At 72.8% G+C, this 57,671-nt stretch carries 46 protein-coding genes; 27 read left to right on the top strand and 19 right to left on the bottom strand.

Going from position 1 to position 57,671, the window contains the following annotated elements; genetic code table 11:
• Nucleotides 1-83 precede the first annotated feature (83 nt).
• A complete protein-coding gene (locus ACWGIF_RS16145; RefSeq protein WP_453497104.1) occupies nt 84-704 on the top strand; it encodes a winged helix-turn-helix domain-containing protein in 621 nt (206 codons plus the stop codon).
• A 71-nt stretch (nt 705-775) separates the two neighbouring features.
• Here ACWGIF_RS16145 and ACWGIF_RS16140 read toward each other — a convergent pair whose 3' ends face one another.
• Both ACWGIF_RS16140 and ACWGIF_RS16135 read right to left on the bottom strand, forming a co-directional pair.
• Nucleotides 776-2,335: a PepSY-associated TM helix domain-containing protein gene (locus ACWGIF_RS16140; RefSeq protein ID WP_453497101.1), complete on the bottom strand. Its 1,560-nt coding sequence runs from the start codon at nt 2,333-2,335 to the stop codon at nt 776-778.
• A gap of 64 nt (nt 2,336-2,399) precedes the next feature.
• Nucleotides 2,400-3,041, bottom strand: a complete 642-nt coding sequence (locus tag ACWGIF_RS16135) for a hypothetical protein (protein ID WP_453497099.1) — start codon at nt 3,039-3,041, stop codon at nt 2,400-2,402.
• Between the two features lie 203 nt (nt 3,042-3,244).
• Here ACWGIF_RS16135 and ACWGIF_RS16130 point away from each other — a divergent pair, with 203 nt between their 5' ends.
• The 7 genes from ACWGIF_RS16130 to ACWGIF_RS16100 all read left to right on the top strand — a co-directional run bounded on the left by ACWGIF_RS16130 (nt 3,245) and on the right by ACWGIF_RS16100 (nt 10,079).
• Complete coding sequence (locus ACWGIF_RS16130) at nt 3,245-3,832, top strand: rhomboid-like protein (protein ID WP_453497096.1); 588 nt, start codon at nt 3,245-3,247, stop codon at nt 3,830-3,832.
• Between the two features lie 115 nt (nt 3,833-3,947).
• Nucleotides 3,948-4,742 (top strand): tyrosine-protein phosphatase, encoded by a 795-nt coding sequence (locus ACWGIF_RS16125; protein ID WP_453497094.1) that lies wholly within the window; start codon nt 3,948-3,950, stop codon nt 4,740-4,742.
• Nucleotides 4,743-4,813: 71 nt separating this feature from the next.
• The gene (locus ACWGIF_RS16120; protein WP_453497149.1) at nt 4,814-6,754 is read left to right on the top strand and encodes a hypothetical protein; all 1,941 of its coding nucleotides are present in this window, start codon (nt 4,814-4,816) and stop codon (nt 6,752-6,754) included.
• Nucleotides 6,755-6,807: 53 nt separating this feature from the next.
• Nucleotides 6,808-7,704: a metal-dependent hydrolase gene (locus tag ACWGIF_RS16115; RefSeq protein WP_453497091.1), complete on the top strand. Its 897-nt coding sequence runs from the start codon at nt 6,808-6,810 to the stop codon at nt 7,702-7,704.
• On the top strand, nt 7,701-8,747 hold the full coding sequence (locus ACWGIF_RS16110; RefSeq protein WP_453497089.1) for a PDR/VanB family oxidoreductase: 1,047 nt from the start codon (nt 7,701-7,703) through the stop codon (nt 8,745-8,747). Before ACWGIF_RS16115 ends, ACWGIF_RS16110 begins: the two co-directional genes overlap by 4 nt.
• A 23-nt stretch (nt 8,748-8,770) precedes the next feature.
• Nucleotides 8,771-9,487, top strand: coding sequence for a TetR/AcrR family transcriptional regulator (locus tag ACWGIF_RS16105; protein ID WP_453497086.1), 717 nt, complete (start codon nt 8,771-8,773; stop codon nt 9,485-9,487).
• A 55-nt stretch (nt 9,488-9,542) separates the two neighbouring features.
• Nucleotides 9,543-10,079 (top strand): N-acetyltransferase family protein, encoded by a 537-nt coding sequence (locus ACWGIF_RS16100; protein ID WP_453497083.1) that lies wholly within the window; start codon nt 9,543-9,545, stop codon nt 10,077-10,079.
• Here the strand turns inward: ACWGIF_RS16100 and pulA are convergent.
• Together pulA and ACWGIF_RS16090 are read right to left on the bottom strand one after the other, a co-directional pair.
• On the bottom strand, nt 10,066-15,411 hold the full coding sequence (gene pulA / locus ACWGIF_RS16095) for a pullulanase-type alpha-1,6-glucosidase (RefSeq protein ID WP_453497080.1): 5,346 nt from the start codon (nt 15,409-15,411) through the stop codon (nt 10,066-10,068). The two genes, ACWGIF_RS16100 and pulA, sit on opposite strands and share 14 nt — an antisense overlap.
• Before the next feature lie 100 nt (nt 15,412-15,511).
• A complete protein-coding gene (locus tag ACWGIF_RS16090) occupies nt 15,512-17,287 on the bottom strand; it encodes a carbohydrate-binding module family 20 domain-containing protein (RefSeq protein WP_453497077.1) in 1,776 nt (591 codons plus the stop codon).
• A 1,911-nt stretch (nt 17,288-19,198) separates the two neighbouring features.
• On the opposite strand from ACWGIF_RS16090, the gene asnB reads away from it, so the two are divergent.
• The 9 genes from asnB to ACWGIF_RS16045 all read left to right on the top strand — a co-directional run bounded on the left by asnB (nt 19,199) and on the right by ACWGIF_RS16045 (nt 29,405).
• Complete coding sequence (gene asnB, locus ACWGIF_RS16085; RefSeq protein ID WP_453497074.1) at nt 19,199-21,397, top strand: asparagine synthase (glutamine-hydrolyzing); 2,199 nt, start codon at nt 19,199-19,201, stop codon at nt 21,395-21,397.
• Nucleotides 21,398-21,490: 93 nt separating this feature from the next.
• Nucleotides 21,491-22,189, top strand: a complete 699-nt coding sequence (locus ACWGIF_RS16080; RefSeq protein ID WP_453497071.1) for a class I SAM-dependent methyltransferase — start codon at nt 21,491-21,493, stop codon at nt 22,187-22,189.
• On the top strand, nt 22,186-23,040 hold the full coding sequence (locus ACWGIF_RS16075; RefSeq protein ID WP_453497068.1) for an isocitrate lyase/phosphoenolpyruvate mutase family protein: 855 nt from the start codon (nt 22,186-22,188) through the stop codon (nt 23,038-23,040). Before ACWGIF_RS16080 ends, ACWGIF_RS16075 begins: the two co-directional genes overlap by 4 nt.
• Complete coding sequence (gene aepY / locus ACWGIF_RS16070; RefSeq protein WP_453497065.1) at nt 23,037-24,149, top strand: phosphonopyruvate decarboxylase; 1,113 nt, start codon at nt 23,037-23,039, stop codon at nt 24,147-24,149. Before ACWGIF_RS16075 ends, aepY begins: the two co-directional genes overlap by 4 nt.
• On the top strand, nt 24,146-24,898 hold the full coding sequence (locus tag ACWGIF_RS16065; RefSeq protein WP_453497062.1) for a metallophosphoesterase: 753 nt from the start codon (nt 24,146-24,148) through the stop codon (nt 24,896-24,898). Before aepY ends, ACWGIF_RS16065 begins: the two co-directional genes overlap by 4 nt.
• A gap of 64 nt (nt 24,899-24,962) precedes the next feature.
• A complete protein-coding gene (locus ACWGIF_RS16060; RefSeq protein WP_453497059.1) occupies nt 24,963-26,231 on the top strand; it encodes an ATP-binding protein in 1,269 nt (422 codons plus the stop codon).
• Between the two features lies 1 nt (nt 26,232).
• Nucleotides 26,233-27,120 (top strand): TauD/TfdA family dioxygenase, encoded by an 888-nt coding sequence (locus tag ACWGIF_RS16055; RefSeq protein ID WP_453497056.1) that lies wholly within the window; start codon nt 26,233-26,235, stop codon nt 27,118-27,120.
• Nucleotides 27,117-28,178, top strand: a complete 1,062-nt coding sequence (locus ACWGIF_RS16050) for a hypothetical protein (protein ID WP_453497053.1) — start codon at nt 27,117-27,119, stop codon at nt 28,176-28,178. The genes ACWGIF_RS16055 and ACWGIF_RS16050 overlap by 4 nt, the downstream gene beginning before the upstream one ends.
• A gap of 54 nt (nt 28,179-28,232) precedes the next feature.
• On the top strand, nt 28,233-29,405 hold the full coding sequence (locus ACWGIF_RS16045; RefSeq protein ID WP_453497050.1) for a hypothetical protein: 1,173 nt from the start codon (nt 28,233-28,235) through the stop codon (nt 29,403-29,405).
• A gap of 167 nt (nt 29,406-29,572) precedes the next feature.
• Here ACWGIF_RS16045 and ACWGIF_RS16040 read toward each other — a convergent pair whose 3' ends face one another.
• The 11 genes from ACWGIF_RS16040 to ACWGIF_RS15990 form a co-directional block, all read right to left on the bottom strand.
• The gene (locus ACWGIF_RS16040) at nt 29,573-30,784 is read right to left on the bottom strand and encodes an MFS transporter (RefSeq protein ID WP_453497047.1); all 1,212 of its coding nucleotides are present in this window, start codon (nt 30,782-30,784) and stop codon (nt 29,573-29,575) included.
• Nucleotides 30,784-31,446 carry a hypothetical protein gene (locus tag ACWGIF_RS16035; RefSeq protein ID WP_453497044.1) on the bottom strand — a complete coding sequence of 221 codons (663 nt, stop codon included), beginning with the start codon at nt 31,444-31,446 and terminating at the stop codon, nt 30,784-30,786. Before ACWGIF_RS16035 ends, ACWGIF_RS16040 begins: the two co-directional genes overlap by 1 nt.
• Nucleotides 31,447-31,586: 140 nt before the next feature.
• Nucleotides 31,587-33,128, bottom strand: a complete 1,542-nt coding sequence (locus ACWGIF_RS16030; protein ID WP_453497041.1) for a glutamine synthetase family protein — start codon at nt 33,126-33,128, stop codon at nt 31,587-31,589.
• A complete protein-coding gene (locus ACWGIF_RS16025; protein ID WP_453497038.1) occupies nt 33,125-34,624 on the bottom strand; it encodes an amidase in 1,500 nt (499 codons plus the stop codon). Before ACWGIF_RS16025 ends, ACWGIF_RS16030 begins: the two co-directional genes overlap by 4 nt.
• Nucleotides 34,614-36,323, bottom strand: coding sequence for a hypothetical protein (locus tag ACWGIF_RS16020; RefSeq protein WP_453497035.1), 1,710 nt, complete (start codon nt 36,321-36,323; stop codon nt 34,614-34,616). Before ACWGIF_RS16020 ends, ACWGIF_RS16025 begins: the two co-directional genes overlap by 11 nt.
• A gap of 27 nt (nt 36,324-36,350) precedes the next feature.
• Nucleotides 36,351-36,755 carry a GNAT family N-acetyltransferase gene (locus tag ACWGIF_RS16015; RefSeq protein WP_453497032.1) on the bottom strand — a complete coding sequence of 135 codons (405 nt, stop codon included), beginning with the start codon at nt 36,753-36,755 and terminating at the stop codon, nt 36,351-36,353.
• Nucleotides 36,742-38,055: an adenylosuccinate lyase gene (gene purB, locus ACWGIF_RS16010; RefSeq protein ID WP_453497029.1), complete on the bottom strand. Its 1,314-nt coding sequence runs from the start codon at nt 38,053-38,055 to the stop codon at nt 36,742-36,744. The genes ACWGIF_RS16015 and purB overlap by 14 nt, the downstream gene beginning before the upstream one ends.
• Nucleotides 38,056-38,128: 73 nt before the next feature.
• Nucleotides 38,129-40,096 (bottom strand): BTAD domain-containing putative transcriptional regulator, encoded by a 1,968-nt coding sequence (locus tag ACWGIF_RS16005; protein ID WP_453497026.1) that lies wholly within the window; start codon nt 40,094-40,096, stop codon nt 38,129-38,131.
• 63 nt (nt 40,097-40,159) lie between these two features.
• The gene (locus ACWGIF_RS16000; RefSeq protein WP_453497023.1) at nt 40,160-40,480 is read right to left on the bottom strand and encodes a PqqD family protein; all 321 of its coding nucleotides are present in this window, start codon (nt 40,478-40,480) and stop codon (nt 40,160-40,162) included.
• Complete coding sequence (locus ACWGIF_RS15995; RefSeq protein WP_453497020.1) at nt 40,480-41,190, bottom strand: hypothetical protein; 711 nt, start codon at nt 41,188-41,190, stop codon at nt 40,480-40,482. Before ACWGIF_RS15995 ends, ACWGIF_RS16000 begins: the two co-directional genes overlap by 1 nt.
• 783 nt (nt 41,191-41,973) lie before the next feature.
• On the bottom strand, nt 41,974-43,122 hold the full coding sequence (locus ACWGIF_RS15990; RefSeq protein WP_453497017.1) for an MFS transporter: 1,149 nt from the start codon (nt 43,120-43,122) through the stop codon (nt 41,974-41,976).
• Nucleotides 43,123-43,329: 207 nt separating this feature from the next.
• Here ACWGIF_RS15990 and ACWGIF_RS15985 point away from each other — a divergent pair, with 207 nt between their 5' ends.
• The 6 genes from ACWGIF_RS15985 (at nt 43,330) to ACWGIF_RS15960 (ending at nt 49,167) form a co-directional block, all read left to right on the top strand.
• Nucleotides 43,330-44,154, top strand: a complete 825-nt coding sequence (locus ACWGIF_RS15985) for an NAD-dependent epimerase/dehydratase family protein (protein ID WP_453497014.1) — start codon at nt 43,330-43,332, stop codon at nt 44,152-44,154.
• A gap of 103 nt (nt 44,155-44,257) precedes the next feature.
• On the top strand, nt 44,258-45,235 hold the full coding sequence (locus ACWGIF_RS15980) for a YdcF family protein (RefSeq protein WP_453497011.1): 978 nt from the start codon (nt 44,258-44,260) through the stop codon (nt 45,233-45,235).
• Nucleotides 45,236-45,329: 94 nt separating this feature from the next.
• Entirely contained in the window at nt 45,330-46,001 is a 672-nt protein-coding gene (locus ACWGIF_RS15975) for an HAD-IA family hydrolase (RefSeq protein WP_453497008.1), read from the top strand.
• The gene (locus ACWGIF_RS15970) at nt 45,998-46,972 is read left to right on the top strand and encodes an ROK family protein (RefSeq protein WP_453497005.1); all 975 of its coding nucleotides are present in this window, start codon (nt 45,998-46,000) and stop codon (nt 46,970-46,972) included. Before ACWGIF_RS15975 ends, ACWGIF_RS15970 begins: the two co-directional genes overlap by 4 nt.
• Nucleotides 46,969-47,655 (top strand): pyridoxine/pyridoxamine 5'-phosphate oxidase, encoded by a 687-nt coding sequence (locus ACWGIF_RS15965; protein WP_453497002.1) that lies wholly within the window; start codon nt 46,969-46,971, stop codon nt 47,653-47,655. Before ACWGIF_RS15970 ends, ACWGIF_RS15965 begins: the two co-directional genes overlap by 4 nt.
• 135 nt (nt 47,656-47,790) lie before the next feature.
• Nucleotides 47,791-49,167: a tetratricopeptide repeat protein gene (locus ACWGIF_RS15960; RefSeq protein ID WP_453496999.1), complete on the top strand. Its 1,377-nt coding sequence runs from the start codon at nt 47,791-47,793 to the stop codon at nt 49,165-49,167.
• On the opposite strand, the gene ACWGIF_RS15955 is transcribed toward ACWGIF_RS15960, so the two are convergent.
• From ACWGIF_RS15955 to ACWGIF_RS15945, 3 genes are all read right to left on the bottom strand, one after another.
• Nucleotides 49,164-49,622 (bottom strand): Zn-ribbon domain-containing OB-fold protein, encoded by a 459-nt coding sequence (locus tag ACWGIF_RS15955; protein ID WP_453496996.1) that lies wholly within the window; start codon nt 49,620-49,622, stop codon nt 49,164-49,166. The genes ACWGIF_RS15960 and ACWGIF_RS15955 overlap by 4 nt on opposite strands.
• Nucleotides 49,586-50,038, bottom strand: a complete 453-nt coding sequence (locus ACWGIF_RS15950; protein ID WP_453496993.1) for a DoxX family membrane protein — start codon at nt 50,036-50,038, stop codon at nt 49,586-49,588. Before ACWGIF_RS15950 ends, ACWGIF_RS15955 begins: the two co-directional genes overlap by 37 nt.
• A gap of 92 nt (nt 50,039-50,130) precedes the next feature.
• A complete protein-coding gene (locus ACWGIF_RS15945) occupies nt 50,131-50,901 on the bottom strand; it encodes a maleate cis-trans isomerase family protein (protein ID WP_453496990.1) in 771 nt (256 codons plus the stop codon).
• A gap of 171 nt (nt 50,902-51,072) precedes the next feature.
• Between ACWGIF_RS15945 and ACWGIF_RS15940 the strand changes: the two genes are divergently transcribed.
• From ACWGIF_RS15940 to ACWGIF_RS15930, 3 genes are all read left to right on the top strand, one after another.
• A complete protein-coding gene (locus ACWGIF_RS15940; RefSeq protein ID WP_453496988.1) occupies nt 51,073-52,257 on the top strand; it encodes a flavin-containing monooxygenase in 1,185 nt (394 codons plus the stop codon).
• 398 nt (nt 52,258-52,655) lie between these two features.
• Entirely contained in the window at nt 52,656-54,890 is a 2,235-nt protein-coding gene (locus ACWGIF_RS15935) for an acetate--CoA ligase family protein (protein WP_453496985.1), read from the top strand.
• A gap of 115 nt (nt 54,891-55,005) precedes the next feature.
• Entirely contained in the window at nt 55,006-55,809 is an 804-nt protein-coding gene (locus tag ACWGIF_RS15930; RefSeq protein ID WP_453496982.1) for an enoyl-CoA hydratase/isomerase family protein, read from the top strand.
• Between the two features lie 15 nt (nt 55,810-55,824).
• Here the strand turns inward: ACWGIF_RS15930 and ACWGIF_RS15925 are convergent, their stop codons facing one another.
• Nucleotides 55,825-56,619 (bottom strand): VOC family protein, encoded by a 795-nt coding sequence (locus ACWGIF_RS15925; RefSeq protein WP_453496979.1) that lies wholly within the window; start codon nt 56,617-56,619, stop codon nt 55,825-55,827.
• 385 nt (nt 56,620-57,004) lie between these two features.
• Between ACWGIF_RS15925 and ACWGIF_RS15920 the strand changes: the two genes are divergently transcribed.
• Nucleotides 57,005-57,631: a flavin reductase family protein gene (locus ACWGIF_RS15920; protein ID WP_453497146.1), complete on the top strand. Its 627-nt coding sequence runs from the start codon at nt 57,005-57,007 to the stop codon at nt 57,629-57,631.
• Nucleotides 57,632-57,671 lie beyond the last annotated feature (40 nt).

Below are 57,671 nucleotides of genomic sequence, written 5' to 3'. Positions count from 1 at the left end.
GGGCCTTCGGTCTGCGCGGTATCGACATCGACGACGTACGCACGTCTCCTGCCGACCACTCCGCGTGAAAGAGCTGACCACTCATGGCGAACACCCGCTCCCTCTCCTCCGCCGCCTCCGCTGCGACCCCTTCCCTGACCTATCCGCCCAGCCCGCGCCACCGGCTGCGTTCCGTGGACCGGGACGAGGTGGCCCGAGTCGTGGACCTCCTCCCGCCCGGGGCCACCTGGCTGCCCGCGCCCCAGCACACGCTCCCGGCGCTGCCCGGCCGGCCCCCGATGGTCGGCTATCTGGTGCTCGTACCGGCCGACCAGCAGCCTCCGACCGCCTTCGCCCCGCACGCGGTGACCACCGCGGTCCCACCGGCCCCGGCCGCCCCAGCCCCGGACCCCGCCGCCCCCGCCGCCCCCGCCGCCCCAGCCGACGGGCTGGTCCGCATCGACGCGGCCCAGCGCACGGCCGAGGTCGACGGCCGGGTACTCGACCTGACGTACCTGGAGTTCGAGCTGCTGGCCCATCTGGTGCAGCACCCGCACCGGGTGCACAGCCGGGACCAGCTGGTCACCACGGTCTGGGGCTACGGCCACGTCGGTGACGGCCGGACCGTGGACGTCCACATCGCCCGGCTGCGCCGCAAGCTGGGCGCCTCCCACCGCGGTGCGATCCAGACGGTGCGCCGGGTCGGCTACAAGTACACCCCCTGACCGGCCGGTCGAACAGACGACGGCGGGCCCGTACCCCCCTGGGGAGTACGGGCCCGCCGCGTTCACCACGCCTACGGCTGAGGGGCGCCCGCCTGGCCGGCCGGGGCCGCGGCCCCGGCCCGACGGCCCGCCACGAAGCCCAGCACCACGTCGACCGCGAGGAAGGCGACCAGGCTGATCCCGAGCAGCGGGATGAACCAGCCGACCACGGCGGTCACCGCGACCAGCGGCAGGACGGTGGTCACCGGCAGCTTCCGCCAGGCACCGCGCGGCTGCGCGCGGCCCACGGACAGCCTGCGGTCCTTCGTCGGCCTGCGCAGCCACCACATCCGGTAGCCCCAGAAGACGAGGAACATCACGGCGACGGCGAGAGCGGCCAGGGCGATCTGGTTGGCGATCCCGAAGGTCTTGCCCATGTGCAGGTCGATGCCGAAGCGCGTCGACTGGGCGAGCAGGGGGTGGTCGGCGAAGCGCAGTTCGTCGATGACCCGGCCGTCCGCGGGGTCGATGGCGACCGCGTCCAGGTGCACCGGCACCTGCTTGTCCTGCTCCTTGATCACGTAGCCCTTGCCCCCGGAGGGAAGGGTCACGCGCAGTTCCTCGGTGACCCCGGCGACGCGGGCGGCGGCCACGGCCTTGTCGAGGCCGACGTCGGCCCCGGCCTGCGCGGCAGGCATCTGCTCGCCGTCCGGCATGGTGTGTCCGGCGTGCTCGTCCCCGCCGGCGTCGGCGCCACCGGGCTTCAGCTCGGCGGAGACGCCGGGGGTGGCCCCGCCGAGGCGGTCCTGGAGCTGTCCGATGTTCTCGCCGGCGTACTTGGACCAGGTCAGGCCGGTGGCGGAGAGGGCGACGAGCCCGACGACCGACCAGATCCCGACGACCCCGTGCCAGGACAGGGTCCGGCGACGGCCGGCGGCCTTGCGGTCCGGGACGACGAGCTGCGACCTCCGCTTGCGGCGGCGACCGATCCACAGGGCGAGGCCGCCGAGTGCGACCACCCACATCCAGCTCGCGGCGAGCTCGCTGTAGTTCCGGCCGAACTCCCCGAGCTGGAGGCTGGAGTGGAACTCGCTCAGCCAGGCCCGCAGCGGCAGCGCGTCACCGGCGGTGGTGAGCTGCCCGCGCACCTCGGCCGTATACGGATCGACGAACACGGTGAGGGTCTCGCCCTCCGCGAGGCCCTCACGCTCCATGATCACCCGGGTGGTGGCCTCGGCGTCGGGCGCCGGCCACACGGACACGACCTCACCCTCGGGCGCGACGCTCTGGGCGGCCTCGACCTGGGCGCTGAGCGGCACCAGGCTCTCGCCTACGCGGGCGACGGTCAGCTCGTCGACGTAGATGATCTTCTCGGCCTGCCAGGAGGCGGCGTAGAGCAGCCCCGTGGCGGCGGCGAGGAAGAGCAGTGGGGCGATGAGCAGGCCCGCGTAGAAGTGCATGCGCAGGAACAGCGGCCGCAGGGCGGCCCAGCCGCCGCGGCTCGTGGTTGTTCCGGCCGGATCTGCGTCCATGCGGTCGGTGTCCGGGATCCGGGCGGCGTCCGGGGTGCGGACGGCGTCCGGGGTGCGGACGGCGTCCGGGGTGCGGACGGCGTCCGGGGTGCGGACGTCCTGAACCTCGTCAAGAGACATGTGGGTCCTAGCTGTTGGCGAAGACATGGGGAACTGCGGCCCCAGGTCTCGCCCCCTCGCCGGGTCAGGCGGGGACAGGACGGCCGGGGGCCGTGGAGCGGTGGACCGGACCGCTACGGGGCGGCCCGCGGCGCACCACGGCATGGGCGTGCACGGCACCGCGCAGGCGGCGCGGCCGCTCGTACGGGGCGCGGAAGCCGGGCGGGGCCGGTACGACGGCCACCCGCGTCCGCACCAGGGCGAGCGCGCGGGAGAGCGGCCGGGCCGCGTGCAGCGCGGCGGCTCCCAGGACCCGGGCCAGCCGGAAGACGGCGGCCTCGCCCCGCGCCAGCCAGGCGGCGCAGAGCAGCGCGGCGAGCACGTGCGCGGCGATCATCCCCGCGCCGCCGTGACCGGCCGTGCCGACCACGTCCGTCACGCCCTCCATGCCGGCCATCTCAGCCATCTCGGCCATGTCGGCCATGCCGGCGCCGGCAGGCGTGTCGGTCGGGCTCGCGAGGCCTGGGGTTTCGGCGGCCATCAGACCCGTGACCGCGGCAGGCGTGTGGTGGTGACCCTGCATCGCCGAGGGAGCGCCGACGGACTGGGCCGCCCGACTCCCGGCGAAGACGAGGTGCAGCACCCCTTGTACGGCGAGCACCGCCGCCGTGATGCCGGCGGGGCCCCGGCGCCGCCCTGCGGCGAGCCACGCGAGCCCGCCGGTCACCCCGAAAGCACCCAGAAGGCCAGAGAAGGGGACATCCATCCCGGACATGTACGAATGCCCCACCGAACCCAAAGCGACACACAACGCCGCGAATATCGCGGCCCGCGGGGCGCGCATCGGCGCGGATCTTCCGGACATGGCCGGGTCATGTTCGCACGGGGCCCGGTGATGTCCGCCACGGGGCCGTATCCGATCATGGACGGGTGAATCCAATTCCACTGGGAGCGGTGTACGCAGGCGGCGTCCAGCTCGGGGCGTACGCCCTGGAACGGATGGGCGCGGCCGAGCGGGAGCAGCTGCTCCGGGACTGCTCGACGAATGTCGACAATCTCGCCGCCGGGCGCTGGGAGACGCTGCTGAGCAGCGCTTTCGTCGTCGAGGAACCGATGCCCCTGCCCTACGCGCTGCTGCTGGCCGCCGTCCTCGGGTACGCCGAGTACGCGTACGGCGCCTGGTGGACGGCTGCTGCGTTCCTGTTCGGGCACGCCACGGCGACCCTCCTCGTCTACGGCGCCCTGCGCAGGACAACCGATCCGCGGATCCGCAGCGCCCTGGACGTGGGGACCAGCTACGGATTCAACGCCGTACTGGGCGTGCTGACCTCGGCCCTGCCGCGCGGGGCGGTCCGTACGGCCGCCCGGGCGGGGCTGCTGGCGCTCATCGCGGCGCCGGTGGTCAAGCGCGGACGGACGTTCACGGACGCCGGACATCTGGCGGCGCTCGGGATCGGCGTCGGGGTCTCACTGGCCCTCGATTGTCTTTCCCGGGCGAAACATCCGAAAATTGCATGAATCGCCGCAGGGTCGCATGATCGCGTCACGGCACCGCTGCACGATCGCCCACCGCCCGCCGCCCGCCCGCCCGCCGTATGACACGAGTAACCCGCACCCCGCTGGAGCCGCCACGATGACCGCCACCCCCTCGACCACCGTCGCCAACTTCCGCGACCTCGGCGGCACCCCGCTCCCCGGCGGCCGCAGCGTCCGCCCCGGCCTGGTCCTGCGCTCCGGCCAGCTCGACCGGCTCGACCTCGATGCCGACCCGGCGGTGGCCGCGCTCGGCGTGCGGACCGTCATCGACTTCCGCACCGAGGCCGAGCGGGCCGACCACCCGGACCGGATACCCGCCGGGGCACGGCTCCTGGTCGGCGACGTCCTCGCGGACAAGCTGAGGGCCGGCAGGATGCCCGCCGCGGTACAGCTGAAGGATCTGCTCTCCGACCCGGCGGTGGCCGAGAATCACCTGGGCGGCGGCAAGGCGCAGAAGCTGTTCGCCGACACCTACCGGGCCTTCGTGAACTCCGGCTCCGCGCAGGCCGCGTACCGGATGCTGCTCACCGAGGCCGCCGACCCCGCGTCGGGCCCGCTGCTCTTCCACTGCACGGCCGGCAAGGACCGGACCGGCTGGGCCGCGACGGTCATCCTCGCGCTGCTCGGCGCGGACGACGAGACGCTGATGGCCGAATACCTCTCCGTCAATCCCGCGGTCAGGCAGGCCTTCGCCCCGATGATCGAGGGTTTCACGGCGGCCGGCGGCGACCCCGACATCGCGCTCGCCCTGATCGGCGTCTTCCCCTCTTACCTGGAGGCGGCCCTCGACGAGGTCGAGACGCGCTACGGCTCCATGGAGAAGTACGTACGCGAAGGGCTCGGCGTCTCCCACGAGACGGTCGAGGCGCTGCGCACCCGCCTGGTGGCGTGACCTCACACCGGGGGATCTTGCACTCGAAGGAGAGCACCGGGCGCGGGTGACCATCCGACGATTCGCTCGTTCTGCTGAACGTGACTGCGCCGGATACCGCCACCCGCTCCCTGCCTCCCGTGCCGCCGGACGTCGAGCAGGCCGAGGCCGCCATCGTCGAGCACTACCCGCGGCTGGTGCGCCTCGCCTATCTGGTGCTGCCTCCGTCCCTCGGTCGCAACCGTCGGGTGCTCACCGCCCACTCGCTGGTCCAGCGCGCACTGCCGCGCGGGCGGCGGGACGCGGCGGTGGCCGCGGCCTCCGTGCAGGGCGGGGTTCCGGGGCAGCGCGGCGGCCCGGAGGACTCCGGGTACGCATACGTGCGGCTGCGCGTGCTGCGCGCCGCCCTGGAGGCGGGGATCCCGCTGACCTTCCGGGCGCTGCCGCGGCGCGCGCAGTTCCCGCCGGTCCTCCCCCAGGTGTGGGGGCTGCGGCTGTTCCCCCGCTCGGGCGGGGCCGAGGAGCTCGCCCTCGACCAGTGGCTGGCCACGCTCGCCGGGGCCGGCCGGGCCGCCTGCGTGCTGCGGGCCCTGGAGCGGCTGCCCGAGCCCGAGGTGCTCCGGGTACTCGACGAGGCCGGGGTTCCGGATCCGGCCGCGGCGGTCGCGGAGTCCGGGGATCCGGCGAACGACGGCCTGTTCACCTCACCCGAGTTCGACCCGTGCGTGCTCCAGGCCCGGCCCACCGACCTGCTGCGGCGGCGCCGTCTCGGACGGGCCGCCCTGGCCGCCGCGGCCGCCCTCGCCGTGTGCGGGGCGCTGCTCGCTCTGCCCGGCGGGGGCTGGGGCGCGGACGGTGCCGCCGCCCCGCCGTACGCGCGCAACGCCGCGGCCGAGCTCGCCCTGGATCCCGGGAAGCTGGTCCGGGCCGCGCCGACGCTCTGGCGCACGTCCTCGCGTACGGACTTCTCCACCTGGCCCGCCCGCGGCGATCGCGCCGACGACACCGCGCTGCTGCGCCGGGCACTGGCCGTCTGGGCCCGGCCCGGTACCTCCGTGGTCGTCTCGGCCACTCCGGGAACCCCGGCCGGACCGCCGATGGGACCGGCGCAGCTGCTGTTCGCGGGGGTCGTCGACCAGGCCGTCGTGGTCCTGCTGCACGACGGCCTGCGCGTGGTCCGCTACGCCGAGCCGCGCACCGGGACGGTCGGCGCCGCCCTCGACTTCGCCCGGACGGACGGCGCCTCGGCGGACACCGCCTCGGCGCTGGTGCTCAGCCGGGTCGACGGCAACGTCCGCTACCTCACCGCGCCCTGGGTGACCGGTGTGGCCCTGCGGGACCTGCTCAAGCCCGGCGGTCCCGTGGCGGCGCTGAAGCCGACCCCGGAGGGTGTGACCCCGCCGGTGGGGAGCCCGCCGCCCACGGGCAGCTGCAGCAGCTGGAACGCGCTGGCCCTGACCGGCGACGGCGCCACCCGGCTGATCACCGACCTGGGCGAGCTGACGCCGGCGCGGCTGACCTCGGGCGCGCCGGGCGCCGAGCGCAACGTGACGGAGGCCGCGGAGCTCGGGGACTGGTCGAGGATCGCCTGCCTGCTCCCCGCGGTCCGCTCGCACGGGGTCCGCACGGTCAACGCCTGGACGTACGCGAAGCAGCCGCTGCCGGAGGGCGACGGGACGGCGGCCTGGCTCTGCACGCGGGCCGAGACCTGGCAGGGCGCGGCGGACCGGGTACAGGCACAGTTCCTGGCCCCGGGCTCGGCGACGGCGGCGCAGGCGGCGACGTCGGAGGGGTCCGCGGCGTGCGGGCCCAGGGAGCCGCGGGTGCTCGCGGGCGTGTTGTGGAAGTCGCGGGCGGGTCAGTGGTACGTCCTGGCGGCGGGCAGCGCGCAGTTCGCCTCGCTGTCGGTGTCGGGTGGCGGGGTGAGCGGGTCGGCGAACGGCAACCGGCTGGCGGTGAAGGCGCCGGCCGGTGCCCAGGTCGACCTGTCGGGCAAACTGACGGACGGCACGAAGGCGGGGGTGCTGCGCTAGCGAATGCGTGCAGAGGGGTTCTCCTTGCCCCTACCCATCAGTACATTGACGCCATGTCTAATACGCCGCTCGCGCCCGCCCCCGTGGCGTCGGAACACGTGGACCTGAGGCCCCGGAACGTGTCCTTCGGCTGGGAGGACACCCCACTCCACTGGCTGCCCGGCGACCCCTTCGCCGGGCACATGATCAATGTGCTGCACCTGCTGCTCCCGGCGGGTGAGCGCTGGTTCGTGCACGTCTACAAGCAGGTGCTCCCGTACATCGAGGACGCACAACTGCGGGCGGACGTCGTCGGCTTCATCGGTCAGGAGGCCATGCACGCCGCCGCGCACGACGACGTGCTCCCCCACCTCAAGCGGCTGGGGCTGGACCCGACGCCGTACACCGCGCAGGTGGACTGGATGTTCGAGAAGCTGCTCGGCGACCGGACCCTGCCGCCGGGCAGGGCCCGGCACTGGTGGCTGATGGAACGGGTCGCGATGATCGCGGCGATCGAGCACTACACGGCGTTCCTGGGCGACTGGGTGCTGAACGCCGACGCCCTGGACCGGCGGGGCGCCGACCCCACCATGCTGGACCTGCTGCGCTGGCACGGGGCGGAGGAGGTCGAGCACCGCTCCGTGGCCTTCGACCTCTTCATGCACGTGGACGGCGGCTACCGCCGCCGGGCCCGGACGTGGGCGACGGGTTTCGCGGCTCTGGTCTTCCTGTGGCAGCGCGGCATCCGCTTCTTCATGGAGAACGACCCGCACCTGGTGGACGGCAAGGCCTCCTTCGGCCGGTTCTTCCTTGCCGGACAGCAGGGCGTGCTCCCCTCGACGGGTTCCATGCTGAAGTCCATACCGAAGTACCTCTCCCGTACGTACCACCCCTCGCAGGAGGGCTCGACGGCCCAGGCCGTGGCCTATCTGGCGTCCTCCCCCGGCGCGAACGGCGGGGTGCGGGCATGAGGCGCACCGTCGCGGTCACCGCGGTGGCGGTTGCGGCCTGGCTCACCCGGCGCGCCCTGAACCGCCGCATCGGGAAGTCGCCGCTCTGGCCCCTGCCGGCCCTGGAGACCCCGGTGTCGGGCCACTCCCCCCGCCGCAGGCTGCGCGCGCTGATCGTCTCCCGTACGGAGCCGGCGCAGGGTGTGCTGCAACTGACCCTGGAAGCACCGGACCTCCCCGCGTGGACCCCGGGCGCACACGTGGACGTCACCCTGCCCTCGGGCCTGGTCCGGCAGTACTCCCTGTGCGGCGACCCCGCGGACGCCGGCCGGTACACGATCGCGATCCGGCTGATCGAGGACGGCCGCGGCGGATCCCGCGAGGCGCACGCCCAGCTGGTCGAGGGCGCCGAACTGGAACTGCGCCCGCCGCGCAACCGCTTCGAGCTGGTCCCGGCACCGTCGTACGCCTTCATCGCGGGCGGCATCGGCATCACCCCGATCCTGCCGATGCTGCGGGCCGCCACGGCGGCGGGAGCCGACTGGACCCTGCTGTACGGGGGGCGCTCGCGCGCCTCGATGCCCTTCCTGGCCGACCTGGCGGCCTACGGCGACCGGGTCACCGTGCGGGCGCAGGACGAGGCGGGCCTTCCCGACCTGGCCCCGCTGGCCGATGCGGCGCCGGGCACGCTGGTCTACTGCTGCGGCCCGGACGCCTTGATGCGGGCCGTCACGGCCGCGGTCCCCGACCCGGCGGCCGTCCGCCTGGAGCGGTTCGCGCCGTCGGAGGCGGCCGGTCCGGCGCGGGCCTTCACGGTCGAACTGCGCCGCTCGAACCGGTTCGTCGAGGTGGCGGCGGACGAGAGCACGCTGGCAGCGGTGCGCAGGGAGCTGCCGGACACCCCGTACTCCTGCGAGCAGGGCTTCTGCGGAACCTGCCAACACCGCGTTCTGGCAGGCGAGGTGGACCACCGCGACGAGCTCCTCACGGACCAGGAGCGCGCGGACTCGATGCTGCTGTGCGTCTCCCGCGCGAAGGAGGACCGCCTCGTCCTGGACCTCTGAACGCTCCTCGGTAGGGTGTCCGCATGACAACCGGGGTGCGGCGCAGGATGGGTGTCGAGGAGCGGCGGCAGCAGCTGATCGGGGTTGCCCTGGAGCTGTTCAGCCACCGGTCGCCCGACGACGTGTCGATCGACGAGATAGCAGCGGCCGCGGGGATATCCCGGCCGCTCGTCTACCACTACTTCCCCGGCAAGCTGAGCCTGTACGAGGCGGCGTTGCGGCGGGCGGCCGATGAGCTGGCGCTGCGGTTCGTGGAGCCCCGGGAGGGGCCGCTCGGGGCGCGGCTGCTGCGGGTGATGGGGCGGTTCTTCGCCTTCGTCGAGGATCACGGGCCGGGCTTCTCGGCGCTGATGCGGGGCGGTCCGGCCGTCGGGAGCAGCCGGGCCAACGCGATGATCGACGAGGTCCGGCAGGCGGCGTACGAGCAGATCCTCACGCACCTGGGCATCGGGCTGGAGGATCCCCCGGCGCGGCTGGAACTCGTGGTGCGGTCCTGGGTCTCGCTCGCCGAGTCCACCGCGCTGATCTGGCTGGACGGGCGCAGGATCCCGCGGGCCGAGCTGGAACTGCAGCTGGTGCACGACTTCGCCGCGCTCGCCGCGGTGAGTGCGGCGTACGACGCCGAGATGGCGGGCATCCTCGTCCGGATCCTCGCCGGCGAACCCGCCGACGGCCCCTTCGGGGAGCTGGTCGGGCGGCTCGCCGGGCTCGTTCCGGGCGGGGCGCCCCACCCCGTGTGACCGGGCGGGTGACGGCCGTGATCATCGGCGGTACCGGATCACCGATAATGCCCGCGTGATCATTGACGACGGGATCTTGTTCCGGCAGGCCGAGGAGAAGGACGCCGGCACACTCGTGCAGTTGTACGACCAGGCTGCGCGCTGGATGCAGAAGCACGGGATCGAGCAGTGGAAGCCCGGTGACAAGGACGCCGCGCACTTCCGGTCGAAGATGCGCGAGGGCGAGGTGTGGATCGCCCGGGACGCCGACGGCCGCGTGTGCGGCGCCTACGAGTTGTGGTGGTCCGACGAGGAGGCCTGGGGGATCCAGCCTCCCGTGGCGGGTTACGTGCACCGGCTGATGGTGGCGCGCGAGGTCGCCCCCGCCGGGGCCGGCCGGCGCATGCTCGAACATGCCGAGCGGCGCACGGCCGGGACCGGGCGGGAGCGGGCACGGCTGGACTGCGTCTCCACCAACCCCCGGCTGCTCGCGTACTACCGTGGCGCGGGCTACCGGGTGGTCGGCGAACTCCCCGACAAGCAGGGGAAGGACGGCAGGACCTACGGGGTGATCCTGCTGGAGAAGCGGCTGGACCGGCTCAGCGTCGTGTGAAGACCGAGACGGTGCGGGCCGGGACGGTGAACTCTCCCGTCCGTGCGTCGTACGCGGACTGCTTGACCGTGGCGTCGGAGCCCGTCGCCTGGACCGGGTGCAGGGTGTAGCCGGTGCCCGCGAGGGCGGTGACGCGCTGCGGCTGGGCGGTGGGGGTGGCGTTGAAGACCACCACCAGGTCGCCCAGGGTCATCGTGATCACGCCCGGGGTCTCGTCCTTGCCCGAGAGGGGGAAGGCCAGCCGGGACTGGACCGCCTCCGTCGTGGCGAGGGCGAAGTCCGCCTCGGTGGTGCGGATCTTCAGCAGGTCGCGGTAGGCCGCCGAGGTGGCCGTGATGTCCGCGCAGGCGGGGGCCGGTCCGGTCAGGAGCGGCTTCGCGTAGAGCCACTTCGGACCGTTGTCGGCGGCCGGGGGCAGGCCCCGGCCGAAGCCGTTGCCGTCCCGGCAGTCCCAGTGGATCGCGTTGAACCAGTCGCCGCTGTCGTAGGAGTTGCGGTCCAGGGACTTGGAGCGGAGCAGGTCCGTGCCTGCCTGGGAGAGGGCCGGGCCCTGCGAGAGGGTGGCCGTCGCCATGGCCAGGACGTGCATGCGGGCCTGGTCCCGGGGGCTGGTGCCCGCCGGGAGCTTGTAGGTCAGGGCGTCGGCGAGGGTTTCGTTGTCGTGGGCGTCGGCGTAGGCGAGAGCGTCGCCGGGAGCGGCCGCGTAGCCGGCCGGGGCGCCGTTGTAGTCCACCTCGGAGCCCTTGACACGGCGGCCCGCCGTGTCGGTGAAGGCGTACGAGGCGAGATTGCCGGAGAGGCCGACCTTGATCAGGTCCTGGGCGTGCAGGAGGCGGGCCTTCTGCTGCTCCGGAGTACCGTTCGCCGGCGAGGAGTTCGGGGTGGTGAACAGGCCCGACGCGAAGCCCTGCACGCGCGGGTCCTCGTCGAAGGGACCGCCGCCGCGGACCGCGTCGCGCGCCCGGTCGGAGAAGGTGGCGATGCCGGTGCCGGCCATGTTCTTCTGCGTGGCCTGCACGAAGCGGGCGTCGTCGGCGATCTCGCCGAAGTTCCAGCCCTCCCCGTAGAGGACGATCTTCTTGCCGTCCACCCCGTCCTTGGCGACGGTGAGGTCGTCGAGGGCCCTGCGGACGGCCAGGATGTTGGCCTTGGGGTGGTGGCCCATCAGGTCGAAGCGGAAGCCGTCGACCTTGTACTCCTTCGCCCAGGTGACGATCGAGTCCACGACGAGGCGGCCCATCATGGCGTTCTCGGGAGCGGTGTTGGCGCAGCAGGTGGAGGTGGCGACCGTGCCGTCGGCCAGCAGGCGCTGGTAGTAGCCGGGGACGATGCGGTCGAGGACGGACTTGTCCGACTGCCCGGCGGCGACGGTGTGGTTGTAGACCACGTCCATCACCGTGCGCAGCCCGGCGCCGTTCAGCGACTGGACCATCTTGCGGAACTCGACGGTACGGGCCGTGCCGTTCGGGTCGCTCGCGTAGCTGCCCTCGGGAACGGTGTAGTGCAGCGGGTCGTAGCCCCAGTTGTACGCGTCCTTCGCGGCCGCCGCCGCCACGCACGCCTGCTGCTCCTGCGAGTCCGGCGCGTACACCTTGAGGTCGCAGGCGGGCTCGGTGCGGTCGGCCGCCTTCTCCGGGATGGTGCCGATGTCGAAGGCGGGCAGGAGGTGGACGTACGAGGTGCCCGCGGCGGCCAGGTCGCGCAGGTGCCGCATGCCCGCCGAGGCGGTGTCGGTGAAGGCCAGGTACTGGCCGGGGTGACCGCTGGTGCGGTCCGCGACCGAGAAGTCGCGGACGTGCAGCTCCTGGATCTGCGCGGAGGTGAAGGGCACGGGCGCGGGCTTGCGCAGGGTCTTCCAGCCGGGCGGGGCCAGCTGGGGATCGGCCAGGTCCACGGCCAGGCTGTGGGTGGAATCCGCGGTCAGGGCGGTGGAGTAGGGGTCGGTGACGAGGTTGCGGACCACCTGGCCCGTGCTCGGGGCCCAGACGGTCACGTCGTAGCGGTACGGCTTTCCGGTCCAGGAGCGCTCGCCGCGCACCGACCAGACGCCGCTGGCGTCGTCCCGGCGCATGGCGACCGTGCGTCCGTCGAGTTCGAGGGAGACCTGCCGGGCGGTGGGCGCCCAGACCGAGAGGGTGGGGCGGCCGTCCTTGAAGACCGGGCCCAGGGACGCGGTGGTCGCGTACAGGTCGTCCAGGACGCCGGCGAGCTGGACGCCGGTGGCGGCCAGGACGGCGCCGTTCGCGGCGCGGGCGCTCGCGACGAGCTGGCCGCGCAGGGCCTCGCGGACGCGGTCCCGGTCGCGCGGGTCGACGGTGAACGCGGCGTACGCGGCCAGGTGCGGGAACTTCTGCTTCTGGGCGACGGTCAGCTCGGTCCTGGCCAGCCGCAGCCACTCGGCACGGCCCGTCAGGGCGCCGTTCGCGGCCTTGACGGCGCCTTCACGGGAGGCGAGGAACTGGACGGAGGCGGCGGCCGCGGGGGCGTTCCAGGCGACGGTGTCGCGGTCGATCCAGACCGCGTGGGACGTGGTGAGGTCCAGGGCGGCCGAAGAGCCGGCGGGCTGCGGGAGGAGGTACTTCTGCAGGCCCCCCAGCATCCAGACCTCGTGGCCGGTGGCCTTCAGGTCCAGGGACTGGTCGGAGGGGAGGTCCTTCTCGTCGCCCTTGTGGAGGATGTAGCTGAGGCTGGTGGCGCCTGCCGCGAGCGGGACCTCGTAGACCGCGCCGTAGGAGTCGGTGCGGGCGGGGAGCAGGGGCTTGGACCAGTCGGTGGGGTTCGCGGCGCCGGTCCAGACGTGCAGGCCCCAGCCGTCGTAGGCGCCGTCGGGGCGCTGGTAGTGCAGGACGGCCTTGCCCTGGTCCTGCGGCGGGTAGGCGGGACGGTCGGTCCGGGCGGGCTCCTTGCCCTGCTCCAGCCAGATCTCGCCGGTCTTCGTCACGTCGATGGTGCGGTCCGCGGCGACGTCCTTGTTGCCGTCCTTGTCGATGACGAGGTAACCGACGGAGGAGGCACCGGGCTTGAGCTTGACGTACGCGAACGCGCCGTAGGCGTCGCGGCCGGTGAAGTCGTGGCCGGCGGGCCAGGGAGTGGCCTCACCCTCGGCGAGGTCGCCCCAGGCGTAGAGGCGCCAGTTCGTGTAGTCGCCGTCGGGGCGGTTGTAGTGGACGACCGCGTAGTCCCGCTGGGTGGCGGTGGGGACCTCGGCGGGCGGGGCCGCTCCGGCGGTGGACTGGGCGAGGGCGCTCGCGGTGCGGCCGGCGGAGTCGACGACGACGGCCTTGTAGCGCAGGGCGGTTCCGGCCGGGGCGGTGACGTGCTGGGTCACCTTGTAGGGGGCGTGGTCGGCGGAACCGAGGACCTCCCACTTGCCGTTGCCGCTCTGCGCGGCGAAGACGACCCGGTTCAGGCCGCCGCCGGTGACCTCGGCGGAGAGCTCGACGGTGCCGGCGGCGCCGGGGGCCGGGGCCTTGAGGGTCAGGGCGGGCTTGGCGGCGGGGGCCGCGAGCGGGGCGGTGTTCTGGAGGACCACCGAGCCGAAGGCGGGGACGACGACGGTGAGCTTGCCGGCCGCCGAGGCGCGGATCAGCGCGGAGCCGCCGTACAGGGTGCGGTACTGGGCGCCGGCCGGGGCGTCGATCTCCACGGTGCGGGACTCGGCCCCGTTGTTGGCGGCGACCAGGTACTCGGTGCGGCTGCGGGTGTCGGTGCGCGCGAAGGCGTAGACGGAGCCGTCGGCGAGGCGTTCGCTCTGGACGCCGTCGCGCAGGGCCGGGTGGGCCTTGGTCAACTTCGAGAGAGCACTGATCTCCTTGTAGAGGGGGTGCTCCGGATCGTAAGCATCGCTCGCATGGGTGCGTGCCGTTCCGAGCTGGTCGTCGTCGAGGTAGTCGGCGGTCTGTGAGGCGAAGAGCGGCTGGCGGGCGTCCTTGTCGCCGCCCGCGCCGGTGAAGCCCTGCTCATCGCCGGAGTAGATCACCGGGTTGCCCCGGGAGAGGAACATCAGCTCGTTGGCGAGCCGGTAGCGGTCCAGGAGCTCCTGCTCCCCCGCGCCCGGCCGGTCCTGCTTCAGGAAGCCGGCGAAGCGGCCCATGTCGTGGTTGCCGAGGAAGGTCACCTGCTCGTAGGCGTTGGCCTTGCCGGAGGTGTACCGGTAGTCGTCGCCCAGGACGGAGGCCAGCCGGCCGGCCCCCGCGCCCTGGGAGGCGTACGCGCGGATCGCGTCCTGGAGCGGGAAGTCGAGGGTGGCGTCGAGGCGCCCGCGCGTCACGTACGGGGAGGTGACGGCGGTGTCGGCGGAGTAGACCTCGCCGAACATGAAGAAGTCGTCGCGGCCGCGCTTGGCGGCGTAGGTGTCGAGGGCGGTCGCCCACTGGGTCCAGAACTCGGTGTTGACGTGCTTGACCGTGTCGATGCGGAAGCCGTCGATGCCGAAGTCCTTGACCCACTTCTCGTAGATCTTCTCCATCCCGCTGACGACCTCGGGGCGCTCGGTCCACAGGTCGTCGAGGCCGAAGAAGTCGCCCTGTTCGGAGGATTCACCGGCGAAGGTGGAGTCCCCTCGGTTGTGGTACATCGTCGGGTCGTTGAGCCAGGCGGGGACCTTGAGGTTCTTCTTCGCCTCCGGCACGAACGGGGTCCGCGGGAAGGATGCGCCGTCGACCTTCGGGAACTTCCCCTTCCCACCCGCGTAGTCCTTGTCGTCGAACGGCACACCGTCCTTCGTCAGGTACGGGAACGCCCCCTTCGACAGGTACGAGTAGGACGCCTCCCGGTAGTCCACGACGTCGGCGGTGTGGTTGGTGATGACGTCGAAGAAGACCTTCATCCCCTTCCCGTGCGCCTTGTCGATCAGCCGCTCCAGGTCGGCGTTGGTGCCGAAGTGCGGGTCGACCTGGGTGAAGTCGGTGATCCAGTAACCGTGGTAGCCGGCGGACACGTCGGTCCCCTTGCCCTGCACCGGCTGGTTCTTGAAGATCGGCGCCATCCAGATGGCCGTGGTGCCGAGCCCCTTGATGTAGTCGAGCCGGTCGGTGAGCCCCTTGAGGTCACCGCCCTGGTAGAAGCCCTTGTCCGTCGGGTCCAGGCCGGTCTCCAGACGGGAACCGGTCAGGCCGCCCCGGTCGTTGGCACGGTCGCCGTTCGCGAAGCGGTCCGGGAGGACGAAGTAGAACTGCTCCCTGGTCAGGTCGTGCCGGGCCGGTTCGGCGGCCAGTTTCGCGTCCGAGGGCGGCGCGGGCGGCTTCGCGGTGGCCGCGGCCGCCGCGGGGAGGGCGGGCAGGAGCGTCACGGCCAGGGCGGCGGCGATGACTCCTGCGGCAGGGCGTATCAAGGCGGATCTCCTTGTGTACGGGTCGCGTGTCGCGTGGATGAGGGCCGCCCTGCGGTGGCGGGGAGAGGTGCCGGGCGGCCCTGGTCGGTGGAGCGGCGGCTCAGTTGCGCCAGGTGTCGGTCAGCGTGACCTTGCCGCTCGCGGGGACGGTGGCGGTGCGGTTGGCTCCGCTCTCCCAGGTGACGTTGCCGGCGGCGTCCCTGCGGACGTACTTGTACGCGAAGGCCGTGCCGGCCGGGAGGGCGACGTCGAGCTTCCAGACGGGGTAGGCCGCCGGGTCGAGCTTGGGGGCGGCGGCGGGGTTCCAGGCGCCGAGCTCGGCCCGGTCCCCGACGACGTGGATGTTCTGGCCGGGGACGGTCGTGGTGTTGACGGCGAAGGAGGCGCCGGAGGTGGCCGACGGCGGCGGCGTCGTACCGCCGGAGCAGGTACGGGCGCCCGTGTGCAGGGCGAGGGCCGTTCCGGCGGGGAGGGTGGCGGTGACCTGTCCGGCGGAGTTCACCGTGACCGTGCGGTTGTTCTGCACGTCGCAGTAGTCGCCGGCCGCGAGGGAGGTCTGGAAGGTGCGGGTCAGGGCCGAGCCCTCGTGGTTGATCGCCACGTACGCCTTGGAACCGCGGCCGAAGGCGATCTGGTCGCCGCCGTTGTCCCACCAGTTCGTGACGGACTGCCCGCGGGCCGCGTTGCGGAAGGCGACCATGGAGGAGATCTCCCGCCAGGCGTGCTGGCACTTCCAGCCGTCGGTGTAACAGGCGCTGACCGAACCTCCGCTCGGCGGGCCCGCGTCCTTGTCGGTCCACTCGTAGCCGGAGTGCACGTCCGGGGAGCCGTAGGGCCACGCCAGCATGAAGACGTTGGCGAGGGTGTAGGCGGAGCCGTCCTTGTAGCTGAGGGTGTCGCCTCCCCGCTCGGTGTCGTGGTTGTCGACGAAGACGCCGGACTGGCCGCTGGGCATGTGGCCCCAGGCCTCGCCGAAGTTCTTCAGGTAGGCCAGGTTCTCGTTCTGGAAGACCCGCTTCAGGTCCCGGGCGTAGCGGAACTCCTGCACGTCGCCGTTGCCGAGGTACTCACTCGGCGACACGGCCTCGCCGGCCCCGTGAATGGCCTCCTGCTTCCAGTAGACGCCGGGGTTCGTCAGGCGGGACTTGATGTTGGCGAGGTCGGCGGCGGGCATGTGCTTGGCGGCGTCGATCCGGAAGCCGTCCACTCCCAGCGACAGCAGGTCGTTGAGGTAGGCGGCGATCCGGCCGCGCACGTGGTCCTCGCTCGTGTCGAGGTCCGCGAGCTGCACGAGCTCGCAGTTCTGGACGTTGCCCCGGTCCTGGTAGTTCGAGATGGTCGCCCGGCAGTCGTCCATGTCGGAGCCGGAGTAGATGCCGGGGTAGTTGTACTTCGTGTACGAACTCCCGCCGGTGCCCACGCCGTCGGCGGCGGCCATGTGGTTGACGACGGAGTCGGCGACGACCTTCACCCCGGCGGCGTGGCAGGTGTCGACCATGCGCTTGAAGGCGGTCCGGTCACCGAGCCGACCGGCGATCTTGTAGCTGACGGGCTGGTACGAGGTCCACCACTGGGGGCCCTGGATGTGTTCCTGGGGAGGCGAGACCTGGACGTACCCGTAGCCGGCGGGCCCGAGGGTGCCGGTGCAGGCCGCGGCGACGGAGTCGAACTTCCACTCGAAGAGGACGGCGGTGACGTCCTTGTCGCCCGGAGGCGTCGCGGAGGCCTGCGGGGCATGTGCGGTGAGCGCGACGAGCACGGCGGCGACGACGAGGCCCGCGGCGCCGACGGTGGCGGTGCGGGCGGTGGTGGCGATGCCGTTGGTGCCGGTGGTGGGGCGTGGGGATGGTGTGGGTCTGACGGCTCTGGCAGACATGCGGGGGGCCTCCTGGCGGGAGAGGTGGGGATTGTTCGCGACCGTAGGGGGGCACCCGGGAATGTTGCAAGACCTTGCGCAAGAGATTGCAGAATTGTTTCCTCAAGCGGGCGGGCAAAGCCCCACGTGCGGGGCAGGCGGGGGTCAGGGCGGGCGGGATCAGGGCCTGGGGCGGGGGCTTCGGGTGGCGGGAGCGGGGCGGGCGGGAGCGGGACCTTGCGGCGGCGGCTTCGGGGGGCGGAAGCCGGGCGGGCGGGAGCGGGACCTTGCGGCGGCGGCTTCGGGGGGCGGAAGCCGGCTGGGCGGTATCAGAGTGGGTTTGGGGGTTTCCCGTCAGTCTCATCGTCTCTCCGTGTCGGGCCGGTCCCTCAAGGGCGCTCCTTCGTCGCGTCGCTGCGCGATGGCCTGCGGCCACCCTTGACCGACCGTCCCGCCACGGACATACGAAGACCGACGGGAACCCCCAAAGAAACGGGCCGGCCATTCCTGATCCACAACAGCCCGATCAGCGACCCCCGGCCGGGTCGGGGGGCGCATCAAATCGCTACGCGCTCCTGACGTCTCGGCGTCCGCAGTCCGCCTGGGGCTGGACATAAGCCGCCCCAAATCGCCACGCGCTCCTCACGTCTCGGCGTCTGCGATCCGTCTTGGGCTGGTCAGGCGCGTCAGATCGCTACACACTTCCCGGTGATGGCGGATGGCGGCTGTCTGTGGCTGGTCATAGGCCGCCCACGGTCCTTGGGGTGCTCGATGACGGCGTCTGACAGCCGCCTGGGGGAGGAAAAGCGGCAGACAACGGCTATGCCGATGCGTACCCGGGTCTAGTGGCGCGGACGGCCGAAAAGGCCAGCAGATCGCCCTAATTGCCCCACTCTGGGCGTCGCCTTGTGATGCGGGCCTCGCCTTGATGGGGGTACACCTCGGCTGAGCCGAGCATCCGCCCCTCCGCCCCCTTCTCAGGCCCCGAGCAGCCCCAGACGGCCGTCAGTCGCCCTCATCGAGGAGCGCGTAGCGATCGGTGGCGGCCTATGTCCGGCCACAGACGGGCGCCGGCCGCCATCACCGGGAAGTGTGTAGCGATTTGATGCACCCCCCCCGACCTGCCCGGGGGTCGCTGATCGGGCCGTTGTGGATCGGGAATGGCCGGCCCGTTCCTTTGGGGGGTTCCCGTCGGTCTTCGTATGTCCGTGGCGGGACGGTCGGTCAAGGGTGGCCGCAGGCCATCGCGCAGCGACGCGACGCAGGAGCGCCCTTGAGGGACCGGCCCGACACGGAGAGACGATGAGACTGACGGGAAACCCCCAAACCCACTCTGATACCGCCCAGCCGGCCCCCGCCCACCGAAGCCCCCGCCGCAAGGTCCCGCCCCGCCCGCCCGGCCCCCGCCACCCGCAGCCCCCGCCGTGCGATCCGACCCCGCACGCCCAGCCCCCGCCGCACGTCCCGATCCCGCCCGCCCAGCTCCCGCCACCCGCAGCCCCCGCCGCACGCCCCGACCCCGCCCGCCCGGTTCCCGCCTACCGAAGCCCCCGCCCCAGGCCCTGATCCCGCTCCCTCAGCCCCCGCCCCCCGCAGCCCCCGCCGCACGCCCCGACCCCGCACGCCCGGCTCCCTCCGCCCCGGCACCGCCCCGCACTCCCTCCCGGCCCACCGCAGGGGCGTGGCGCTCGCGCGCCACCTGCGCGCCACCGGCGTCACACCGGGGGGATGGATGCTCTTCAACAGCAAAGACCGCAGGGCATCGAGGAGGTGAACGTCATGAAGGTTTACACCAAGCCGGAGGCCAAGAAGGTCGACCAGGGCACCATCGTCGCTTCCGTGCGATAGCGGTGACGACATGCCACGCCTCCCCTTACCGGGGGCGTGGCATGTTCCGCTCCAAGACACAGACACAGGGGAATCGGAAGCCACATGTGCGGAATTGCCGGATTCGCTCACACCGATGGAAGCGGCCTCGATGGGTCCGCGGACCAGATCCTGCGCGACATGGCCCGTGCGCTGCGCCCCCGCGGCCCCGACGACATGCAGTTCCACCACACGGCGCAGGCCTGCATGTCCTTCACCCGGCTCGCACTGATCGACCCCGAGGGCGGCCGGCAGCCGTTCATCAGCGACGACGGCAACGTGATCCTCGCCTGCAACGGCGAGATCTACAACCACCGCGAGCTGCGCCGCACGTTCGAGGGCCGGGCGAGGTTCCGCAGCGAATCCGACTGCGAGGTGCTCCTCCACCTCTACCTGGAGAAGGGCATCGACTTCCTGGACGACGTCCGGGGCATGTTCGGCATCGCGGTCATCGACCTGCGCGAGCAGCGGCTGCTGCTGGCCCGGGACCGGCTCGGCATCAAGCCCCTGTTCGTGCACCGCCGCGGCGACACCGTGCTGTTCGGTTCGGAGATCAAGGCGCTCTTCGCGCACCCCGAGTGCCCGCGCGAGGTGGACTGGGCGCGCGCGCTCGCGGACCAGGGTCTCAGCGCCGCCCCCGTGATGGTCGACGACGAGCCCGTGACCTGGTTCAAGGGCGTGGACCACGTCCCGTCGGGCGCCGTCATGAGTATCGGCCTGCGCGACGGCGCGACCCGCGTGCACCGCTACTGGGAGCTTCCTGCGCCGGCCGAGGCGGGCGACCTCCCCGAGAGCTTCTTCGTGCAGAGCATGGGCGACCTGCTCGCGTCGTCGGTCCGCGAGTGCCTGGTCGCCGACGCCGAGATAGGCGTCTTCCTCAGCGGCGGCCTGGACTCGGCGGCGATCACCGCCCTGTCCGCGCACACCGAACTGCACACCTTCTCCGCCCTGACCGGCAGCACGGTGGTCAACAAGGACGCCCAGTACGCCCAGGAGACCGCGGGCCTGCTCGGACTGCCCCACCATCAGGTGGCCTTCGGCGCCGACCGGGTGCCGTCGCCGGACGAGTGGCGGCGCCTGCTGTGGCTGATGGAGACGCCGCAGTGCGGACCGGAGCAGTTCTACAAGAGCGAGATGTACCGTTTCGCCCGCTCCGAGCGGCCCGAGCTGAAGGCGATGCTGCTGGGTTCCGGCGCCGACGAGTTCAGCGGCGGGTACAGCGTCGCCCTCTCGGGAGGCGGCGACTGGGACGACTTCGACGGCAACCTGCGCACGATGGCCCGCCGCAAGGCGCTCGGCACCCGGTCCCCGGTGTCCGCCTGGTGGGAGGAGACCGACCTGCCGCTGCTCGGCGACGCCGCGGTGGACGCGTACGCGCCGGGAGCGGTCGACGATCCGTACGGCTCGTACCTGGCGTGGAAGTTCCGCGACATGCAGCAGTACAACTTCTGGGTCGAGGACCGCACCGCCTCCGGGAACGGGGTCGAGGCGCGGGTGCCCTTCCTGGACCACCGCATCATCGAGCTGCTGGCGAGCGTGCCCCGCACCTATCGCAAGCGGCTGTTCTGGAACAAGCAGGTCATCCGCGAGGCCGTCGGTGACATCCTGCCGCCGGAGGTGATCAGCCGTCCCAAGCTGGCCTTCTACGAGGGTGAGGGCGTCCGGCACACCCACCGGACCTTCACCCGCATGCTGGCCGGGGCCGGTGACGAGCTGGTCGAGGAGGCGCTGTCCTCGCCGCGCGCCGCCCAGTACCTCGACGGGACCAATGTCCGCCGGACGCTGCGCCGGCTGGAGCAGGACCAGAGCTCCGGCCACGTGGAGCTCCTGCTGCGCGTCGTCAACCTGGGCCTGCTCGACCTGATGACGGTCGACCCGCCCGGCAGCCGCCCGGCTCCCGGCCCGGCGCCGTACGAGGTGCGGGTGAACGACTTCGAAGGTCCCGAGCTCCGGGAGCTGTTCCCGCAGACCCGGATCGAGGAGGCGACCGTGCTCCGGCTCGCCGACGGGGTCCTCGTCCTGGACGACTCGCCCGAGGCGAAGACCTCGTACGTCGTGATCGGCGGCGCGCTGCGCTTCACCATCGACCAGATCACCCACGGCGACTGGCTGCGGCTGCTGCGCGCCTTCGACGGGGTGCGCCCGCTGGACTCGGCGGTCGCCTCGGTCGGCTGCGGTCTGGAGGACATGCGGCCGCTGCTCGACGAGTCCCTCGAAGCCGGTCTGCTGGAAGTGGTCCCCGGCGCGGTGACGGCCGCGAACTGAGCCGCGGCCGCGGCTCGGCCCCCTTTGGTACCGGCATCCGGATGTGGACGTGGATGTGCGGAAGTAACCACGAGTACGAGTGAGGTCAACCCGATGACAGCCCATCTCTACTGGGACGAGGTCTGGCGTACCGACGGCGGACGAGCGGACTGGTCGCGGCCTCACCCGTGGGTCGTGGAGGAGGCCGCCCGGCTGCAGGCCCTGGGCGCCAAGGACGTACTGGATCTCGGCTGCGGGGTCGGCCGGCACGCCCTGTTCTACGCGGAGCGGGGTCTGGCCAGCTCCGCGACCGACCGCAGTCCCGAGGCCGTCCGCGTCGGTCTCGACGAGAGCGCCAAACGCGGGGTGAACATCGCCTTCGAGGTGGCCGACTTCACCGAGTTGCCCTACGAGGACGCGAGTTTCGACCTCGTGCTGGCCTTCAACGTGGTCTACCACAACGACGAGGCCGGCCTGGCCAGGGTGCTCGCCGAGGTACGCCGCGTGCTCCGCCCGGGCGGCGTCTACCAGTGCACGATGCTCTCCAAGCGCAACGGGGAGTACGGGCGCGGCGACGAGGTCAGCCCCAACACCTTCTGCCAGCCCGGCGCGCCGGACGACAAGGTCCATCCACACCTGTACGTCGACGCCGCGGACCTGGTCCGCCTGCACGAGGGGTTCCGGCTGCTCAGCGCCACCGACGCGGAGCACGAGCGGCCGGGTTCCTTCCACTGGCACTGCGTCTTCGACACGCCCGGACAGGACGTGGCGGGTGCCCGTCACGGACGGTTCGCGCAGAGGGCGGGGGAATGATGCCGAAGGCGGCGCGACTGCGCGAGTTGCTGGAGCGCAAGGAGATCGCCCGGATCGTCGGGTCCCGGGACGCGCTCACCGCACTGCTGGTGGAGGAGGCCGGCTTCGACGGACTGTGGGCGTCGAGCTTCGAGCTGTCGGCGTCCCGGGCCCTGCCGGATCTGGGCCTGCTGACCATGGCCGAACTGCTCGTGGCGTCCTCGCACGTCAACGAGGCCACGGCGCTTCCCCTGCTGGCCGACTGCGACACCGGATTCGGCGGCAAGATCAACGTCGTCCGCACGGTCCAGCAGTTCGAGGCGGCCGGCATCGCGGGCGTCTGCTTCGAGGACAAGGTCTTCCCCAAGCGCAACAGCTTCCTCGCCGGCCAGAACCTGGAGGACGCGCAGGACTTCGCCGGACGCATCGAGGCCGGCGCGCGCGCCCGGCGCAGCGAGGACTTCACCCTGGTCGCCCGTACCGAGGCGCTCATCGCGGGCCGGGGCATGGACGAGGCGCTGTACCGCGCCCATCTGTACGCGGACGCCGGCGCCGACGCGATCCTCATCCACTCCAAGAAGCCGACACCGGCCGAGATCCTGGAGTTCCTGCAGTCCTGGCAGGCCCGCACCCCCGTGGTGGTGGTGCCCACGACCTACCCGCACTGGGACCTCGCCGAGGCACAGGAGGCCGGCGTGTCGATGGTGATCTACGCCAACCACGCGTTGCGCGCGTCGGTCACGGCGATGCGCGACGTCCTGGGCGAGATCCACCTGCAGGGCGGGACGGGCGGCGTCGAGGACGGGATCGCGCCGATGAAGGAGCTGTTCGGGCTGACGGGCGTCTCCAAGTGGGAGGGGTGGAGCGCGTGATCAGCGCCGAGTTCTTCTGTGCGGAGCTGGACCGGCGCGGGTTCGGGTTCTTCAGCGGGGTGCCCTGCTCCTTCCTGAAGGGGCCGTTCGCACTGCTCGAGCAGCGCGGGAGTTACGTTCCGGCGCCCCACGAGGGCATCGCGCTGTCGATGGCGGCGGGCGCCGAACTCGGCGGGGTCCCGGCCGTGGTGCTGGCGCAGAACTCGGGGCTGGGCAATTTGCTGGACCCGCTGACCTCCCTGGTGACGGCCTACGAGATCCCGCTGCTGCTGTTCGTGAGCCTGCGCGGCTGGCCCGACGCGGCGGACGACGAGCCGCACCACGCCGCCATGGGCGCGGCGACCCTCGGGGTGCTCCAGGCCGTGGGCGTCGCGCACGGCATTCTGGAGCCCACCGAGCAGAGCCTGAAGACGCTGCTGGACCGGGCCGCGCGGGAGCGCGCCGAGCGCCGCTCGTTCGTCGTACTGGTCCCGGCGTCGACGGTGGACACGTGCGCCGTGCCCGCCGCAGTGGCCGACGAGTCGCTGATGAGCCGGCGGGAGGCCGTGGAGGCGATCGCGGGGCATCTGGACGGCGCGCTGGTCTACAGCACCACCGGCATGATCAGCCGCGAGCTCTTCGGCGTACGCGACGACTCGCGCACCTTCTATATGCAGGGCTCCATGGGCCACGCCATCGGCCTGGGCCTGGGCACCGCGCTGAACCGCCCCGACCAGCGGGTCGTCGTCGTGGACGGGGACGGCGCGGCCCTGATGCACCTGGGCGGCCTGGCCCTGGCCGGCGAGCGCCGCCCGGTGAACCTGACGCACCTGATCCTCGACAACGGGGTCTACGACTCCACCGGCGGGCAGCGCACCCGGGACACCGCGATGCGCTGGGACGAGCTGGCGCCGGCGGCCGGGTATCGCACGGGGCGGGTGTGCCGGACCGCAAAGCAGGCCGACGCCCACCTGGCGGAGATCGCGGGCCTGCCCGGCCCCCACCTGGTGGCGCTGCACATCGGCCGCGGTGGGCCGACCCCTCCGCGGGTAACCTCGGCGCACACCAACGCCGGGGTCAGGGCTCGGTTCCAGGCCGCGGCGGCCGACACGTCGAAGGGTCTGAAGTGACCGTCATCGCTCATGTCAGCGACCTCCACCTCGACTTGGGGGCGCGGGCGACCCGTCGCGCCGAGCGGGTGCTGGGCTATCTCCGGGACATTCCCGGTCCCGTGGACGCGGTTCTGGTCAGCGGCGACATCGCCGACCACGGCACCGCGGAGGAGTACGACCAGGCGCGGGCGCTGCTCGACGACCTGCCGTGGCCCGTCCTGGTCCTGCCGGGCAACCACGACCGGCGGGGCCCGTTCCGGGCCGGGCTGCTCGACGAGAAGCCCGGGGACGACGAGCTGAACCGGGTCGTGCGGCTGCCCGGAGGGGTCTTCGTGCTGTGCGACTCGACGATTCCGGGCAGCGACGCGGGGGAGCTGAGCGCCCGCACGCTCATGTGGCTTGAGGACGCGCTGGCCGGTGAGGCCGGTCCGCGGTCCGGGCTGCCGGTCTTCGTCTGCTTCCACCACCCGCCGGTCGAACTGCACACCCCGTACGTGGACCGGGTCCGGCAGTTCCGCGAGGAGCGGCTGGCCGCCGTACTGGCCGGCCACCCGCAGGTGGTGGCGCTGTTGTGCGGGCACGCCCACGTCGCGGCGGCCACCACGTTCGCGGGGCTGCCGCTGCTGGTGGGCCCCGGTGTCGCGTCCACCGTTCCGCTCCCCCTGGAGGGGCGGGATCCCGTGGACCACGAGCTGGCCCCCGGGCTGGCCTTCCACGTCCTCGACGACCGGCGGCGCCTGGTCACCCACTACCGGGCGCTCGGCTAGGGGTGTCCGGGGGCGGATCGCCGCTCATCCCGTAGCCGCACTGCCCGGAGACTGAGAGAAGGCCATGAGAAGAGTTCTGATCGCCAACCGCGGTGCGGTCGCGGCGCGGGCCGTCGAGACCTTCCGATCGCTCGGATGGTCCCCGATCGCCGTCGCCGCCATGTCCGATCCTCAGCAGTTGCACACCGTGGGTGCGGACGGCTGCGAGTACCTCGACGGCGAGGGCCTCGCCGAGACGTACGACCACGTCGGCCGGATCGTCGCGGCGGCCCTGCGGTGCGGGGCCGCCGCCGTCCACCCCGGCTACGGGGCCCTGGCCGAGGACCCCGAGCTGCCCGAGCGGCTCGCCTCCGTCGGCATCGAGTTCATCGGCCCGTCCGCGCAGGTGCTCGCGGCCGCCCGCGACAAGGAGCACGCCGTCGCCGCGGCCGGGCGGCTGGGGCTGCCGGTGCTCCCGCATGCGACGGGGTACGACGACATCACCGCGCTGGTCGAGGAGATCGGCCTGCCCGTCATCCTCAAACCCGTGAACGGCTGCGGGGGGCTGGGCGTGCGCATCCTGCGTACCGGGGCGGAGGCGCAGGAGGCGCTCGCGGTGGTGGCCCGGGACCGGGACGCCCGGTGGTACGCCGAGCGGTACGTCGAGCGGGGCCAGGTGGTCGGGGTGACCGTCGCCGTGGACACGGCGGGTACCGTCGTCGCTCTCGGCGAGCGGGAGAGCCTGCTGGTCGAGGGCAGCATGAAGCTGCTGGAGGCCTCGCCCGTGGAGCGGGTCGCGCCCGGTCTGCTGGAGCGCATGCGGGCGGACTCGGCGCGGCTGGTCACCGGCATGGGGCTGCGCAACGTCGCGACGGTGGAGTTCATCGTGGGCCCGGCCGGGCACTACTTCCTGGAGGTCAACGGCCGGCTGCCGCTTGCCTACCGGATGTGCGAGGCGCAGACCGGGACGGACCTGATCGCCCTGCAAGTGGAGCTGGCGCAGGGCGCGTTGCTCGCTCCGGGACGGATCACGGCGGACCGGGACGTGCACTGCCTGGAGGCGCGCCTCTTTCTCGGGGGCCCGGGCCGCGTGGAACGCCTCGACCTGGCGCCCGAGGCGGACGTGACGTACAACTGCGCGCTCGACGTGACGCGTCCCGTGGTGCTGGACAACATCGTCACGCAGGTCCTCGCCACGGGCGACGGCCGCGGGCCGGTGGCCGGCGCGGTGCTGCGGGCCGTGGAAGGCAGCCGGATAACGGGGGTTGCGCACTGCTCGCAGGACATAGCCGCGTGTTTGAGGGAGTCGGGCCTGGTGCCCGACCGGCTGGGAAGCCACGCACTGGGAGTCTGACATGAACACCAAGACCGATGATCCCTTCTCGACCGTCCGCGTACCCGTCGACCCGGACCTGGCCACCGCCGTCTCCGCCGCCCCGGAGCCCGACCGCCGGCAGGACTGGTATCCGGAGCTGTACGCCACGCTCCAGGACCTGGTGCGGCGCCATCTCGACGCGCTGCCCGGCTATTTCGTCCTGACGGGGCTGGGCCACCTGACCGAGCGGCAGGCCCGCGACTTCACCGTGGCCGTCTCGCGGATGACCGGCGACCTGCTGCCGCAGGACGGACACGGGGCCCTGCTGCGCGACGTACGGGACCGTGGCGTGCGGCTCGGCGAGGGCCCGACCGGCCGCTACTCCGACAGCCGCCAGGGCGGCAGCCTGCACACCGACGCCGCGCACCGGCCGGGCCGTCTTCCGGACATCTTCACGCTGTTCTGCCTCCGCCAGGCGCGCAGCGGCGGCGCGCTGGTGACCGTGCACGTCAGCGACCTGCTGGAGGCGCTGGCGGACCATCCGCGGGAGCTGGAGACGCTGCGGCTGCCGGTGCACTTCGACACCCGGGACGACACCCCCGGTGTGCCGCTGACGACGCAGCGCCCGGTCTTCGAGTACAAGGACGGCCGGGAGCGGATGTACTACCTGCGGGACTACATCGAGATCGGCCACCGGCACCCGCACGTGCCGCCGTTGACACCCGCGCAGACCGAGGCGCTGAACCTGCTCGACGCGCTGCTGGACAAGCGTGAGATGCAGACCCACGGCCGCCTGGAACCAGGCGAGATGATCTTCATCGACAACCGGTCGATCGTGCACGGCCGAACCGCCTTCGAGGATGAGGAGACGCCCGGCGACGGCGGTCGGCTGATGCTGCGCACCTGGATCGGACTGCCCCTCTCATGACGGACCCGGTCACCGATCTGACCCGGGCGCTCGAACGGCTCGGACTGGCCGAGTTCCTGGCCGGGTTCGACGGCGACGTACCGGACCGCCGCCGCTGGGCGGCCGGCGTCGGGGGCCTGGACGGCGTGCTGCGCACGACGGCCGCCTTCCTCCTGCTCGGCGAGCCCGCGGCCCTCGACGCGCTGCCCGCGGCGGTCACCGCCGCGGTCCCCGAGCTGGTGGCCTGCTCGCTGGCGCAGGAGCAGGACGGCCGGGTCCAGCTGGCCGACGTCGCCCTGTTCCGGTCCCAGGGACTGTGGCTGCTGGCCGAGCCGCCGAGCCCCTTCCCGGTGCGCCACTACTTCGGGGCCGACTCGGTCGCCCTGGCCAGACGCGGCACCTACCGGCCGGGCGACCGGGTCCTGGACCTCTGTTCCGGGCCGGGGTTCCAGGGGCTGCTGGCCGCCCAGCGCGGCGCCTGCGCGACGCTGGTGGAGCTGCTCCCGGAGGTGGCGGCCGCGGCCCGGCTGAACGCGCGGCTCAACGGCCTCGCCGCGCGGACCGAGGTACGGACCGGTGATCTGTACTCAGCGCTGGACGCGGACGCGGGTCCGTACGACCGCGTCATCGCCAACGTCCCCTTCCTGCCCACCGTGTCGCCGCCCGGGCGGGAGGCCCCGCACGAGGGCGGCGCCGACGGGTTCACAGTGGGCCGCCGGGTCCTGGACGGCCTGCCCGCGTACCTCGCCGAGGGCGGGGCGGCGTTCCTGACGGCCCTTCTGCTGGAGTCGGACGGGGAACTGCTGTCGGCCGGGGAGCTGCGCGCCCGGAGCGCGGCCGACGGCTACGGCGTCACCGTCACCCTCACGGACCGGATGGCCCTCGACGCCGGCTCGGACCTCGTGCAGACGGTGGTGTCGGACCACCTGGACACCGACCCGCAGGCCGACCCTGCGGCGGTGGCGGCCGAGGTGACCGGAGCCTTCGCGCGGCGCGGCGCGACGGCCGCCCGGCTGGCCTATCTGCGGGCGGACCGGGGAATGGCCGACTTTCGCATCATCGAGCCCGCCCGGTCCTGAACGCCGCCTACCGTGGGGCTGTCCGACACCGGCCGCGATCTGAAAGGACCCTCTGTGACGGCGAGCACGGACGGTGGCACCGTCAACCTCACCGAGCTGGCCTCGATACGCGACACCGGGGCCGCGGAGTGGGACGTTTTGGCGGGTGACGCCGCCCTGTACTCCAGCCACCTGTGGCTGAAGTACGGCGAGGAACTGGCCGACTGCGACCACCGGCACCTGGTCGCCTCGTCCGGCGGCCGCCCCGTGGCGGCACTTCCCGTCCACCGGTTCACGGGCACCGTCCCGCACTTCTACGACCCCTCGGTACTCTTCCCGGGCGCCGCCGAACCCGCCTCCCCCGAGCGCCCGCTGCTGCTCGCCGGTACCCGGCTCGGCTACACCAGCGAGGCCCTGGTCGCCCCGGGGACCCCGGAGCCGCTGGCCGGGACCGCGCTGCGGGCGCTGCTGGAGCGGCTGCGGTCGCTGGCGTCCGGGTCGGGCGGCCTGGCGGCCGCGCTCTACCTCACCGACGCGTCCGTGGAGCGGCTGCTGCCCCTGCTCGGCCCGGCGGACCAGCTGGTGCTGATGGACGCGGGAGCCGTCCTCGACATCGATCCCGACGGGCTGGAGGGGTACCGCAAGCGGTTCACGGCACGCCAGTTCAAGTCCCGCCGGCTGGAGATGCGGCGCTACGACGAGGCCGGCTGCCGCACCGAGGTGCGCAGGCTGTCGGAGTGCCACCAGGACATGGGGCCGCTGTCCGCGCAGGTCCTGCGGCGGTATGGACACCCGGTGACGGACGAGGGGGAATCCGAGCGGTTCGCCCTCCAGGCCGGCCTGTTCGACGAGGAGTGCCGGATCCTGGCGGCCTACCAGGGCGAGCGGATGGTGGGCTTCACCCAGTTCTTCTTCTGGGGCGGCACGATGTACGCGCGCTCGCACGGGCTGGACGACTCGATCGGCCGCGAGGCGAAGCTCTACTTCAACCTGACGTACTACAAGGCGGTGGAGTACGCCGCGGCCCACGGCTACCGCTCCCTGGACCTCAGCTGTGACGCCTTCGAGGCCAAAGTGACCCGCGGGGCACGGCTGGAGCCGCTGTGGGGGCTGGTCCTGGACGCCCCGTGGAAGGGGAAGGTCCTCGACGCGGTCCGCGAGGCGGAGGCGGCCCGCCGGGCCGAGTTCGCCTCGTTCGACCCCGGCGTCGAGACCCGGGTGGCGCAGCTGGTCGCGGCCCGGGGCTGACCTTCCTGCCGTCGTCCCTCGGCCGGCGTCCTGCCGTCGTCCTTCGGCCGGCGTCCTCCCGTCGTCGTTCGGGCCGGCGTCCTCCCGTCGTCCTCCCGGACCGGGGTGCTCCCGTCGTCCTCCCGGACCGGGGGACGGGAGGGCCGCCGCCCCGGCCGCCGGTCGGGTCAGGCCGCGGGCTTCACCTCGCTCGGCGTGCGGCCGCGTTCGGCGATCCGCGCCACCGGCGGGACCGCCGCGCCGGCCGCCACCATGAGGCACGCCAGGGCGATCCAGCCCGGCGGTCCCGCCACCAGGCAGAGCGCGTTCAGGACGGCCGGTGCCACCGCGCCGCCGATGCCCACGCCCACGGAGAAGACGCCCTGGTACTCGCCCTGGGCGTGCTCGGGCGCCAGCCCGAAGGACAGGGCGTACTCCCCCGCCGTGAACAGCATCTCCCCGAAGGTCAGGGCGACCGTGCCCAGCACGATCAGCCCCACCGCGACGGGTCCGGACACGTGGGCCGTGGCGAAGACGATCAGCATGGCCGCCGCGATCACCGGGCCGCTGCGCCGCATGGCCACCGCCCCGTGGCGCGGCGTCTCGATCCCCTTGGCCACCCTGGTCTGCAACAGGACCACCAGGGTGCAGCTGACGGCGAAGACCAGCGAGACCGTCCACCGCGGGGCGTCCGTGTACTCGGCGATCCACACCGGCATCAGCACCGTCATGAAGACGTCGAACATCACCATGACGCCCGCGAGCATGCTGACGGCGAGGAACGGCCGGTCCGCCAGGGCGTAGCCGTGTCCGGCGGTCGGCTCCCGGGGGACCGGCGGCAGGTGCGGCAGCCGAGCCACGAGCAGCGCGGCCACCAGGTAGGACAGGACGTCGGCCAGGATCGCGATCACGTAGGCGGTGCGGGTGTCGGCCTGGAGGGCCAGTCCGCCGAGCAGCGAGCCGGTGACCATCGCGAGGTTCTGCAGGGAGTAGATCCGGGCCCGGTACGCGACCCGGTCCTCACCCCCGACGTACGCGATCAGCGCCCCGCTGATGGCCGGGAAGGCGCCCCGCCCGAGGGAGATCAGGGTGATCACCACCAGGAATCCGGCCATCCCGTCGACGGCCAGCAGCGCGGCCGCCGCCCCCGCCTGCGCGAGCAGTCCGGCGATGCCCACCTCGCGGGGTCCGAAGCGGTCCGCGAGCCGGCCGACCACCGGACCGGCCACCAGCCCGGCGAGCCCGGCCGCGGTCAGCCCCATGATCACGTTGCCCGGCGAGAGGCCGACGGAGCGTACGAAGAACAGCACCTGGAGCGGGGCCCAGCCGCCGGCCCCGAGGTAGCGGACGAACAGGGCCGTGGCCAGGCCGCGCCTGAGCCGGCGTTCGGTCTCCGTCATCAGCGGTCGGTCGCGCCGTCTGCGGCGAGCGGACGGGGATTGACCTCCACCCCCAGCTTCGGCGCCAGGAGCTTGCGCATCTGCTGCGCGGCCGCCTCGGCGGTGTTCGCCCGTACGACGTCCCAGCCCCGGTGGTCCGCCCACTCCAGCATGACCTCCCGGACCGCCGCCTGGTGGGTCAGGAAGCTCTCCGGGCGGCATTCGGGGTCCCGGCCGCACTCGTACGGGGTGATGTCGCCCTTCTTGCGGCGCAGTGCCTCCTCAGGCGTGACGTCGAAGAAGACCACCATGTCCACCGGCGCCATGGCCTCGACGATGGCGTCCACGAGGTTCTTGGGACAGCCGGCGAGCAGTTCGGTGGCGGCGTGCTTGATCCAGTAGCCGTCGAGGATGACCACGTCCTCCTGCGCCGCGGCGGCGCGCTCCGCGGCGAGCGTGTTGAGCCAGCCGAGGAAGAGCATCCGCGCCGGGTTGGGCATCTCCGCGATGCAGACCCGGAGTTCGTCCAGGGAGGAGCCGCGCAGGAAGCGGGCCTGCGGCACCCGGGCCTCCTCGAAGACCTGCCACTTGCCCACCACCCGGAACGACAGCCCCTGGCCGAGCGCCCAGCTCTCCAACCGCTTGACCTGTGTGCTCTTGCCCGCCCCGTCGGGTCCGTCCATCGCAATGATCATGTGGTTCGTTTCCCTTCTCATCTCCGCACGGGCCGACGCCGTACGGAAGTCAGTCGCGCGGCCCGGAGCCTGCGACGCAGATCCCGGACCACGCCCCGCAGCGTCCTTCCCCGTGGCGCCGCGGTGCGTCAGTAGGCACCGAAGTACTCACGGTGCTCCCATGCGGTGACGTCCCCCGGGGCGGTGGGTGGGGCGGTGGCCTGCCACTGCTCGAAGCGGGACAGCTCGGTGCGCTTGAGCCGTACGAGGCAGTCGTGGAGGTGCTTGCCGAGCAGGGTGCGGGCCAGGGCGCTGTCCTCCGCGGCCGCGACGGCCTGCGCCAGGTCCCGTGGCAGGGCGGCCGCCGAGTCGGCGTGCGGGTCCTGCGCCGGGCCGCCCGGGTGCAGGCCGCGTTCGATGCCGTCGAGGCCCGCGGTCAGCTGGGCCGCGAGGTAGAGGTACGGGTTGGCGCAGGGTTCGCCGATGCGGTTCTCCAGGTGGGTGGACTCCTCGCCCGGGCCGCCCAGTACACGCACGAGCGCCCCCCGGTTCTCCGCGCTCCACACGATGCGGTCGGGGGAGAGGGAGAACGGTCCCTGAAGGCGCCGGTAGCCGTTGACGGTGGGGACGGCGAGCAGCGTCGTCCCCCCGGCGTGGGCGAGCAGCCCCGCGACGTAGGAGAGGCCGAGGGGGGACAGCGGCCCGCCGCCGTCCCGCGGTACGAAGGCGTTGGTCTTGGCTGCGGTGTCGAAGAGGGACTGGTGCAGGTGCCAGCCGCTGGGGTCGAAGCGGTCCAGGCCGGGCAGTGCCATGAAGGAGGCGTGGTACCCGAGGCGGCCGCAGATCTGCTTGGTCACCGTACGGAACAGCAGCATGGCGTCGGCGGCGTCGAGGCCGTTCATCGGGCTGAAGGTGAACTCCAGCTGCCCCGGCCCGGACTCGTGCTCGACGGTGCGCAGGGGCAGTCCCAGCTCGCGCAGCGCGCGGGCCAGCGGGGTGATGACCGGCATCAGCGCGTCGGTGAAGGTGTCCAGGTTGAACTGGTAGCCGCCGTTGACCGGTTCGACCGCGGGCGGCTCCCCCTGGATCCCGAACCCGCCGACCGAGGCACCGGTCACCGACCCCGTCAGCCGGGTCAGGTACCACTCGACCTCCAGTCCGACCACGTACTCCAGTCCGCGCGCGGCGGCGCGCTCGCAGGCGCGGCGCAGCACGGCCCGGCTGGACAGCGGGTGCGGGCTGCCGTCGCGCAGGTACTCGTCCGCGACGACCCAGCCGGTGGGGGCCTCGGTGTGGGGCAGCACCCGGAAGGTGAGCGGATCGGGGACGATCAGGAAGTCGCCGGCGCCGGTGAGCTCGGGGACGCCGATGCCGCCGCCGTCGGCGAAGAAGTCGACGCCCACCGCATGGCCGGTGTCGAAGACGAACGGGCCCGGGCTCATGTCGATGCCGTTGTGCAGCACCGTGCGGAAGGACTCCACCGTGAGCGTCTTGGAGCGCATCAGCCCGTGCGGGTCTCCGAAGCCGACGCGGACGAACTCCAGTGACTCCAGCGTCGCTTCGAGCTCCTGCGCGGCGGCCAGCCGGGCCTCGTCCCACAGGCCGTGCCGGTGCACGAAGCCGACGCTCCCGGTGTCGAAGCGCCCGTACGGCCGCTCGGGGACGCCTGGCGTGGTGGGGGCCTTGGTCATGTCGTTTCCTCTTCCGGCCGTCGTGCGGCGAGTCGCGGGTACCAGTGGTGCCAGGGGGCGCTCTGCTCCAGCTGGCGGGCGGCCGCGAGGACCCGCGTGTCCTGGTGCAGCGGGCCCACGAGCTGGAGGCCGACCGGGAGGCCGGCCGGGGTGAGGCCGGCCGGCACCGAGACGGCGGGCTGTCCGGTCAGGTTGAAGGTGTAGGCCTCGGGCGCCCAGGCCAGCCAGCCGGGGGGCCCCGCGGGCGGCGCGCCGGGCGGCGGGGGCGGTGCGTGCCGTTCCGCGGCGAACGGCCCGATGCCCACGGTCGGCATGGCCAGCAGGTCGTACCGGGTCATCAGGGACAGGCTGCGGGCCCGCAGGAGCGCACGGCACTCGTAGGCCCTGGCCAGGGCGGCGGCGCTCAGACCGCGCCCGTGCCGGATCACCTCCAGCCGGTCCTGGTCGAGCAGTGCGGTGTTCCCCGGCTCGTCGTACGGGAGCGCCGCCGCCTCCCAGCCGGCCAGGATCGTCACCAGGGCGGGGTACGGGTCCTCGAAGGGCGGCTCGATCTCCTCGACGTGGTGCCCCCGGCCGGCGAGCTTCTCGACGGCCTGCCGGGCGATCCGGGCGATCACGGGGTCCGGGCCGGGCCCGCCCAGGGAGCGGATCCAGCCGATGCGCAGCCGTGGCAGCCGGTCGGCCGCCGCGTCCGGATCGGCGCCGACCTCCCCGGACAGGCCGAAGGACAGCGGGTCGTCCGCGTCGAAGCCGGCCATCACCGACAGCAGTTCGGCGGCGTCCGCGACGCTGCGGGTGAGCGGTCCCAGGTGGGAGAGCTCCTCGGCGCTCTGCGGCACGTAGGGGACCCGGCCGAGCGAGGGCTTGAACCCGACCACGCCGCAGAACGCGGCGGGCACCCGGATGGATCCGGCGCCGTCGGTTCCCGTCGCCCCGACCCCGATGCCGACGGCCACCGAGGCGGCCGCTCCCGCGCTGGAGCCGCCGGGACTGCGGCTCAGGTCCCAGGGGTTGCGGGTGGGGCCCTGGAGCCGGTTCGTGCCGGCCGCCGACCACCCGCCCTCGGAGGTGTTGGTCTTGCCGACGACGATGGCGCCGGCCGCGCGCAGCCGGGCGACGGCGGGCGCGTCCCGGTCCGGCACCGTGTGGGCGTTCAGCAGGGAGCCACGGGTGGTGCGGATGCCCGCGGTGGCCGTGAGGTCCTTGACCGTCACGGGCATGCCGAGCAGCGGTCTGCCGCACCAGGCGTCGCGGCCCTCCCGGTGCAGCAGCCGGTCCGCGGCCCGGGCCTCGGCGGTCGCCCGCTCGCGCGCGACCGTGAGGAAGGCGCCGATGTGCGGCTCCCACCGGTCCAGCAGCCGGAACGTGCCGGCGACGAACTCCGAGGGGAGCAGGCTGCCGTCGCGGTAGAGGGCGCGGAGCGTGCGGATGTCGGCGAACCGGGCGTCGTCCGCGGTGCGCGCGCCGGGGGCGCGGACGTCGGTCTCAGGAGGCATGGAAGTCCCGGTACCAGGCGTTGTCGAAGTCGCAGACCGTCAGGTTCCGGTCTGCGGCGGCCTGGTGCACCATCGCCTGCACCCGCCCGACTGCGGTGGCCGTGCGCAGGTGGGCCAGCTCGAACGGGTCGCCGCCGGTGCGCATCAGCCGCAGGTCGTACAGGCCGGGCCGGAAGCGGCCCTCCAGCACGATGCCCAGCGGTACGCGCAGCGCGTGGCGCACCCCGAAGGCGACGTGGCCGGTGTGGTGCTGGTCGGACCAGTTTGTGATGTCGGGCATCCCCGGTGCGAAGAACCAGTCGTCGCGGCCCTGCTCCTCGTCCGTCCACGACATGCTGTGCGGCAGGTAGTGCCAGGTGTTGTAGCGCATGCGGGCGCTGTACGCGGACAGGGCCGTGGCCAGGCCCGCCCGGTCCGCGCCGAACCTGTCGCGGAAGGACCGGCCCGCCGCCACGCAGCAGTAGAAGTCCCGGGTGGCCAGGGCCGCCCGGCGCTCGGCGGGGATGCCGCTGTGCAGGACGAGGACGTCCTTGGGGCCGCGCCCCATCACCACGTCGCAGTCCAGGGCCTCGGCGACCGTCTCGAAGAACCGGTGCAGGAACCCTTCGTACGCCGTGGTGAAACCGGCGGGAACCGGCCCCGCGGTCACCCGCTCGACGAGGCCGCGGGTGTAGGAGTCCAGCTCCCCGGGGGTCGCGGCGTACGGGAACGGCTGTCCGGCGGCCTCGGCGAGCAGCGCGGTGAGCCCGGGGGGCAGTTCCGCCCAGGTGACCGGCTCCGTCATGCGCCGCTCCCGCTTGTGCAGGGACGCGCCGTTGATCTCCCGGTAGAAGACCGCGCCGTCGGCGATTAGGGCCGCGCGGGCGCGGGCGCAGGCGCCGGACAGCAGGTCGAGCCCGGCGCCGGCGGGTAACCCGCTGATGTCGGGGAGCGGGTCGCCGTACGCCGATATGCGCTCCCGGAGGAACTCTCTGAGCACGTCGGGGGCGAGCTGGATGCCGTTGAACTCCTCCGCCCGGACGGGGGAGCCCGAGGAGATGAGCGCGTGCACGCAGGCGACGAAGGTGGCGTCCTCGGCCGTCCAGCGTGGCACCGGGGTGGCGCGCAGGGCCGTGAGGACGGAGCCCTCGGCGCCGGGGGCCATGGAGCGGCCGGGCAGATTGCTGAACCGGCCCAGGTTGCTGTAGCAGCGCTCGCCCACGTAGAGCATGACCGGGGCCATGTGGACGAGGGCGTGGGAGATGGCATCGAGGCGCGCGTGCACCTGCGCGGGGTCCAGCGTGGCCATCCAGCGGTGGATCTCCTCGAACTGGAGCCGCTGGACCTCCTCGGCCAGGTTCCACAGACGGCCCAGCGACTCCGGCCGCGCCTGCCACTTCAGCGTGCCGAGCGGGGCGGCGCCGGCCTCCGGGCCGGGGCGGTCGCCGGCGGGCACGACGCGCAGCCGCCCGGTCTCCGTGAGCAGCAGCAGTTCGCCCTCGGCGGTGTCGGTGGCGGTGTCCAGGCCGGCCGCGTGGGCCTCGGCGAGTTCCAGGTACATGCGCTCGCCGAGGCCGAGGGCCGCCCTGCCGACCTGTTCGGGGATCATCCCGTCGAGCGTGGCCGCTATCCGTACGGCGTCGGCGGCCAGCCCGCAGCTGCGGGCCCGTTCGGCGGCCGCTTTGACCTGGGTGTCGAATCCGGGCGTCTTGAGAAGCATCGCGGTCACCTCTTCCGGAGGGCCGGCTCACCCGAGGGCATCGCGCGTCCAGGCGGACTCGTGACGGGTGAAGCCGATGTGGGGGTAGTAGTCGACCGCGGCGGGAGCGGAGAGGAGCACGAGCTTGGCCCGCGGCGCGGCCTCGCGGGTGGCCCGGATGAGGTCGCGTCCCACGCCCCGGCGCTGGAAGGCGGCGTCGACCGCGATGTCGCTGAGGTAGGTGACGTACGCCCCGTCGGTGATCGACCGGGCGATGCCGATCAGCCTTCCGTCGAGGCGGGCGGCGATCACGAGGTTGGCTCCGGCGAGCATCCGGGTGAACCGTTCCACGTCGTCCACCGGGCGGCGTTCGGCCAGGGTGGACGCCCGGTAGAGGGCGGCGGCCTCGGCCACGTCCAGGCCGGCGCCGGCGACGGGTTCACACGTCCACATGGCTCTGCAACTCCTTGCTCAGGCGGCTCAGCCGGGCCTTCAGGTGGTCGCGGTTGCCGAGGAACCGCCGCGGGTTCAGCTGTTCGCCGCCGACCTCGACGCCGCGGGCGGCGAGGGCGGCGGCGAGGGTCGATTCGTTCTCCCAGGCCTCGGTGGCGGCGGCCTGGACCAGCCGGTACGCCTCCTCCTGGTCCCGGCCCCGGGCGACGAGGTCCACGAAGACCTCGGAGCTGTAGACGAGGCCGCGGGTCGCGTCGATGTTGCGTGCCATCCGCTCCGGGAAGACCCGCAGCCCCGAGAGCAGTCCCGCGGCCGACACCAGCTGGTAGTGCGCGACGGTCAGGCTGTCGGGCAGGACGATGCGCTCGACGGAGGAGTGCGCGAGGTCCCGCTCGTGCCAGAGCGCGACGTTCTCGTAGCCGGCGCCGGCGTTCGACCGCAGGATCCTGGCGAGGCCGCACAGCCGTTCGCTCGTCGTCGGGTTGCGCTTGTGGGGCATGGCGCTGGATCCCTGGTAGGCGCTGGTCCGCGGCTCGTCCACCTCCCCCACCTCGGTGCGCTGGAGCATCCGCATCTCCAGGGCGAACTGCTCCACCACCGCGCCTGTCACCGCCAGCGCCGAGAGCAGCTCCGCGTGCCGGTCGCGGGCGACGACCTGGGTGGGCATGTCCTCGATGCCCAGCCCCAGTTCCCCGCAGACGAACTCCTCCACGTACGGGGAGATGTGGGCGTAGGTGCCGACGGGTCCCGAGAGGGTGCCGACGGCGACCGCCGCGCGGGCCGCGGTGAGGCGTTCGATTCCGCGGTGCATGGCGAAGGCGTGCACCGCCAGCTTCTGGCCGAATGTGGTGGGCTCGGCGTGGACTCCGTGGGTGCGGGCCACGCAGACGGTGTCCCAGTGTTCGAGCGCACGCGCCGTGAGCAGTTCCAGGAACGTTCGGGCGGCGTTCAGCACGAGGTCGCAGGAGCGGGCCAGGGTGAAGCCGAGGGCGGTGTCCACCACGTCGTAGCTCGTCATCCCGTGGTGCACCCAGCGTGCGGAGGCCGTGGGCATGGTCTGCGTGTAGGCGGCGAGGAAGGCGAGGATCTCGTGGTCGCGGGTGAGTTCGAGCTCGCGGACCCGGGCCACGGACGGGACCGGGGCGTTGCGGATGTCCTCCAGCGCACGCCGGTCCACCACGCCGAGCTCCGCCTGTGCCGTGCTCGCCAGGACCTCGACCCGGGCCCAGGTCGCGTACTTGCGTTCGTCCGTCCAGAGTGCGGCCATCTCCGGACATGAATAGCGTTCGATCAACGACACTTCTCCTTGGTTCTCGGTCGGGCGCCGGGACGCACCGCGTGGGGGGGCTTGCAACCGGGTCGCGGCAGGGCGATCAGCCGGTGAAGCTGAGCACCGTGGGCGCGGCGGGCTCGCCGGGTGTTCTTCCACCGGTCCCGGGACCGGTGGTGTGCCGTGCGGCGGGCGGCCGCGGCGGAGCCGCATACCAGGCCGCGAGGGCGCTCTGCACCGCCGCGTGCCGGGCCTGGGCCGAGTCCACGTCGAAGGTGAGCTCGCGGGCGTAGAGCCGGACCAGCGGGTGGTAGGCGAAACGCACGCCGCTGGCCTCGATGAAGTCGGCCTCCAGCAGGTGCTGCGCGGTCAGCCGCTCCAGCAGCTCCTCCGTGCTGTCCTGTGGCAGGCCGAGCGCGGCCGCGGCGACGTGCACGGGGAACGAGTCCGTCTCCAGCAGGCTCAGTAGGCGGAACGCTCGGCGCTCGGCGTCGCCGAGCGCGGCCTGGCCGACCGCGAGACTGGCCCGGACGCTCAGATTGCCCACCTGCAGCTCGTCCAGCCTGCGCCGGGTCGAGGACATCCGCGCGGCGAGGTGGCGGACCTGCCAGTGCGGGCGCTCCAGCAGCCGGGCGCCGACGATCCGGATCGCCAGCGGGAGCCGGCCGCAGTACTCCACCAGGTCGGCGGCGGCCTGCGGTTCGGCCGCGAGCCGGGCCGCGCCGATGATCCTGCCCAGGATGTCCCGGGCCTCCTCGGTGGAGAGCAGGCCCAGCCGGGTGTGGCTGATGCCGCCCAGGGTGGACAGCATCTGCAGGCTGGTGACCAGCGCTGCGCAGGTCGGGGACGCGGGCAGCAGGGGCTCCACCTGGGCCTCGTCGCGGGCGCCGTCGAGGACGATCAGGGCGCGGCGCTGGGAGAGCAGACCCCGGTAGAGCGCGGTGAGTTCACCGGTCCCGGACGGCACCGCCGAGGGACTGACCCCCAGGGCGCGCACCAGCTCGCCGAGGACGTCGTGCGCCGGCCGGGGCCCGTGCTCGCCCTGGAGTTCCACGTACAGCTGCCCGTCGGGGAAGGCGGAACTGACGGCGTGCGCCACCCGGACGGCCATGGTGGTCTTGCCGACGCCCGCTTCCCCGTACAGCGCGAGGGTACGCGGAGGATCACAGTCCCGTACCGCCGGCCCCTCCGGCGGTGTGTACAGCAGCCGCCGGATCAGCCGGGACTCGATGTCCGGGCGGGCGAACTCGGCGAGGCGCGGAGGGAGGGTGAAGGGAGTGGCCGGGTGCCGGACCGGATGGAGGGCGGAGGGCTCCGGCTCCCATACCCCCTCGTCCGCGGCGGGGCCGGCGAGGATCTGCCGGTGTGCCGCCCGCAGTTCCTGGCCCGGGTCCACGCCGAGCTCGTCGGCGAGGACACGGCGTGCCTCCTGGTAGGTGCCTAGCGCCTCCGCCTGTCTCCCCGCCTGGTACAGCGCCTTCATCAGCCGGCTCCAGGCACTCTCGCGGAAGGGGTGCTCGGACACCAGCGCCCGCAGCCGGGGCAGGACCTCGGCGTGCCGCCCGACCGCCATCTCGGCGTCGGCCCAGTTCTCCGTGGCGTTGAGCCAGCGCTCCACCAGGGCCGCTCCGTCGCCCTGCCGCAGGTACTCGGAGGGGACGTCGACGAGCGGGGTCCCGCCGGCCTCGTCCATCGCCGCACGGAACAGGCGCGCGCGCTCGGCCGGATCACCGGCGGTCTCGGCCTGCCGTAACGCGTGGTTGAAGCGGTCGAGGTCGAGCCGGTCGCCGTCGGTGAGGATGGCGTAACCGGAGGCGCGGCTGACGACGACGTCCGCGCCGAGCACCTTGCGCAGCCGCGCGATGTAGCCCTGGAGCGTCTTGCGCGCGGTCGGCGGCGGGTCGTTGCCCCACAGCTGCTGCATGAGTTCTTCGGATGTCACCGCGCGGTTGGCGCGCAGGAGCAGAGCGGCCACGAGGACCCTGTGTTTGGCCTGTGGAATTTCGACGGCACGTCCGTTCCGCCATATGGTCAGCGGACCGAAAACGCCGAACTGGAGATCGTCCAGCATGCATTTCCCCCGGTTGTCGCACCGGACACACGTGAAATCAGAGCCCCCGCTCGTTCCCGTGTGTCACTGGAGTCGAGAACTGCTCTCGGAGATCTTCACGACATCATGGGCGGCGAGTTCGGAGAAGAGCTCGATGATGTCGTCGACGACGGATTCACGATCGATGTCGTATTCCCGGGCGATCAGCGTCGCAATATCGCCCACTGTCCGGATTCCGTCGATCTGGCGCCAGATGTGGGCGGCGGAGTCGGTGAGCTCGAAGAAATGCCGGTACCCGCCGACGACCGTCGTACCGCGGTGATTGCGGATCTTGACGTTCAGGGGGAGGGAGGCGACGGAACCCGGACCGACCGTGACGGGGGCCGCGTTGCCTTCGGGCGCCATCAGACCGACACCTCCATGGAGATCCGCTGGCAGACGGCGACGGTCTGCTCGATCCACTTCTGCGGGTTCTCGGGGTCGAAGGAACGCATCGTCTCGATGGCCCAGTACTCCTCGAAGGGGAGAAGGGCGGGGTCCACGATCTGCATCCGGCGGGCCCGCCACTTCGGCCACAGGCTGCCGAACTGACCCTGGCTCGCGGTCAGCGCGTCCACCGCGTGGTTGAAGGCGTTACGCGAGGCGATGACCGCGCTGTACAGGTCTCCTCGGGCGATCTGACCGGCCGTGTCCTCGGTGTAACCATCCGCCTGCTTGAGGGAGTTCACGATCAGCACGGACCGGTGGGCGGAGTCGGCGAGCCGGGTGCGGAGGGATTCCAGCCAGCCGCCGGAGTCCGCGGCGGCCGCGTAGGGAAGGCGCTCCAGCAGGGCGATCTCGTGGTAGCTGAGGGTGCGCCAGGTGCCCTGGTCGTCGCCGAACTGCTCGTTGGTGATCTTCGAGAGGACCTGCTCGACCTGGCCGGCGGTCCAGTACTCGACGTCCCAGCGGCGGCCGTCGACGAAGATCTGCTCGTACTGGAGGGTGTTCGGCTCCAGCGCGACGTGGTTGGTCTCGCCGATTCCGCTGACCCAGGGGTCCCGGGTGACCACGTGGACGTCCAGGTCGCTCGTGGGGTTGCCCCAGCCCCGGATGAGGGATCCGCTCGTGAACACGGTGTCGTAATGGGGTGGAAGGAGCGATCGACTACTGAGCTCGGCTATTACCCCGGATACGTCATACGTCATGGAGTACTACCTTTCCCGTTGCAGGCCCGCGATCGCCTGAGATCATCAGGGAGGGCGGACGTCTGCTCACCCTAGATCAAGTCGGACGCACCGCCTTGAGCAAGGTGGTCAATTTCGGACTCTAACAACGATCTTGAGGGCCACGCCGGACGGCAAGGGTGCGATGCCGGCCACAGGACGGTCGGACCGGAATCGCTACTGCACAAACGTACTGCCCGTACGCCGGGTGCCTGCCGACTCGAATCTGGCACATAATCGCCTCCCCCTGGCCGATTCGATGCGGAGCGCTCCGCGAGAATGTCGGGAAACCAACCTCTGCCCTGTTCCGGTCACCTGGGCGGTCACCCGTGCGCGGCACAGTGTCCGGCCGGGCGGTGGTGCGGCGGAGGTGTGGGGGAGGTACGCGGGATGGGCCGGATCGGGTCTCGACAGGCTTTCGAGTATCCCTCTGAACGGGGTTGATGCCGCGGGGTGTTGTCGGCCACTCTGGACGGGTCGGTCTCGACAACCCGTGCGGACCGACGGCGATCCGAACCGCTTTGGAGAACCCGAATGCCGACCACCGTCCAGCGCAGGGGAACCCCCGCCGCCGCAGGCCGAACACACCGGACCGGCTGCTCACGACGACCACAGGCGAGCCGTCCGCACCGTCCGGCCGCCGGACCACGCAGAGAATTCTGACCTCCCCGCCGGCCGGGCCCCGTACGTCCCTCACTTCGACGACACCGCCGTCCAGCGGGCGGCGAGCGCCGCGGCGAGTGAGATGCCGGCGACCGCCACCGGGACCGGCCCCGGCCCCCGGAAGGCGACCAGCCATCCGATGGCCGCCGGGAAGACGATGCTGCCGACCATCGAGGACGATGCGGCGAATCCGGTGACACGCCGGTCCCCGCCCGCCTCCGCGATCCACGCCAGGCCCGTGGGGAACACCGGCCCGAGCGCCAGCCCGGCCACCGCGTAGCCGATCACCGTCGCCCCCGGAACGGTCGCGAGCAGCAGCCCGCCGGCCGTGCCCAGCAGCCCGAGGGGCACCACGACGGACGCCGACACCCGGGACGCCAACGGGAACATCAGGAACTTGGTCAGGGTGGTGCCCGCCCAGAACGCGGCGAGAACCCGGGCCGAGGCCGGCTCCGAGAAGCCGGTGTCCACGATGTGTTTCGCCGCCCAGCTGGCGATCCCGGTCTCGATCCCCCCGTAAAGCCCGTAGAGAAGGAAGAACCCCGCGAAGGTCCGGACGGACCGGGGCGCGACGGCGGCGGCGGAGACGTCGGCGTCCACGGCCGGGGCGCGATACGCGGCCACCTTTCCCACGCGCAGGCACAGCAGCGCGCCCACGGCCGCGACGAGGAACCCGTAGGGGCGTCCCTGCGGAATCGAGATGCTCGCCACGAGGGGGCCGGCGATCGTGCCGGCCGCAAATAATCCGTTCACCAGGTTCACAAGTGAAACGCCGTCGTCCTGTCGCGCAAATATGCTGTTCACAGCCAGGATCAAGGCGCCCGAACCACATCCCGAGAGGAGACAGGAAGCGGCCGCGATCCATAATTCTGACGAGAAAAAGATCCCGGCGCTGCCGAGCGCATAAAGCAGCACGCTCGGCAGAATAATCCTGCTTTCAGGCAGCCGGACCGCCGACGTGAGCACCATGGCGGCCAGGGCCCCCGCGAAGTAGGACGTGATGAGCAGGGAGGCGCCGCCCGCGCCTGCCCCGAAACGGTCCTCGAAGAGCGGCAACAGGGGCCCTGTACTGGACTGCGAGATCCCGACGAGGAAGAACGCGGCCAGCGCGGCACCGAATCCCGGAGCATGTCTCAAACTTGCCTTCTCCGGCCGGAGCACTGCGGGAATCTTCTTCACCGAACCACCTCTTCTGCCGGGCGCGGATTCCGCTTCGACGTGCCGTCGAGCGCGCTCACAAATATCACAGGCAAAACCGACGATGAGAAGTGGCGCGGCTCACACAGATATTTTGCGGGAAGGGTGGCGGAGAGCCGGAGAAATCTCCTACGTTCGCATCAGGTACAGCTCACCATTGCCTCTGCAATCATGAACGGGGAGTACCTCATGCGTATTGCCGTAACTGGTGGAGACGGATTCATCGGCCGTTACGCGGTCGAGTACCTGCGGGAGAACGGGCACGAGGCGTTAGCCGTCGACCGGGCCTCCGGCATCGACATCCTCGAGGACAAGCTGGAGACCGCGCTCAAGGACGTGGACGGGGTCGTCCACCTCGCGGGCGTGCTCGGCACCGACGAGCTCTTCGACATGGTGGAGACGGCCATCGACGTCAACGTCAAGGGCACCTACCGGGTGCTCGAGGCCTGCCGCAAGAACGAGGCCCGGTTCGTCGGGATCACCATGCCCCAGGTGTGGAAGAACGTGTATCAGACGACCAAGCTGTGCGCGCAGAACCTGTCGTACGCCTGGCACGAGAACTTCCAGGTGCCGGTCAGCCACGTCCGCGCGTTCAACGCCTTCGGCCCCGGACAGAAGCACTACGGCGTCCAGAAGATCCTGCCCACCTTCGCGCTGAAGGCGTGGCGCGGCGAGGCCATCCCGGTGTGGGGCGACGGCACCCAGACGGTCGACCTCGTCTACTCCGCCGACCTGGGCCGGATGCTCGCCGACGCACTGCAGTTCGGCGACTGCGAGGTGTTCGACGGCGGCACCGGCGTCGCCTTCACGGTCAACGAGGTGGCGCAGATGGTCCTGGAGGTCACCGGGTCCAAGGCGGGCATCGAGTACCTCCCGATGCGCAAGGGCGAGACCAAGACCGACCTGGTCGCGAAGGGCGACGGCTGGGAGAAGCTCGGCTGGCGGCCCGAGTTCCGCTCTTCCGACCTGGAGGAGACGGTCCTGCACTACCGTCGTTTCGCCACCGAGGCCTGACCGCATCCTGACCACAGAGTCCCGACCCGAGTCCCGACCCGAATCCTGACCGAGCCCGGGCGGGCCCTCCGGTCCCGCCCGGTCCCGTCGATCCGAAGGTGCCATGGATCTCTTCACCGCCGCCCTCGACCACCTGCCCACGACAGTGCCCGGCAGAGCCGACGCGGCACTGAGCGTCCAGATCGTGGCGCAGGGCCCGGACGGCGAGCGCACCTGCTCCGGCGTGGTCCTCGGCACCTCGGACGCGGTCGGCCGCTGGCACGGCGACGTGCCGGCGGCCGACGTGCGCCTGGAAGTCCCCTACGACGCAGTGCGCGACGCGGCCTCGGGCAGCACGCTCGGCACCGGTCTGGTCATGTCCGGCCGGGTGCGGATGCTGGGCGACTGGCCCGCCCTGGCAGCGTTCCGCGGTGCCGTGCGCGGAGCGGGCCTGCGTGCCTACCTCGACCGTCTCGCGGCGGCGCCGCCCGCCGCGGACGGCGGTCCGGCCGCGAACGGGGCCGGACCGGCCGGCGTGCGCGAGCTGGTCGCCGTCCTGGCCGCGCCCAACGACGAAAACGGCGAGCTGAGCGTGATGGCCCGGGAGCGCTCCCGCACGGCCCTGGACCTCGTGCGCTCCGCCCCGGGTGCCCGGCTCGTGCTGACGGGGGGCTTCGGCGCCCAGTTCAACACCACCGACGTGCCGCACTGGCGGCACTGCGCACGCTGGCTTCGGTCCCAGGGCATGGGCCCGGACGAGGTCGCCGACCGTCTGGAGACCCGCCACAGCTCCGACGACGTGCTGTTCCTGCGCGAGCTCGCCCGCCGGCACCGCACCGACCGCGTCACCGTCGTCACCTCCGACTACCACGCCGCCCGGATCCGCTACCTGCTGGACCTGGTGCTCCCGGCAGCCGTCGTCCGGGCGGTGGCGCATCCTTCCCTGTCACCCGCGCAGCAGGCCGGTCTGCGGGCACACGACGAGGCGGCCCTCGCCAAGTCCGTTGCCGCAACGCTGTTGTTCGGGCCCGACCGTCTTCTCGCCCCGCTGCGCGTCACGGTGGAGGATGGTGCCGAACGCTACGCACCGGCAGGGGCCTGACCCACCGCCCGACCAAGCGCCCGACCGGACGGCCGGTCTCGAGCGACCGGCCGCCGCCCTCGCACCCGCACCCGCACCCGCACCCGGAGGCTCTGTGACCGACATCCCCTGCGACGCCGTGCTGTTCGACCTCGACGGCGTACTGGTGCGGTCGATGGGCCTGATCGAGCGGATCCTGCGCGAGTGGGCGACGGGGCACGGTCTGGACACCGACGCGGTCGTCGCCCTCTCGCACGGCCGCCGCGACATCGACCTCGTACGTCTGGTCGTACCGCACCTCGACGCCGAGGCGGAGACCGCCCGCATCACCCGACGCGAGGAACGCGACTTCGCCGGGCTCGAAGCGGTGCCCGGCGCCCCTGAGCTCGTCGCGGCCCTGCCCCCCGACCGCTGGGCCATCGTCACCTCCGGCACCCGGGCCGTGGCGCTGGGCCGGCTGGACGCGGCGGGCGTGCCGCGCCCCGTCCACCTGGTGGCCGCCGAGGACATCACCAGGGGCAAGCCCGACCCCGAGGGCTACATCCGGGGGGCCGCGCTGCTGGGCGTGGACCCGGCCCGCTGCGTGGTGGTGGAGGACGCCCCGAGCGGCGCCGCGGCGGCCGCGGCGGCCGGCATGCGCTGCGTGGGCGTCGGCGGTGCGGTCACCGGCCCCGCGGTGCGGCTGGCCGCACGGGTGGCGGACCTGCGTGCCGTCCAGGTTCTGAACGGGCCCGGCGCACCGGTACTGAGGATCTCCGACCCGACCGGGAAAGGCCCCGCAGCGTGAATCACGTCATCGCACTCGACGTCGGCGGTACGTCCATGAAGGCGGCCCTCATGGCAGAGGACCACACCCTGCTGCGGCAGGAGCGCCGGCCGACTCCCGTCTCCGAGGGACCCGAAGCCACCGTCGCGGCCCTCGTCGACTTCACCGCGCATCTGCGGGAGTACGGGGAACGCGCCTACGGCCGCGGCGCCCTGGCCGCAGGTGTGGCGGTGCCCGGCTTCGTCGACGAGGCCACCGGCACGGCCGTATACGCGGCGAACATCGGGTGGAGCGACGTACCGCTGGGCGCCATGGTCGCCGACCGCCTGGGCGGGGTCCCGGTCGCCGTCGGCCACGACATGCGCACCGGCGGACTCGCCGAGGCCCGGCTGGGCGTCGGCCGCGGGCTGGACCGCTTCCTGTTCATCGCTCTCGGCACCGGGATATCCGCCGCCATAGGGATCGACGGCCGGTTCGAGGCGGGCTCCCACGGCGCGGCCGGGGAACTGGGCCACGTCATCGTCCGGCGGGGCGGCCGCCCCTGCAACTGCGGCCAACACGGCTGCCTGGAGACGGTCTCCTCAGCGTCCGCGGTGGCGCGTGCCTGGGCGGAGGCGTCCGGCGAGGCCGGGGCGAGCGCCGCCGACGCCGCCGGCGCCGTGCTCCGCGGCGATCCGCGGGCCCGGGCCGTCTGGGACGAGGCGGTCGCCGCGCTCGCCGACGGCCTGACGATCGGGGTACAGCTCCTCGATCCGCGCGCCGTGGTGCTCGGCGGCGGCTTGGCCGAGTCGGGCGAGCTCCTGTTCGCCCCACTGCGCCGGGAGTTGGCGGCCCGGCTCCCGCACCGGGCACCCCTGCCTTCCCTCGTACCGGCCGAACTGGGCGACCGGGCGGGCTGCCTGGGGGCGGGCCTGCTCGCCTGGGACGCCCTGGCGCGGACCACGCGTCCGAAAGACGGGACTTCGACGACACGGCCTAGCCTGGGGGCATGACCAGCGAGATCAGCGAGACCGGCAGGGACGACTTCCACGCCACCCTGCACTCCCTGCGCGTGTGGGACTCCCCGCTTCCCGGCTTCGACACCGGGGCCGCACCCGGGGAGCCGCTGCCGCTGTTCCGGGAGTGGTTCGTGCACGCCGCCCGGGCGGGCCAGCCGGAGCCGCACACCATGAGCCTGGCGACGGTGGACGGCGAGGGGCGGCCCGACGTACGGACCCTGATGCTGCACGACGCCGACGCGCGGGGCTGGCACTTCGCCTCGCACGCCACCAGCGCCAAGGGCGTGCAGCTGGCCCTGCGGCCGGAGGCGGCGCTCGGGTTCTACTGGCCGACCGTGGGCCGGCAGGTCCGGATCCGGGGCCATGTCACCGCCTGCGGGCCCGAGGAGAGCCGGGCCGACCTCGCCGTGCGCTCGCGCGGGGCGCTCGCCGCCGCGCTCACCGGGCGGCAGAGCGAGGTCCTGGAGTCGGCCGAGGACCTGATCCGGGCGTCGGAGCGGGCCTGGGAGCGGGCCGGCGCCGAGCCGGGCGCCCCGGCGCCGACCTGGACCCGGTACGTCCTGGCCCCGGCCGAGGTGGAGTTCTTCCAGGGCGACGCCGCCCGCCGCCACACCCGCCTGCGTTACCGGCGGGCGGCCGAGGGAGCGGACTGGGTGCGCGAGCTGCTGTGGCCGTAGGGCCCCGCCCGCGCCGCCCGCGGGGGCGTACGTGCCGGTGGACGCGCGGGCGTTGACCGTCGGTGCAGCGCGCGGCGGACCGTCGGTGCAGGTCCGCCGCGCGGCGGGATCCGCGTGCAGGGTTAGGGTCGGCCCGTGGACGCTGCCGAACTCGACCGACGCACCCGCATGCACACCGAATGCGTGCCACCCGACATGGTCACGTACCTCCTCGACCACGGACACACCGACGTGGTGCGCGACCTGGCCCGGGACGGCGAGTGGTTCTGCGCCCGGGCCTGGGCGCAGGTCCTGGCCGACCAGGGCCGACGGGAGGAGGCCCTGGAGGTGCTGGCCCCGTACGTCGAGACGGGCTGGTGGACCGCGGCCGGCCGGGCCGCCGGGATGCTCGACGCATGGGGCCGCGGCGAGGAAGCCATCGCCCTCGTCCGCCCGTACGCGGAGGACGGTGAGCGGTTCGCGCTGCGGGACCTCGCACTGCTGCTCGCCCGCCACGGCCGGGGGGAGGAGGCGTACGTCCTGCTCCGCCCGCACGTCGGGGACTGGTTCCTCGCCGAAGCCCTGGTCGAGGTGAGCGCCGGGCTGGACCGGGACGAGGAGGTGGCCGGCCTGCTGGCCGCCCGCTTCGCACCGGAGCGTACGTGCGACCGCTGTGGCAGCCCGGAGTGCGGCCGGCGGTCCTTCGAACCGCACAACGCGGTGACCCTGCTGGCCATCGTGCGCGAGCGGCAGGGCAGGACGGACGAGGCGGTCGAGGTGCTGCGCACGCACGGGATCGTCTCGGTGAACGGCATCGACCCGCTGGCCGCACTGCTCGCCCGGCACGGCCGGATGGACGAACTGCGCGCCTACGCGGCGACCGACTCCGGTGAGGACGCCGCGCCTCTCCTCGCCGAGCTGCTGGAGGCCCGCGGGGACGTGCAGGGCGCGGTCGAGGTGTACCGACCGCTCGTGGCCGGCGGTTCGCCGCACGCGGCGGTGCGGCTCGCGGAGCTGCTGGCCCGGCACGGCCGGGGCGACGAGGCGATCGAAGTGCTGAGGACGCTGCCCGCCTCGCACGGCGGCCACGCGGACTGGGTCCTGGACCCGCTCTCCCGCCTGTACATCGCCCAGGGCCGCGCCGAGGAGGGCTTGGCCCACTTCGCCGCCATCGAGGACCCGGCCGACTGCGAGGAGTGGGATCTGCTGCGGCTGCGGGCGGACCTCCTCGCCGCCCGGGGCTTCCCGGAGCAGGCGGTGGAGGAGCTGCGCGCACACCCCGAGGGCGGCAGCACGTACGCATCGGAGCAGGTGGCCAGGCTGCTGTCCGGCGTCGGACGGCCGGAGGAGGCCGTCGCCGTCCTGGACCCGGACGTCCCGGAACACAGGAAGGAACTCGCCGCGCTCCTCATCCGACTGGGCCGCGCAGCGGAAGCCGTGGCCGTGCTCCGCCGGCCGCTCCCCGCCGTCCCGTCCGGGCCCGGAGCCGTCCCGTTCGGGCCCGTCGAGTACGGCGACCGCCCCTCCTTCTAGGCGGTGTACGGGGTGAAGACCGGGTTCCAGATCCCCTCCGCCGCCTCGCGGAAGGTCACCGTCAGCGGCATGCCGATGCGCAGGTCCGCCGCCTCGCAGGCCACCACCTCGGTCATCATCCGCGGGCCCTCCGCCAGGTCGACCACCGCCGCCGTGTACGGGACGCGCGTGCCGAAGGGCGGGAGGTCGTTGCGGTGGATCACCGACCAGGTGTAGAGGCTCGCGCGGCCGCTCGCCGTCTCCCACGCCACCCGGTCCTCCCCCGCCCAGCAGAAGGGGCAGAACTCGCGCGGGTAGTGGTGCGCCCGCCCGCAGTCCCCGCAGCGCCGCAGCAGGAGCCGGCCCTGGGCCGCCGCATCCCAGTAGGGGCGGGTGAACTCGTCCGCCTCCGGGAGGTCGTAGCGTGCCGCCCCGCCGCTCACAGGAAGAGTCCGATCGCCGCGTCGAGGGACCATGTCTGCCAGGACATGGCGAGCAGTGCGACGAGGGAGATGAGCGCCATCATCGCGTTCTGCCCCTGCTCGGCCCAGTCGTGGATCATCAGCACCAGGTAGAGCAGGTTCAGCAGCAGCCCGCCGACCAGGGCGATCGGGGTCAGGAAGCCGAGCACCAGGCCCAGCCCGAGGGCGAGTTCCGCGTAGACGACGAGGTATGCCATCGCCTTGGGGCGCGGCGCGACGACCCGCTCGAAGCCACCCTTGACGAAGCTCCAGCGGTGCTTGCCCGCGACGTCGGCCGCCCATGCGATGCCGGTCCCGCGTTCGAACCAGCCCTTCTTGTCCTTGTGCCGCCAGCTCTCCAGCCACCACAGGCCGAGGCCTATCCGGAGCACGGCGAGCCATTCGGCCCCACTGAGCCAGATGGTCTGCATCGGCAGCCCCCACCCCTCTCGCGATCGCCACGCGCGATCTGACGGGACGTCAGTTCAGCGGATGCGGGGCGATCCCGCAAGGCCTCGGCCGGCTACGGGTTCGCGAAGAGCCTGCCGTAGCCGTCGATGCCGGCGGTGGCGGAGCCGGCCGCGCGCAGCGCCGCCCACAGCAGGACCTGGTTGGCGGTGAGGACGGGACGCCCCAAGGTGGCCTCCAGGGCCCCGATCGCCCCGACGGCCCGGAAGCCGTTGCCGCCGATGACGACCGCTTCGGCCTCGTCGGGCACCTGGGCGGCCACCCGGTCGTGGAGGGCGTCCGGCCGGATGAGCGCCTGCCCGCTGGGGAGGTCACACGGGGCCGCGTACGGGACACCGAATCCGGCCTCCTCGTAGTAGCCCCGGCCCAGGTCGTTAAGCGTGGCGTCGAACCACGGCGGATCGACGAGGGCGAGCCGCTCGATCCCCAGGACGCGCAGCGCCTCGACCGTGGCGGCGCACGGGGCGACCACGGGCAGGCCGCGGGCCCGCTCCCGCAGCCGGCTCAGCAGGTACGCCTCGCCGCGCGCCCCGATCACGTACGCGGAGCTGGTGAAGGCGAAGGCGATCGCCGCCACCGGTGCGGCGGCGAGCAGCTCGGCGGCCTCGTCCACGTGCGGCGGCTCGGCGAAGGCCCGCACGGGGGCGAGCGGGATGGTCGGGTCCATCACGCCGCCCCGCCCGATCCCGCCGAAGGGCACCCGGGCGAAATGGAGCCCCACGTCCGCCGGGGCCATGGCACGCAGCTCCGACTCCGGTCCGACGTCGGCGTGGGGGGTGAGGACGCCGAGGCGGACGCGCACGTCCCACCCGTCGGGCTGCCACATCACGCACTCCTCTCGTGGGGCGGAATGCACCACTTTGTCAGCACTTTGTCAGCGTTCAGTGCACCGTGACGCCGAGCCGCGCCGGACCGGCTGCCGCCCGTGACCGATCCGCAATCGATTCCCTCCTCGTCCGAGACCCATCAACGCAGCGTGGCGATACGATCACCCGTCATGCCTGCAGTCCCCGAAGCACTCGACATGACCACCCAGCCCCGCCCCGTGTACGTCATCGGGGCCGGCCCCGGCGGCCTCGCCGTCGCCGCCGCGCTGCGCGCCCGCGGGGTCCGCGCGGTGGTCGTCGAGAAGTCCGACGAGGTCGGCGCGTCCTGGCGCCGGCACTACGACCGGCTCCGCCTGCACACCACGCGCCGGCTCTCCGCCCTCCCTGGCCTGGCCGTGCCGCGCCGGTTCGGGCGCTGGGTCTCCCGCGACGACGTCGTGCGCTACCTGGAGAAGTACGCCGAGTTCCACGAACTGGAGCTGGTCACCGGCGTCGAGGTGATCCGGATCGAGCCCGCCCCCGAGGGGGAGGGCGGCTGGACCCTGCACGCCAGCGGCGGGCGGGTGCTGTCCGCCGCGGCCGTCGTCGTCGCCACCGGCTTCAACCACACGCCCGCACTGCCCGACTGGCCGGGCCTCGACGCGTACGACGGCCGGCTGCTGCACGCCGCCGACTACCGCAATCCCCAGCCGTACGCCGGCCAGGACGTCCTCGTCGTCGGCGTCGGCAACACGGGCGCCGAGATAGCCGTCGACCTCGCCGAGGGCGGGGCGGCGCGAGTCCGGATCGCCGTGCGCACCGCCCCGCACATCGTGCGCCGCTCCACCGCCGGCTGGCCGGCCCAGCGCACCGGGATCCTCGTCCGCCGGCTGCCCGTGCGGCTCGTGGACCGGCTGGGCACGCTCGTCGCCAGGGCGTCGGTCCCGGACCTGTCGGCGTACGGGCTCCCGCGCCCCACCACCGGCCTGTACAGCAGGGTGAAGCAGGGGTCGATCCCGGTCCAGGACGTCGGCCTGATCGACGCGGTCCGCAGCGGCAGGGTGGAGCCGGTGGCCGCCGTCGACTCCTTCGACGGCGCCGAGGTGGTGCTGGCGGACGGCTCGCGGATCACCCCGGACGCGGTGATCGCGGCCACCGGGTACCGCCGCGCACTGGAGGGGCTGGTCGGCCACCTCGGAGTGCTGGATGGGCGGGGCCGGCCCCGTACGCACGGCGCCCATACCCCCGAGCAGGCCCGCGGGCTGTATTTCACCGGCTTCACCAACCCCATCAGCGGGATGTTCCGGGAGATGGCCCTGGACGCGGAGAAGATCGCCAAGGCGGTGGCCCGGCAGGCGGCCCGCGGGAGCGCCTGACGGACGGCTCGACCGCCGTACCGCCCACCGCAGGCCGCCCACCGGACGGCCGGACGGCCGGACCGCCGGACGGCCGGACCGCCGGAGGGCCGGACCGCCGGAGGGCCGGACCGCCGGAGGGCCGGACCGCCGGAGGGCCGTCCACCCGCCGATCGCCCACCCTCAAGCCCTCAGACGCCCGCGCCCTCAGGCCGCCCGTCCGACGGGCGACCGGGTCGGCGATCTAGGCCGGAACGGCACTCTGGACCCGCCCCGAGGGTTTCTGCCACCGTTCCACACATCACCTCCACCAGCTTTCCTGCGCAGCCCTGTTCCTGACGGCACGTCAGTTCAGTAATCTGACTACACGTCAGTTATTGAGTTCCATCGAGGTTCATCGAGCAGGAGCGGGCGGAACGATGCTTGGATCTACTCACGGCACCCTCACCACCGACTTCCGCGCACGTGTCGAGGCCTGCGGGGAGTCCCCCAGGACGGCCGTCCACTCGTCGGCGGCGCCCTCCGCCGACGACGCGGTCGCCATGGACGTCAGCGGACGGCCGCTGCACGCCGACGTACCCGACCTGGACCGGTTCTTCCGGCCCGAGTCCGTGGCCGTCATCGGCGCCTCCGACACCGAGGGCAGACCGAACACCGGCATCACCCGCCAGCTCATCGCCTGGGCGGAGCGCGTCGGCGCCCGGATCCACCCCGTGCACCCCACCCGCCCCACCGTCTTCGGACGGGCCTGCCACGCCTCCGTGGCCGACCTTCCCGAGCAGGTGGACCTCGCCGTCCTCCTCGTCGCCGACCCGCTTCCCGTCATCGAGGAACTGGCGGAAACCAAGGTGAAGTTCGCCGTCGTCTTCGCCTCCGGCTTCGCCGAGACCGGCGACGCGGGCGCCGCCGCCCAGGCCCGGCTCGGCGCCGCCGTCGAGCGCTCGGGCCTGCGCCTGCTCGGCCCGAACACCAACCTCAACGCCTTCGAGAGGTTTCGCGACGACCTCGACGGACCGGCCATCGCACTGATCACCCAGTCCGGCCATCAGGGCCGGCCCGTCTACACCCTCCAGGAGCTCGGCATCCGGCTCTCCCACTGGGCGCCGACGGGCAACGAGGCGGACCTGGAGACCTCCGACTTCATCTCCTACTTCGCCGAGCAGCCCGAGGTCGGGGCCATCGCCTGCTACGTGGAGGGCCTCAAGGACGGCCGGTCCTTCCTGCTCGCCGCCGACCGGGCCGCGCGCAACGGGGTCCCGGTCGTCGCCGTCAAGGTGGGCCGCACCGAGACCGGAGCCCGCATGGCCGCCTCCCACACCGGGAAGCTGACGGGCGCCGACACCGTCGTGGACGCCGCCATGCGCCAGTTCGGCGTGATCCGCGTCGACGGGCTCGACGAGCTCCAGGACACCGCCGCCCTGCTCGCCCGGGCGCGCAGGCCCCAGGCCGACGGAGTCGTCGTGTACTCCATCTCCGGCGGCACCGGCGCGCACTTCTCGGACCTGGCCACAGAGGCGGGCCTGACCCTGCCCACCCTCGCGCAGGCCAAGCAGGACGAGCTCCACCAGTGGATCCCCGAGTACCTGAACGTCGCCAACCCCGTCGACAACGGCGGCCACCCGGTCGGCGACTGGCGCGGCCGCAAGATCATCGACGCGCTCCTCGCCGATCCGTCGGTAGGGGTCCTCATCTGCCCGATCACCGGCCCCTTCCCCCCGATGAGCGACCGACTCGCCCAGGACCTGGTGGACGCGGCGGAAGCCACGGACAAGCTCGTCTGCGTGATCTGGGGCTCCCCGGTCGGCACCGAGGACGCCTACCGCACCACCCTCCTCGGCTCCTCCCGCGTCGCCACCTTCCGCACCTTCGGCAACTGCATCACCGCCGTCCGCGCCTACCTAGGCCACCACCGCTTCACCGCCGGATACCGCTCCCCCTTCACGGACGCACCCCGCACGCCCTCACCCTCGTACCGCAAGGCGCAGGCCCTCATGCGGCCGGGCCAGCAGCTCAGCGAGCACGCGGCGAAGCAGCTCCTGCGCGCCTACGGGATACGGGTCCCCCGCGAGCAGCTGGTGACGAGCGCGGCGGCCGCGGTCCGGGCGGCCGGCCTGGTCGGCTACCCGGTGGTGATGAAGGCCTCGGGCCCGCAACTGGGCCACAAGACGGAACTCGGCCTGGTGAAGGTCGGGCTGACCTCCGCGAGCCAGATCCGCGACGCGTACCGGGAGCTCACCGACATCGCCCGCTACGAGAACGTCCCCCTGGACGGCATCCTCGTCTGCCAGATGGTCGAACGCGGCGTGGAGATGGTCGTCGGCGTCACCCAGGACGACCTCTTCGGCCCCACCGTCACCGTCGGGCTGGGCGGCGTCCTCGTCGAGGTCCTGCACGACGCGGCGGTCCGCGTCCCGCCGTTCGGGGAGGACCAGGCCCGCGCGATGCTCACGGAACTGCGCGGCCATGCCCTCCTGGAGGGCGTACGGGGAGCACCCCCGGCCGACGTGGACGCCCTGGTGGAGGTCATCCTGCGGATCCAGCGCATGGCACTGGAACTCGGCGACGAGCTCTCCGAGCTGGACATCAACCCCCTGATGGTCCTGCCCCGCGGCCAGGGGGCGGTGGCCCTGGACGCCCTCGCCATCTGCCGCTGATCCACGGACTCCGGTCCCGCCGGCGTTCGAGGCGCGGGGCCCGGGCAGCGCCCCCGGCAACGGCGCCGCACCCGTGCCCCGGCACCGGCCGGCCCACCACGAACGGAAGCGACCCATGACCCGCGCCCGCGAGGACGAAGTCCTGCACCGCACCGACAACGGCGTCTCCTGGATCACCCTCAACCGCCCCGAGGCCATGAACGCCGTCACCTGGGCCCAGCGCGAACGCGTCATCACGCTGCTCGCCGAGGCCTCCGCCGACCCGGCGGTCCGCGCCGTCGTCGTCACCGCCACCGGCAAGGGCTTCTGCGCGGGCGCCGACCTGCGCGGCGCGCCCGCCCCCGCGGGCGACCGCGTCGCCGGGGACGTGGCCCGCATGATCCGCCTGGGCGCGCAGCGCCTGATCACCGCCGTCCTCGACTGCGAGAAGCCGGTCGTCGCCGCCGTCAACGGCACGGCCGCCGGCATAGGCGCCCACCTCGCCCTCGCCTGCGACCTCGTGATCGCCGCCGAACCGGCCCGCTTCATCGAGGTGTTCGTCCGCCGCGGGCTAGTCCCCGACGGCGGCGGCGCGTACCTGCTCCCCCGCCTCGTCGGCCCGCAGAAGGCCAAGGAGCTGATGTTCTTCGGCGACGCCGTCCCGGCGGCCGAGGCCGAGCGCCTCGGCCTGGTCAACAAGGTGGTCCCGGCCGAGGAGCTGGAGGAGACCGCCCGCGCGTGGGCCGAGCGGCTCGCCCAGGGGCCCACCCGCGCCCTCGCGCTGACGAAGCAACTCGTCAACGCCTCCCTGGACGGTGACCGGGCGGCCGCGCTGGCCGCCGAGGCCACCGCTCAGGAGATCAACATGAGCACGGCCGACGCGAACGAGGGCGTGGCGAGCTTCGTGGAGCGCCGCACGCCGAAGTACCTGGGCCGCTGACCGTGCTCCGGCGGCTCACATCTGCGGGTCGGGCTTGAGCAGCGCGAACACCGCACCGGCCGGGTCCGAGGCCCACGCGATCCGGCCGACCTCGGGCACGTCGGCCGCCGGCATCAGGACGGCGCCGCCCTTCCTCTCGATCGCCGAGACGGTGGCGTCCACGTCCGTCACGTGGAAGTACGGCACCCAGCGGGGCACCATGCTCGATCCTCCGCCCACGCCCTCACCCTGTTCGGCGACCCCTCCGAAGGAGGTGTCCTGCTGGTCGCCCTCGGCGGTGCTCAGCACCCGGTACGTCATCCCGGGCGCCTCCATCTCGGAGTGCCGCCAGCCGAAGAGTCCGGAGTAGAAGGCGATGGCCGCCATCGGGTCGGGTACGTGGAGCTCCGCCCACACCAGCGAGTTCTCGGCGGAGGTCAGCTGCAGACCACCGGTCTTCCCGGGCTGCCAGCAGGCGAACTCGGCGCCCTGCGGGTCGGTGAACTGCGCCAGCCAGCCCTCGCCCATGACGTCCATGGGCTCCAGCCGGACCGTGCCGCCCCCGGCCCTCACGCCTTCGGTGGTGGCCTGGATGTCGGGGCTCATGAAGTGCACCATCCAGGCGGACCGGGCCCCCTCCTCGGTGAGCGGCCCGATCGCGGCGACGGTCTTCCCGCCCACGTGGAAGAAGCCGTACCCGCCCGCCTCGGGCCCTGCGGAGACGAAGTCCCAGCCGAAGACGGCTCCGTAGAACACGGCGGCCGCCCCGGTGTCGGGGCTGCCGAGGTCGAGCCAGTTGGGTGATCCGGTACGGAAGTCGGTGCCGAGCATGCGTGGGTCCTCCCGGGGGTACGGCGGCGCTACGAGGTCGCTGCCACGATGCCGAGCCCCCGCCCCGACCCGGGCGTACGGCCCGGCGCAGGCGGGACGGTTCACCCGTCCGGCGCAGCGAGCGGGCTCGCCGCAGCCCCGGGCCGCCGAACCCCACGCCGCCGGCCCCGCGCCGGCTTCCGGCGCGGCTGCCTGCCGTCCATCGCCCGGCTTGTCCAGCTCGCGGCGCACTTCCTCGTCCCGCACCTCCCCACCGCGCACCTCCTCGGCCCGCCCCTTCCCGCCCGCCCCTTCCCGCACGTCACGGTGCCGCCTCAGCCGCCCCCGCCCCTTCCTATCTGACGAACCGTCAGGTTCAATCGTCGGTGTGATGGGACACGCAGGGATGGCGGCCACCGTCGTCCGATACCTCAGGTCAGTCGGCTCCCCCACCTCGGCCTCGGCAGAGCGGGAACCCGAGTCCGTCGACGCCCTGCCGCGTCCCGATCTGCGCGCCGTCGGCGAGGACGAGCGCGCGCCGGTCTCCCCCGCCGAGTTCCGGGCCGTGCTCGGAAACTTCGCGAGCGGGGTCACCGTCATCACCGCGCCGGCCGGGGAGGACGAGCACGGACCGGCTGGCTTCGCCTGCCAGTCCTTCGCCTCGCTGTCCCTCGACCCGCCCCTGGTCACCTTCATGGTGGCCCGTACGTCGACCACCTGGCCGCGGATCGCCCGCGCCGGGGTGTTCTGCGTCAACATCCTCGGCGCCGAACAGGGTGAGCTGTGCCGGTCCTTCGCCGTCAGCGGCGCGGACAAGTTCTCCGGGGTGACCCACACCCCCGCCCCCGTCACCGGATCCCCGCAGCTCGACGCCGTGCCCGCCTGGATCGACTGCCGGATCCAGGCCGTCCACACCGGCGGCGACCACCTCATCGTCGTCGGCCGGGTCGTGGCCATGGGCGCGGCCGGCGAGGGCGAACCGCTGCTCTTCCACAAGGGCCGGTTCGGCCGGTTCGGCCGAAGCGGCGACTGACGCGAGGGCCCCGTACACGAACGCCGGCGGGGCTGAGAAC

Source organism: Streptomyces sp. NPDC054849 (genome assembly GCF_053610945.1).
This window is presented reverse-complemented; position numbering and strand designations above follow the sequence as displayed.

Bases quoted from the DNA above. Each gene is read 5' to 3' on its own strand.
- ACWGIF_RS16145 (WP_453497104.1), top strand. From the start codon at position 84: ATGGCGAACACCCGCTCCCTCTCCTCCGCCGCCTCCGCTGCGACCCCT.
- ACWGIF_RS16140 (WP_453497101.1), bottom strand. From the start codon at position 2,335: ATGTCTCTTGACGAGGTTCAGGACGTCCGCACCCCGGACGCCGTCCGC.
- ACWGIF_RS16125 (WP_453497094.1), top strand. From the start codon at position 3,948: ATGACCGCCACCCCCTCGACCACCGTCGCCAACTTCCGCGACCTCGGC.
- ACWGIF_RS16115 (WP_453497091.1), top strand. From the start codon at position 6,808: ATGTCTAATACGCCGCTCGCGCCCGCCCCCGTGGCGTCGGAACACGTG.
- ACWGIF_RS16110 (WP_453497089.1), top strand. From the start codon at position 7,701: ATGAGGCGCACCGTCGCGGTCACCGCGGTGGCGGTTGCGGCCTGGCTC.
- ACWGIF_RS16105 (WP_453497086.1), top strand. From the start codon at position 8,771: ATGACAACCGGGGTGCGGCGCAGGATGGGTGTCGAGGAGCGGCGGCAG.
- ACWGIF_RS16090 (WP_453497077.1), bottom strand. From the start codon at position 17,287: ATGTCTGCCAGAGCCGTCAGACCCACACCATCCCCACGCCCCACCACC.
- asnB (WP_453497074.1), top strand. From the start codon at position 19,199: ATGTGCGGAATTGCCGGATTCGCTCACACCGATGGAAGCGGCCTCGAT.
- ACWGIF_RS16080 (WP_453497071.1), top strand. From the start codon at position 21,491: ATGACAGCCCATCTCTACTGGGACGAGGTCTGGCGTACCGACGGCGGA.
- ACWGIF_RS16075 (WP_453497068.1), top strand. From the start codon at position 22,186: ATGATGCCGAAGGCGGCGCGACTGCGCGAGTTGCTGGAGCGCAAGGAG.
- ACWGIF_RS16060 (WP_453497059.1), top strand. From the start codon at position 24,963: ATGAGAAGAGTTCTGATCGCCAACCGCGGTGCGGTCGCGGCGCGGGCC.
- ACWGIF_RS16055 (WP_453497056.1), top strand. From the start codon at position 26,233: ATGAACACCAAGACCGATGATCCCTTCTCGACCGTCCGCGTACCCGTC.
- ACWGIF_RS16050 (WP_453497053.1), top strand. From the start codon at position 27,117: ATGACGGACCCGGTCACCGATCTGACCCGGGCGCTCGAACGGCTCGGA.
- ACWGIF_RS16040 (WP_453497047.1), bottom strand. From the start codon at position 30,784: ATGACGGAGACCGAACGCCGGCTCAGGCGCGGCCTGGCCACGGCCCTG.
- ACWGIF_RS16035 (WP_453497044.1), bottom strand. From the start codon at position 31,446: ATGGACGGACCCGACGGGGCGGGCAAGAGCACACAGGTCAAGCGGTTG.
- ACWGIF_RS16030 (WP_453497041.1), bottom strand. From the start codon at position 33,128: ATGACCAAGGCCCCCACCACGCCAGGCGTCCCCGAGCGGCCGTACGGG.
- ACWGIF_RS16025 (WP_453497038.1), bottom strand. From the start codon at position 34,624: ATGCCTCCTGAGACCGACGTCCGCGCCCCCGGCGCGCGCACCGCGGAC.
- ACWGIF_RS16020 (WP_453497035.1), bottom strand. From the start codon at position 36,323: ATGCTTCTCAAGACGCCCGGATTCGACACCCAGGTCAAAGCGGCCGCC.
- ACWGIF_RS16015 (WP_453497032.1), bottom strand. From the start codon at position 36,755: ATGTGGACGTGTGAACCCGTCGCCGGCGCCGGCCTGGACGTGGCCGAG.
- ACWGIF_RS16005 (WP_453497026.1), bottom strand. From the start codon at position 40,096: ATGCTGGACGATCTCCAGTTCGGCGTTTTCGGTCCGCTGACCATATGG.
- ACWGIF_RS16000 (WP_453497023.1), bottom strand. From the start codon at position 40,480: ATGGCGCCCGAAGGCAACGCGGCCCCCGTCACGGTCGGTCCGGGTTCC.
- ACWGIF_RS15985 (WP_453497014.1), top strand. From the start codon at position 43,330: ATGCGTATTGCCGTAACTGGTGGAGACGGATTCATCGGCCGTTACGCG.
- ACWGIF_RS15980 (WP_453497011.1), top strand. From the start codon at position 44,258: ATGGATCTCTTCACCGCCGCCCTCGACCACCTGCCCACGACAGTGCCC.
- ACWGIF_RS15965 (WP_453497002.1), top strand. From the start codon at position 46,969: ATGACCAGCGAGATCAGCGAGACCGGCAGGGACGACTTCCACGCCACC.
- ACWGIF_RS15955 (WP_453496996.1), bottom strand. From the start codon at position 49,622: ATGGTCCCTCGACGCGGCGATCGGACTCTTCCTGTGAGCGGCGGGGCG.
- ACWGIF_RS15950 (WP_453496993.1), bottom strand. From the start codon at position 50,038: ATGCAGACCATCTGGCTCAGTGGGGCCGAATGGCTCGCCGTGCTCCGG.
- ACWGIF_RS15945 (WP_453496990.1), bottom strand. From the start codon at position 50,901: ATGTGGCAGCCCGACGGGTGGGACGTGCGCGTCCGCCTCGGCGTCCTC.
- ACWGIF_RS15940 (WP_453496988.1), top strand. From the start codon at position 51,073: ATGCCTGCAGTCCCCGAAGCACTCGACATGACCACCCAGCCCCGCCCC.
- ACWGIF_RS15935 (WP_453496985.1), top strand. From the start codon at position 52,656: ATGCTTGGATCTACTCACGGCACCCTCACCACCGACTTCCGCGCACGT.
- ACWGIF_RS15930 (WP_453496982.1), top strand. From the start codon at position 55,006: ATGACCCGCGCCCGCGAGGACGAAGTCCTGCACCGCACCGACAACGGC.
- ACWGIF_RS15925 (WP_453496979.1), bottom strand. From the start codon at position 56,619: ATGCTCGGCACCGACTTCCGTACCGGATCACCCAACTGGCTCGACCTC.
- ACWGIF_RS15920 (WP_453497146.1), top strand. From the start codon at position 57,005: ATGGCGGCCACCGTCGTCCGATACCTCAGGTCAGTCGGCTCCCCCACC.